This is a genomic window from Methyloceanibacter superfactus, assembly GCF_001723305.1.
Classification (GTDB): Bacteria; Pseudomonadota; Alphaproteobacteria; order Rhizobiales; family Methyloligellaceae; genus Methyloceanibacter; species Methyloceanibacter superfactus.
This window is the reverse complement of sequence record NZ_LPWF01000005.1, coordinates 1-54,522: the sequence shown is the minus strand read 5'-3', so window position 1 is coordinate 54,522 and position 54,522 is coordinate 1. Positions and strand designations below refer to the sequence as shown.

42 protein-coding genes, 2 tRNA genes and 2 pseudogenes are annotated in these 54,522 nt (G+C 62.8%); 25 read left to right on the top strand and 21 right to left on the bottom strand.

Translation table 11 applies throughout. The features are described from left to right. Positions 1-211: 211 nt before the first annotated feature. Entirely contained in the window at positions 212-1,519 is a 1,308-nt protein-coding gene (gene gltA, locus AUC69_RS02470; RefSeq protein WP_069440749.1) for a citrate synthase, read from the bottom strand. 803 nt (positions 1,520-2,322) lie between these two features. Between gltA and infA the strand changes: the two genes are divergently transcribed. The 4 genes from infA (at position 2,323) to AUC69_RS02450 (ending at position 3,711) form a co-directional block, all read left to right on the top strand. After that, complete coding sequence (gene infA, locus AUC69_RS02465; RefSeq protein ID WP_069440748.1) at positions 2,323-2,541, top strand: translation initiation factor IF-1; 219 nt, start codon at positions 2,323-2,325, stop codon at positions 2,539-2,541. Positions 2,542-2,671: 130 nt separating this feature from the next. After that, positions 2,672-3,292 (top strand): Maf family nucleotide pyrophosphatase, encoded by a 621-nt coding sequence (locus tag AUC69_RS02460; RefSeq protein ID WP_069440759.1) that lies wholly within the window; start codon positions 2,672-2,674, stop codon positions 3,290-3,292. Next, positions 3,289-3,495, top strand: coding sequence for a DNA gyrase inhibitor YacG (locus AUC69_RS02455; protein ID WP_069440747.1), 207 nt, complete (start codon positions 3,289-3,291; stop codon positions 3,493-3,495). Before AUC69_RS02460 ends, AUC69_RS02455 begins: the two co-directional genes overlap by 4 nt. 146 nt (positions 3,496-3,641) lie before the next feature. Beyond that, positions 3,642-3,711: transfer RNA gene (locus AUC69_RS02450), tRNA-Phe, on the top strand. A gap of 27 nt (positions 3,712-3,738) precedes the next feature. On the opposite strand, the gene AUC69_RS02445 is transcribed toward AUC69_RS02450, so the two are convergent. After that, entirely contained in the window at positions 3,739-4,833 is a 1,095-nt protein-coding gene (locus AUC69_RS02445; protein ID WP_069440746.1) for a site-specific integrase, read from the bottom strand. Between the two features lie 1,141 nt (positions 4,834-5,974). Here AUC69_RS02445 and AUC69_RS02440 point away from each other — a divergent pair. Both AUC69_RS02440 and AUC69_RS02435 read left to right on the top strand, forming a co-directional pair. Further along, positions 5,975-7,546, top strand: a complete 1,572-nt coding sequence (locus AUC69_RS02440) for a GNAT family N-acetyltransferase (RefSeq protein ID WP_141700541.1) — start codon at positions 5,975-5,977, stop codon at positions 7,544-7,546. 20 nt (positions 7,547-7,566) lie between these two features. Further along, positions 7,567-8,097 (top strand): AAA family ATPase, encoded by a 531-nt coding sequence (locus AUC69_RS02435; RefSeq protein ID WP_244500050.1) that lies wholly within the window; start codon positions 7,567-7,569, stop codon positions 8,095-8,097. Between the two features lie 57 nt (positions 8,098-8,154). Here the strand turns inward: AUC69_RS02435 and AUC69_RS02430 are convergent, their stop codons facing one another. The 4 genes from AUC69_RS02430 to AUC69_RS02415 form a co-directional block, all read right to left on the bottom strand. After that, complete coding sequence (locus tag AUC69_RS02430) at positions 8,155-8,706, bottom strand: recombinase family protein (protein WP_069440744.1); 552 nt, start codon at positions 8,704-8,706, stop codon at positions 8,155-8,157. Between the two features lie 311 nt (positions 8,707-9,017). Next, the gene (locus AUC69_RS02425; RefSeq protein WP_141700540.1) at positions 9,018-10,268 is read right to left on the bottom strand and encodes a hypothetical protein; all 1,251 of its coding nucleotides are present in this window, start codon (positions 10,266-10,268) and stop codon (positions 9,018-9,020) included. A gap of 431 nt (positions 10,269-10,699) precedes the next feature. Further along, positions 10,700-11,044, bottom strand: coding sequence for a Cache 3/Cache 2 fusion domain-containing protein (locus AUC69_RS02420; RefSeq protein ID WP_158007984.1), 345 nt, complete (start codon positions 11,042-11,044; stop codon positions 10,700-10,702). Between the two features lie 346 nt (positions 11,045-11,390). Beyond that, the gene (locus tag AUC69_RS02415; RefSeq protein WP_141700539.1) at positions 11,391-12,209 is read right to left on the bottom strand and encodes a hypothetical protein; all 819 of its coding nucleotides are present in this window, start codon (positions 12,207-12,209) and stop codon (positions 11,391-11,393) included. 949 nt (positions 12,210-13,158) lie between these two features. Between AUC69_RS02415 and AUC69_RS02405 the strand changes: the two are divergent. The 4 genes and pseudogenes from AUC69_RS02405 (at position 13,159) to AUC69_RS02390 (ending at position 18,659) form a co-directional block, all read left to right on the top strand. Next, positions 13,159-14,231: pseudogene (locus tag AUC69_RS02405) on the top strand (HlyD family secretion protein). Next, the gene (rbbA, locus tag AUC69_RS02400; RefSeq protein WP_069440739.1) at positions 14,228-17,020 is read left to right on the top strand and encodes a ribosome-associated ATPase/putative transporter RbbA; all 2,793 of its coding nucleotides are present in this window, start codon (positions 14,228-14,230) and stop codon (positions 17,018-17,020) included. Before AUC69_RS02405 ends, rbbA begins: the two are co-directional and overlap by 4 nt. Positions 17,021-17,023: 3 nt before the next feature. Then, on the top strand, positions 17,024-18,145 hold the full coding sequence (locus AUC69_RS02395; protein WP_069440738.1) for an ABC transporter permease: 1,122 nt from the start codon (positions 17,024-17,026) through the stop codon (positions 18,143-18,145). A gap of 55 nt (positions 18,146-18,200) precedes the next feature. Further along, positions 18,201-18,659 (top strand): hypothetical protein, encoded by a 459-nt coding sequence (locus AUC69_RS02390; protein ID WP_141700538.1) that lies wholly within the window; start codon positions 18,201-18,203, stop codon positions 18,657-18,659. A 24-nt stretch (positions 18,660-18,683) separates the two neighbouring features. Here the strand turns inward: AUC69_RS02390 and AUC69_RS02385 are convergent, their stop codons facing one another. From AUC69_RS02385 to AUC69_RS02365, 6 genes are all read right to left on the bottom strand, one after another. Beyond that, positions 18,684-19,640, bottom strand: a complete 957-nt coding sequence (locus tag AUC69_RS02385; RefSeq protein WP_069440736.1) for an SMP-30/gluconolactonase/LRE family protein — start codon at positions 19,638-19,640, stop codon at positions 18,684-18,686. Between the two features lie 10 nt (positions 19,641-19,650). After that, positions 19,651-20,280, bottom strand: a complete 630-nt coding sequence (locus tag AUC69_RS02380; protein WP_069440757.1) for an SGNH/GDSL hydrolase family protein — start codon at positions 20,278-20,280, stop codon at positions 19,651-19,653. Positions 20,281-20,293: 13 nt separating this feature from the next. Further along, positions 20,294-21,814 carry a BCCT family transporter gene (locus AUC69_RS02375; protein ID WP_083239016.1) on the bottom strand — a complete coding sequence of 507 codons (1,521 nt, stop codon included), beginning with the start codon at positions 21,812-21,814 and terminating at the stop codon, positions 20,294-20,296. Between the two features lie 56 nt (positions 21,815-21,870). After that, a complete protein-coding gene (locus AUC69_RS17715; protein ID WP_193427392.1) occupies positions 21,871-22,698 on the bottom strand; it encodes a methyltransferase domain-containing protein in 828 nt (275 codons plus the stop codon). Further along, positions 22,685-23,491 (bottom strand): glycine/sarcosine N-methyltransferase, encoded by an 807-nt coding sequence (locus AUC69_RS17710; RefSeq protein WP_204377242.1) that lies wholly within the window; start codon positions 23,489-23,491, stop codon positions 22,685-22,687. Before AUC69_RS17710 ends, AUC69_RS17715 begins: the two co-directional genes overlap by 14 nt. A gap of 146 nt (positions 23,492-23,637) precedes the next feature. Beyond that, positions 23,638-24,960, bottom strand: a complete 1,323-nt coding sequence (locus tag AUC69_RS02365; protein WP_069440735.1) for a PQQ-dependent sugar dehydrogenase — start codon at positions 24,958-24,960, stop codon at positions 23,638-23,640. Positions 24,961-25,272: 312 nt separating this feature from the next. Between AUC69_RS02365 and AUC69_RS02360 the strand changes: the two genes are divergently transcribed. The 10 genes from AUC69_RS02360 to AUC69_RS02310 all read left to right on the top strand — a co-directional run bounded on the left by AUC69_RS02360 (position 25,273) and on the right by AUC69_RS02310 (position 37,834). Beyond that, positions 25,273-26,637: an efflux RND transporter periplasmic adaptor subunit gene (locus AUC69_RS02360; protein WP_204377241.1), complete on the top strand. Its 1,365-nt coding sequence runs from the start codon at positions 25,273-25,275 to the stop codon at positions 26,635-26,637. 22 nt (positions 26,638-26,659) lie between these two features. Beyond that, the gene (locus AUC69_RS02355; protein WP_069440734.1) at positions 26,660-29,824 is read left to right on the top strand and encodes an efflux RND transporter permease subunit; all 3,165 of its coding nucleotides are present in this window, start codon (positions 26,660-26,662) and stop codon (positions 29,822-29,824) included. A 229-nt stretch (positions 29,825-30,053) separates the two neighbouring features. After that, complete coding sequence (locus AUC69_RS02350) at positions 30,054-31,445, top strand: circularly permuted type 2 ATP-grasp protein (RefSeq protein ID WP_069440753.1); 1,392 nt, start codon at positions 30,054-30,056, stop codon at positions 31,443-31,445. A gap of 2 nt (positions 31,446-31,447) precedes the next feature. Next, the gene (locus AUC69_RS02345) at positions 31,448-32,407 is read left to right on the top strand and encodes an alpha-E domain-containing protein (protein WP_069440754.1); all 960 of its coding nucleotides are present in this window, start codon (positions 31,448-31,450) and stop codon (positions 32,405-32,407) included. Positions 32,408-32,414: 7 nt separating this feature from the next. After that, positions 32,415-33,233 carry a transglutaminase family protein gene (locus tag AUC69_RS02340; protein WP_069440733.1) on the top strand — a complete coding sequence of 273 codons (819 nt, stop codon included), beginning with the start codon at positions 32,415-32,417 and terminating at the stop codon, positions 33,231-33,233. Positions 33,234-33,245: 12 nt separating this feature from the next. Further along, complete coding sequence (locus AUC69_RS02335; RefSeq protein ID WP_069440732.1) at positions 33,246-33,983, top strand: proteasome-type protease; 738 nt, start codon at positions 33,246-33,248, stop codon at positions 33,981-33,983. A gap of 97 nt (positions 33,984-34,080) precedes the next feature. Beyond that, entirely contained in the window at positions 34,081-34,437 is a 357-nt protein-coding gene (locus AUC69_RS02330; RefSeq protein ID WP_069440731.1) for a class I SAM-dependent methyltransferase, read from the top strand. Positions 34,438-34,553: 116 nt separating this feature from the next. After that, positions 34,554-34,832, top strand: coding sequence for a hypothetical protein (locus AUC69_RS02325; protein ID WP_069440730.1), 279 nt, complete (start codon positions 34,554-34,556; stop codon positions 34,830-34,832). Positions 34,833-34,852: 20 nt separating this feature from the next. Continuing rightward, on the top strand, positions 34,853-36,406 hold the full coding sequence (locus AUC69_RS02320) for a class I adenylate-forming enzyme family protein (protein ID WP_069440729.1): 1,554 nt from the start codon (positions 34,853-34,855) through the stop codon (positions 36,404-36,406). 306 nt (positions 36,407-36,712) lie between these two features. Then, entirely contained in the window at positions 36,713-37,834 is a 1,122-nt protein-coding gene (locus AUC69_RS02310) for a calcium:cation antiporter (protein ID WP_069440727.1), read from the top strand. A 19-nt stretch (positions 37,835-37,853) separates the two neighbouring features. Here the strand turns inward: AUC69_RS02310 and AUC69_RS02305 are convergent, their stop codons facing one another. Further along, positions 37,854-39,437 (bottom strand): cisplatin damage response ATP-dependent DNA ligase, encoded by a 1,584-nt coding sequence (locus AUC69_RS02305; protein WP_069440726.1) that lies wholly within the window; start codon positions 39,435-39,437, stop codon positions 37,854-37,856. After that, a complete protein-coding gene (locus AUC69_RS02300) occupies positions 39,434-40,447 on the bottom strand; it encodes a ligase-associated DNA damage response exonuclease (protein ID WP_069440725.1) in 1,014 nt (337 codons plus the stop codon). The genes AUC69_RS02305 and AUC69_RS02300 overlap by 4 nt, the downstream gene beginning before the upstream one ends. Positions 40,448-40,817: 370 nt before the next feature. On the opposite strand from AUC69_RS02300, the gene bcsS reads away from it, so the two are divergent. Continuing rightward, positions 40,818-41,360, top strand: coding sequence for a cellulose biosynthesis protein BcsS (gene bcsS / locus AUC69_RS17245; protein WP_069440724.1), 543 nt, complete (start codon positions 40,818-40,820; stop codon positions 41,358-41,360). A 278-nt stretch (positions 41,361-41,638) separates the two neighbouring features. Here bcsS and AUC69_RS02290 read toward each other — a convergent pair whose 3' ends face one another. The 7 genes from AUC69_RS02290 to AUC69_RS17825 form a co-directional block, all read right to left on the bottom strand. Beyond that, positions 41,639-42,415, bottom strand: coding sequence for an extracellular solute-binding protein (locus AUC69_RS02290; RefSeq protein ID WP_069440723.1), 777 nt, complete (start codon positions 42,413-42,415; stop codon positions 41,639-41,641). Positions 42,416-42,892: 477 nt separating this feature from the next. Further along, the gene (locus AUC69_RS02285) at positions 42,893-44,689 is read right to left on the bottom strand and encodes an AsmA family protein (protein ID WP_069440722.1); all 1,797 of its coding nucleotides are present in this window, start codon (positions 44,687-44,689) and stop codon (positions 42,893-42,895) included. A 148-nt stretch (positions 44,690-44,837) separates the two neighbouring features. Further along, the gene (locus AUC69_RS02280) at positions 44,838-46,505 is read right to left on the bottom strand and encodes an ABC transporter permease (RefSeq protein ID WP_204377240.1); all 1,668 of its coding nucleotides are present in this window, start codon (positions 46,503-46,505) and stop codon (positions 44,838-44,840) included. A 91-nt stretch (positions 46,506-46,596) separates the two neighbouring features. Beyond that, a complete protein-coding gene (locus AUC69_RS02275) occupies positions 46,597-47,124 on the bottom strand; it encodes a hypothetical protein (protein WP_069440751.1) in 528 nt (175 codons plus the stop codon). 10 nt (positions 47,125-47,134) lie between these two features. Next, positions 47,135-48,181, bottom strand: coding sequence for a Fe(3+) ABC transporter substrate-binding protein (locus AUC69_RS02270; protein WP_069440721.1), 1,047 nt, complete (start codon positions 48,179-48,181; stop codon positions 47,135-47,137). Between the two features lie 316 nt (positions 48,182-48,497). Continuing rightward, positions 48,498-49,430, bottom strand: a complete 933-nt coding sequence (locus AUC69_RS02265) for a sensor histidine kinase (protein ID WP_069440720.1) — start codon at positions 49,428-49,430, stop codon at positions 48,498-48,500. Positions 49,431-49,452: 22 nt separating this feature from the next. After that, positions 49,453-49,899 carry a hypothetical protein gene (locus AUC69_RS17825; RefSeq protein ID WP_069440719.1) on the bottom strand — a complete coding sequence of 149 codons (447 nt, stop codon included), beginning with the start codon at positions 49,897-49,899 and terminating at the stop codon, positions 49,453-49,455. Between the two features lie 313 nt (positions 49,900-50,212). Here AUC69_RS17825 and AUC69_RS02255 point away from each other — a divergent pair, with 313 nt between their 5' ends. From AUC69_RS02255 to AUC69_RS02240, 4 genes and pseudogenes are all read left to right on the top strand, one after another. Further along, positions 50,213-50,716 carry a phasin gene (locus AUC69_RS02255; RefSeq protein WP_158007982.1) on the top strand — a complete coding sequence of 168 codons (504 nt, stop codon included), beginning with the start codon at positions 50,213-50,215 and terminating at the stop codon, positions 50,714-50,716. A 177-nt stretch (positions 50,717-50,893) separates the two neighbouring features. Beyond that, positions 50,894-50,970: transfer RNA gene (locus AUC69_RS02250), tRNA-His, on the top strand. Positions 50,971-51,641: 671 nt separating this feature from the next. Beyond that, a pseudogene (locus AUC69_RS02245) lies at positions 51,642-52,997 on the top strand (sulfatase-like hydrolase/transferase); the annotation flags it as partial. Positions 52,998-53,191: 194 nt separating this feature from the next. Further along, positions 53,192-54,274 (top strand): hypothetical protein, encoded by a 1,083-nt coding sequence (locus AUC69_RS02240; RefSeq protein WP_141700534.1) that lies wholly within the window; start codon positions 53,192-53,194, stop codon positions 54,272-54,274. Positions 54,275-54,522 lie beyond the last annotated feature (248 nt).

The window sequence follows — 54,522 nt, the reverse complement described above, 5'->3', positions numbered from 1 at the left end:
CGCGGCCGCCCCCGCCGCGAGCACGGCGCAACAAGAGCCAGCCCCTGAAGCCGCGCCCCCGGCCAAGAAAAAGGGTCCGGCCGGCCAGCTCATGGACGGCCTCTTCGGGAATTAGCGCTCGAACTTCAGCTCCCCGAAGGCTTCAAATCCTTGACGACAGGCGCGGGCACCGAACCCCAGCCATCTCGTGAGGTGCCGAACGCCGCTCGTTCTACGATCGAGCCTCCATCGGCACATAAGCGCGCTCGGTGACGCCGGTATAGAGCTGGCGGGGCCTGCCGATGCGTTGCGAGGGTTCGTCGATCATCTCCTTCCACTGCGCCAGCCAGCCTGCGGCGCGTGCGATGGCATACACCACGGTGAACATGTCCATTGGAAAGCCGAGCGCCTTCAGCGTGATTGCCGAATAGAAGTCGATGTTGGGACGCAGATTATTCTCGATGAAGTAGTCATCGGAAAGCGCAATACGTTCGAGCTCGAGCGCGACCTTGAGGATGGGATCCTCGCGGTGGTGACGGCCGACGCTATCAAGCACCTCGTTACAGGCCTTCTCCATGATCTTGGCTCTTGGGTCGATATTCTCATAGACGCGATAGCCGAAACCCACCAATTGAAACGGATCGTTCTCGTCCTTGGCCCGTTTGATGTATTCAGGGACGTGCTCGACCGAGCCGATCTCCTGCAACATGATGAGCACCGCCTCATTGGCGCCGCCATGCACCGGACCCCATAGAGAGGCAAGCCCGGCTGAAATACAGGCATAAGGGTTTGGCCCCCGAGACCCGGCAAGGCGTACGGTAGCGGTGGACGCGCTCTGCTCGTGGTCGGCATGAATGATAAAGATCCGCCGCATAGCACTGGCAAGAGCGGGGTCGACATCGTAGCTCTGGTCCGGCCTTGCAAAAAAACACATATGCAGGAAATTCGCCGAGTAGTTCAGGTCGTTCCGTGGATAGACGAACGGCTGACCGAGAGAATATTTGTAAGCCATCGCGGCAATAGTCGGCATTTTTGCGATCAGGCGGATGCTCGCGATCTCTCGCTGTGCCGGATCCTTGATGTCGACGCTGTCGTGATAGAAGGCGGAGAGCGCCCCAACCACGCCGACCATGATTGCCATAGGATGCGCGTCGCGGCGGAAGCCGGAATAGAATCGGCTCATCTGCTCATGCACCATCGTGCTTTTGGTAATGCGGTTCTCGAATGCTTCGTATTGCTGGGCCGTAGGGAGTTCGCCGTAGAGCAAGAGGAAACATGTTTCGAGGAAGGTGCTGTGTTCGGCAAGCTGTTCGATCGGATATCCCCGATAGAGGACCAACCCCTTTTCAAAGTCGATGAACGTAATCTTGGACTCGCAGCTTGCCGTGGATGTGAAGCCCGGATCATAGGTGAAGCGACCTGTCTCCTGATAAAGGGTGGTGATATCGACCACGTCTGGGCCTAGCGTGCCCTTGCGCACCGGCAGGTTGTAGCTCTTGCCACCGATCAGGAGGGATGCCTCCGCCGAGTCCTTTTCCATTGCGCGCTCCTACAGTCCTCTTCCCCGGTCATTTATGCGACCCTCTATCTGTCGCCTGGTCGCTGGACAAGGCCAGTATAACGGGATTTCGGCGGACATTGAGGAACTGGGCAAGACAGGCGCATGGTTGACAACCGTCGCCCAATTGCCCGCGTGAGCTCTTCGAAAATTGCGCCCGCTTACGGTGGTTAGCGGACAAACCCTATCCCCACTTTACCCCCGCCCCTGAATCCGCGCGTACACTGCTCCCGTCCCTGCCCCAATGAGGGATGCGGTGCCTAGGACCGTCCTGACATCGTGGGGCTTGGATGCGGCGCCCGAGGACGGCGCGGTAAAGATGGGCCGATCTCGGATGCGAAATTCCCGATAGGCCCTGACCCCGCGCCACGGATAACGGACCAGCCTCGGGGGTCCCCGCTCCGCCCACCTGCGCTGTAACACGTGGGTCGTCGGGTGAGGTGCGCGCGACGTTACGCGCTACGCCTGTGCCACTGGTGAGAAGCCGTGCGGAAGGGGGCTGTAAAATCATCGCCGCATAGCGCGGGGCGCCGAAGGGCCGCCCTTGAGCTCGAGCAGGACGCGGACCTTGTCGCCCCGCGCTCAATCCCTCGGGGCTTAGCCCCTCATGCCTCGTGGTCCTCGGGCCGCGAGACGCCTTCGGCTGCCCGTGCTCAAGGTGCCCGGAGGGCGGTATCACCCAAGGAGCGCCCCCGGAAAGCATGGGCTTTCAGGGGAATGGTCCTTGATTTTACCGGGCGGGGCGACCATTCTCCGCCGCAATCGGCGGATGCGGAAGGAGCCTTATGACGAAGGAAGAAATGCTCGAATTTCCGGGAGTGGTCACAGAACTGCTCCCGAACGCCACCTTTAGGGTGAAGCTCGAGAACGAACACGAGATCATCGCCCATACGGCGGGACGGATGCGCAAGAACCGGATCAGGGTGCTTGCTGGCGACAAGGTTCTAGTCGAGATGACACCCTATGATCTCACTAAAGGTCGGATCACTTACCGGTTTAAGTAGCAAGCTCGGGCTGAAGCGGAGCGATCCTGCTGGGCCTGAGGCTGCGATTCAGGGACCGAAGAAGGCGAAAAGCCCGACTCGGCCGCCGCGCCGCCGCGCGCCGACGCCAGGCTCGAGCTTCCGGCCGAAGCTGGTGCTCGCTTCGGCCTCGCCGCGCCGGCTTCAGCTCCTCGAGCAGGCCGGCATCGCGCCCGACGCGTTGCGGCCCGCTTCGGTTGACGAGAGCGTGGCCAAGGGCGAGGTGCCGCGCCACATCGTGCGCCGGCTCGCCCGCGCCAAGGCGGAGGCCGCGCTCAAGATCATCAAATCGGAGCCCGAACTCGCCAAGTCCTTCCTCATCGCCGCCGATACGGTGGTGGCGGTGGGACGCCGGGTGCTCGGCAAGGCCGAGCTGGAGCATGAGGCCGCCGATGCCTTGCGCATGTTGCGCGGCCGCGCCCACCGGGTGCATACGGCCATTTGCATCGTGACGCCCGAGGGGCGCTGGCGCGAGCGGGTGGTGGAGACGCGGGTCCGCTTCCGCAACATCTCCGACCAGGAGATCGGCGCCTATCTCGCCAGCGGCGAGTGGAAGGGCAAGGCCGGCGGCTATGCCATTCAGGGCATCGCCGGCGCTTTCGTGGTCAAGCTGGTCGGCTCCTACACCAATGTCGTCGGCCTGCCGCTCACCGAGGTGGTGAGCCTGCTGGCGGGCGAGGGCTATCCGGTGAGCCTGCTGTGGCTCTCCAAGGCGGAGGTCGAGACCGAGTGAATGCGCCTTCGCGCAAACCCCCGGAGCCAAAGACGACCGGCCGCTGCCCGATCTGCGGCAAGCCATCCGCGCCCGACCGCCGCCCGTTTTGCTCGAAGCGTTGCGCCGAGATCGACCTCGGCCGCTGGCTCAAGGGCGCTTATACGGTTCCCGGTGAGCCGGTCGGCAATATCGACGATGGGACCCTCGACGAGTTCGAGTGAGAGGAGCCGGCATGGCCGTGCCCGTGTTCAGGGCCCATCGACAGGGGGCGGCGCGGGGGACGCATCCGGTCTCGACAGGGGCGGGGCGATTTCCTATAAGCCAGGGCCTTGCGTGGCGCGCCCCGGCGGCGGCCTGACAAGCATCGGTAGCTCAGTTGGTAGAGCAGCGGATTGAAAATCCGCGTGTCGGTGGTTCGAATCCGCCCCTGGGCACCACTCCATTTCTTGCTCGTTGATTTGCCACTACTTTTTGCTCCCTTTTGTCCCACCGACCGCAACCTCCGCGTCGGGTGGGGCAATTTCGTTCTCGATCTGGCCCAGCGAAATGAAATGCATGCCGGTATTGGCGAGCCTCTTTCGATCCGCCCGTCGGGTGTAACGCTCGGCTTCCTTGAGGGTGGTCCAGCCAAAGATAGCCATGAGCTGGTGTGCGGTGGCACCGTTGTTGGCGGCGAGGGTGGCTCCTGCCTTTCGTAATCCATGCGCGCTGCAATGCGGCAGTTCCGCCTGGTCGCACCAATACCGCATCTTGTTTCCAAACCCCGCCGGCGTAAAAGGCTTGCCGAACTCAGTTACAATGAACGTGAGCTGATCGGGAGGAGTTGCCTCGATAGCGGCCCTCAGCTCCCGCATGATGGGGATTTCTACCTCGACCCTGGTCTTCTTTCGCTTGAACACCAGGCGATCATTCCGGCGGTGCTGGCGGCCAAGGTCCACGAGGTCGCCACGGGCGGCTCCGGTATAAAGCAAGAACGTAAGTGCTCGGGCCGCCTTTGAGGTTGTGCCGTGATGATTGAGGTACTGGTAGACCTCGTCGATGGTCCATGTGTGGAAACCCTCGGAACTCGTCTTGATGTAGGGCACATCGGTCGCGGGATTGCGTTCAGCATGGCCAGCCTCGACTGCCCACTTGAACACTTGTCGAAGAGCCTTCAGACGCCCGTTGGCTGCCTCGGGTAGCTCAGCCTTCTCGTCCCTGAACTGGCGAACGTGGCGCGGCTCCATGCGCGCAAAGGGCTTCGTACCATGAGTGACAGAGAGATTGTCTAGAATGCCCCGTCTTACGCGCTGGGTCGATCCGCGAAGCTGCTTGAACTCAGCCGAGACGAAGTAGCGCTCAAGGAGCCAGCGGAGCGATCCCCTTAGGGCTGCGCCTCCGACCGTCGGGTTGAATTTCGGTCGCTCGGTCTCGGCAAGGGCGTTGTTGTATGCGGCTACGAAGCCCTCGGTGCCCCACCGCTCCCTAATCCTGATCTTGCGACCGTTGCGTCGCACGTAGAGGCGCATGTTGCCATGGCGGTCCATATCCTCGGAGATGTAGCGAAGATTGATCTTCATGCCGCCTCTCGGTCCCAAGGGTTCTCGGCGTCGCCGTCGGAAAGCGCATCGAACGCGGCATCAAGCTGTCTACGGTCCCAAATGACACGGCTGTTAATTCTCTTTGGCGGGGGCATTCTTCCGTCACGCACCATGTTATCGAAGAGAGATGAAGAGACGCCGATGTAGGCTGCCGACCTCACGCGACCAAGACCACGTGTTCAATCGAGAGAACGTCCGCCCGTGTCATTTCGTATCCCCTGCCAGTTCAACTCGGCCCCAAGCTACGAATAAGCGGACCACTGCCCACAGCGTTGACAAGTTATCTAATGCTTTTTTTACGTCGCACTTCAACAACGGGGGGAACTGTCACGCGGGGGTCGATGACTCCATTTGCGGCGCGTTCGACTTCTGTCTGGAACCAAATAGTGAAGTGATTTGATCGATTCTGGATAAAATTCGGGCTCTGTTGATCAGTTTATTGTCCACCGGACACCCGAGAGTTTAGAGCGGCCATGCCGATTTGGCGGTTGGCACCAGCTACCGTGCCGATCAACCGGAGGCCCTTACGAACTCATCTGCTTCCTCAAACCATGTCTGCTCCGCCCGCAGCATCCGCTCCCTGTGCAGCAGCGGGCCGGTCCAGACTTAAACCTTTGGGAGTCTTCCTGCGTTAGTACGGGATGAGGCAGCCAGGTGGCCGTCGATTCGCGACCCGTGTAACGTCGAGGACAGGGTGATTCCTTTTTGGAGGACTGAGAGATGCCAGGCACGGGCGACATTATCATCAGCGTAAAGCCCGAGCACGCCCACAACATAATTGTGGGTCGCAAGACGGTGGAGTTGCGCCGTCGCTTTGCCGACGATTCGGCAATCGGAAAGTGGATGTTGATCTACTCATCCAGTCCCGAAAGGGCCCTCATCGGCGCCGTCAGGATCGCAAACGTTCGACGCATGGCGGTGGGGCCACTGTGGAAGGCTTTCAAAAAACAGGCCTGCGTACCCCGATCGCTGTTTCTTGAGTACTTCAGCGGCGCAACCGAGGGCGTTGGCGTAATCTTGGGGCCGGTGGTAACATTCGATCCTGCCATTTCTGCGCGTGAACTGCGAGAGCGCTTCAGTTTCTCGCCGCCCCAGTCATACCGCTATGTCCGCGGTGCCCTTGCTGACCTCCTCGATGACGAACGCATTCAAATTCCTGATCGACACCAATGTAGTGATCGGCCTCGAGGACAACTCCCCAGCCGATGCGAGGCTTACTGATCTCGCGCGAAAGTGCAGCACACACGGGGTCCGACTCTTCGTCGACTCAGCTGTAGACGACGACATCCAGCGAGATCGTGACGCAGAAAGACGCAGCATCACGCTCAGCAAGCTAGAGCGCTTTGAGCGGTTGGCTGGTGTTCCCTATCCCGACGACGCGGAGCTTGCGCGCAGATATGGCGCCATAAGTTCCGACAACGACCTGAGCGATGTTCGGCTGCTTTTCTGTCTGGAGCAAGGAGCTGCCGACTTTCTGATCACTCAGGATGTGAAGCTGATCAAGAGGGCAAGCCGTTGCCTCTTGTCCGGTCGTGTGATGTCCGTCGAGGATGCGCTGGTCTGGCTGAGGCAGACCTTCGAGCCGACCTCAGTTGAGCTGCCGCACGTGACGGAGCAGGAGGCATACGCGCTCGATCGAAGCCACCCTATCTTTGACGGTCTCAGGGACGACTACACGGGTTTCGATCAGTGGTTAGAAAAGTGCGCTCGGAAACATCGCAAGTGCTGGACCGTGATGGTCGGTGGAGAGCTGGCTGGAGTCGTCATCCGCAAAGATGAAGCTCGCCGCGACGCGTGCATCCAGTCGTCAGGCGAGAAAATCCTGAAGCTCTGCACTTTCAAGATGGCCCCGGAGTTTCGCGGCGAGAAGTTTGGTGAGCACCTGCTGAAGCAGAGCCTCTGGTTTGCGCAAGCGAACTGCTACGACGTCGTCTATCTTACCGCCTTTGCCGACAAGGAGGAGCTTATCAGCCTGCTCCAGTCCTATGGGTTCTCGCAAACGTCCCGACTGCAAAACGGCGAACTAGTATTTGAGAAGGTGCTGCTCCATGGGGACCTAAACCCCAGTAGCCAGGAAGACGTGCTCGATTTCGACCGTAAGTGCTACCCTCGCTTCTATGACGGTCAGAGGGCTGCCAAGTACTGTGTCCCGATAAAGGGCGAGTACCACAAGAAGCTGTTCCCCGAGATCAGCTTTCGCAAAGTGCTCCCCCTTTTTGAGGGGACAGACCTGACCAACGAACTCGCAGCAACTCCCGACCAGGCGCGCGTTCCCGGCAACTGCATCCGCAAGGTCTATCTTTGTCGAGCGAAGGCCAGCTCTCTCAGACCGGGTGACCTGCTATTCTTCTACCTGTCCAAGGACGATGAGTTGGAGGCCTCACAGAGCATCACGACCGTCGGCATCGTCGAGAGTGTGAGCGAGTGCGATGACGCGAGCGATCTCATCCGAATGACGGCGAAGAGGTCGGTCTTCTCAAGAGATGAGCTTGTCGAGCTGGCGGGCGATTCTGGGAGTCCAGTAAAGGTGATCGACTTCTTGCTCGTGGGTCATTCGAGGCCCACGGCGAAGTTGGCCGATTTAGTCGCTGGAGGTGTATTCAACGGACGACCACCGCAATCCATAGCTAAGTTAAGCGAGGATCGATTCTTAGTGCTGAAGGGGATGCTGGACTTGGGGTTTGACGCTTGAGAGGTCAGCGCATCATTGGTGTGTTCGGTCTATCTGGCGTTGGCAAGAGCACCCTGATCTCCCAAGCGCGGAGGGCTGTTACAAGCAGCCTTCACCTGCAAGCGAGCGCCTTGATCAAGGACGGCCTCCGACACCCAGAGGCTACTTCTGAATCCCTCCGGCAGCGCCCCCGAGAGCAGGTAAGATCGAATCAAGACGTCCTGGTGGACACGTTCTGGCGCGCTGTCCGGTCTCAGCCAGAACCTCTAGTCATCTTCGACGGGCATCTCGTTATCGACACGGACAACGGGCTGGTCGAGATACCTCAGGAGGTGATCGAAGAACTCCGGCTGCTCGTCATGGTCCACGTTGAAGACGATGCCGCAAAAATTGCTGAGCGGCGTGCGCGGGACCGACGGCGGACTCGTCCTGTGCGGTCGGAGGAAGCTCTGGATGAGCACCAGCAGTTGTCCCGCAGGTTATGCGAATCCTATGCGTCCGCGCTGGGGGCCACGATGGCCGTTTGTCGGCCCGAAGAGCTGGACCGCTTCAAGAGCTTTCTTACTCGCTGAGGATGGGCTTGCAGCCAAAACGCAGCTCAAAGCGCAAGCCCGACTGGGTCGCTGGCTTCAGGTTGCCAGGGCGCGATAGACGGATGCCTTCGAGAGGGAGGTCTGCCGCATAATCTCCGGCACAGTTGTCCCCGCCTCCCGTAACTTTCTCACTTTCTGGATCGTCTCTGAGACTAGAAGAGGCTTGCGCCCGAACCGAGTTCCACGCTCGCGCGCCTTGTTGATCCCGTCCATCTGCCGCTCTCGGCGGATGTCGTTCTCGAACTCGGCGATCAGAGAAAGGATGCCCATTATCAGCTTCCCTGTTCGGGAGGTCGTGTCGATGGTCGGGTCATCCACCACCTTGAAGGCCACACCCTTGTCGGCAAGCGTGGACACGATGCGGTAGAGGTCTGAGGTCGAGCGGGCCAAGCGGTCAATCTTCGTTACGAGAAGCGTGTCGCCCTCGCGCAAGTAATCGAGACAGCGCTTTAGCTCTGGACGCCCCGCATCGACGCCCGAGCGCTTCTCCTGAAAGACCTTGTCGCAGCGTGCGGCCTCCAGCTTTCCAAGCTGGACACCAAGGTCTTGCCCGGAGGTCGATACCCGAGCGTAGCCAACCGTCGTCATGGAGGTTCTGATCCCCTTAGAGTTATTGAGAAAACCATTAAGAGACACATTTTGAGACCCGTCAAGCGGCGGCCTCAGAATGTGTACAATTTGAGCCGACCTTGAAGCCCGTCAAAGATGAGCGACGGTGTTGGCAGCCAGCTCGTGGTGTCTGCTTCACTCTCCACAAGCAGACATGCTCAGAGCCGACATGGATGTCCGCTTCGTGCCAATAGCCGACAAAAAGCCCCCGGCGCAGGGAGAAGAGAAGAGCGCCGGGGTTAGTGTTGGCAGAGCCGCCTATTTCGGTACACCCACAGCAGGGCGGCCGGTCAATTCAAGCCCGCTATATCGCGAGCACACGCCGCATCGAAACCGACTGGTAGCGCGAGCACGGTAACCTCGTCGTCGCCCGCGGTAGCGTCGCGGGCGTAAAGCTCGGGGATCACCACCAACTGCGCGCCGTTGGCGCTGCGCCGGACCGCAAGGTCGGCGGGGCCATTCAGGTCGGACATGGTGCCGCCAGGCTGGAGCGCGAGGGTGGTGGTAACTTTGCTTTTGCAGGTGACCGTAAGCTTGCCAGGAATGTCTCCACGGATCTGGGCGTTTAACATCACGCCACCAGCGGTGAAGTCGAGGCCATCGAGTGCCCCCAGGTCGCTGTCAACCGGTGGCGGTAGCTTGTTGTTGAAGATGTCCTCTTTGGTCAGCGCGTAGATGCCGCCATTTGCCGGGTCGGCCAAGTTGGCGAATGCCCCGACAGTGTTCACATAGACCTTACCGTTGGTTGGTGAGACCTCGACCCCGTCAGGGTTGCCGGGGATATCCAGGAACGTAGGCGGATTGGCGGGCACCCGTCCGTCCGCGAGGGCGTCCAGCGCGCTGTGTGGGATCATCCAAAGGCCACTCCTACTTTCGAACGGCGGGTCAAACTGATCGCCCCCGATGGCGCTGTCGGTGACGTAGACATTGCCATCGGCGTCGAAACCCAGCGCGTTGATCAGGATGATTGGGCTGCCGTTGATCTGCTCGAACACTGACCCCTGGCCGGTATCGATCTCGCCGAGCACTTCGCCGGCATCATTGAACGCCAGAAGCTTACTGCGCATGCGTGTCGGGTCCTTGACCACCTGACCATTGTTATCGACGAGCGGCGCCGATCCCGTGCAAAGAAAGATCGTCCCGGCCGGGAACTTCTCTGTTGCAACTGGCAGCACGCCCATGCCGAGCGGCCCGGTCAAGCCGGTGATCAGCTTCTTCTCGACTATCGCCAACTCACCGTTGGCTTTGACGTCCAGCTTGCTGATGTATCCCGCGCCCTCAACCCAACCAAATTTTTCGGAAAGATTGCCGGCCTCGGCAGCATTGGAGATGTACACATGGCTACCGTCCGCGCTGAAAATCGCGCCTTCCGGATTGTCGAATTCCTTGAGCACCTGAAGGATCACCGCGGGCGATGGGTGGACCCCGCCGTGTATCTCAGCCGCGACGCTGCGATTGTCGGCCACGGCGCATGCGACCAACGCCGCGAGGGTGACCGTAACTCCAAAGCGCGGCTTCATCATTTGTTCCATCTTATACATTGGATCACACCTTTGTTGTGCCTCTGCGCGGACTGGCCCTTTAAAGAAACCGAAGTCCGCTGCGGGCTCGCTCTTCGCCGATCTTGATCCGCGACCTAATCGAGTTAGATCGCAGACGGTTCTCCCGCAGGCTTAGAAGCCGCGGGTCTGGACCGTGGGGGATGCTCTGGTGTGCTGTATTCGGGAAAGGGGGCGTGCACGTAATCGGCACGGTAGTCTCAACCGCCAGCGCCTAGGTTCCGGCGTGCCAGTAAAAAAACTGTCTGCTCCATATTGGGCTAATGCAAGTTATTTGTGCAAAGGAGCCTGACCAAAATCATCGGGACAAAAAAGCCCCGGCGCAGGAGAGAAGTGACGAGCGCCAGGGCTTAGAATTATCTGACCGCCGCGAAACCTCAAGACTGATATGCATCCGCGACTGTCAGTGTCTACTACTTGGGTACACCCACAAATAGGGCCCCGGTCAAGTCGCCGTTCTCACCGGTGAGTGGTGCATAGTCGGCTTGATAGTCGTGACCAAAAAGGGTCGTTGGCCCGCTGTAGGAGCGTTTTCCGACCAAGGCTTTGTAGGCGGCGCTATCACGGTCAAGTTTTGTATCGGTGGCCGATTGCCCTTCGGCGCTCAAGGTGGTTTGGGTCCGGACAAAGTCTTTACCGTCATAAGAAAAGATAGTCGCTTCGACCTTGGTGGCCGCCAATGAAGCGCTGCTCACAAGCGCCATGGCGGGCAACAACAATGTCAGGATGAGTAAGAGCTTTTGACTTAGGTTTCTCATTTCACACTCCATTGGCGAACTTGACCGCTAGGTCGAGTTCTGTAGGGGACGACGTCCCCGCAGCCGAGAGACCGCAGGGGGCCTGGACCGTGGGGGATTGTCTGGTGTGCTGAGATTTGGAAAGAGGGCCGCACTTAATCGGCAGTCTTTACCGCCAGCGCCTAGGTTCCGGCGTGCCAGTGGGCAAACTGTCTGCTCAATACATGTCCGTTGCAAGCGCCATGTGCTGATCTGACCGACATCAGCGGGATGTCCGCTTTGGGTCACTAGCGGACGTCTGCGAGTGCAGGGGGGAGATGTCCGCATTGCGTCCAAGAGCGGCCACGCGCGAGAGGGGGGCGTCTGCTCATTCGCGCGCGTGAAGGGATGAAGCAAACTTAACCCCTCGAAGCTCCCCATCGCTGATTTCATTGGTTCTTCTGTTTCTGCTCAGCGATTTTATTGCAGTCTCGGCCCCGGGCGGAGACCTGCTTGACCTACAAGGGGCATTGGCCCCTCGGACCGGAGCCCCTCCTGTGCGTGTCCACCGGGCTGTCGGACCAATGTTCTCCGTCGTGCCGCAGCGCTTGCCATGAATGATGCCCTGCAGGCGGCGATGCTCCCTCCTGACATGGAAGTGGTTCCAGACCGTGGGCCCACCCCCTTTGATGAGGTACTTGCCGTCAGGGTTGTCGTGGAGCACGAGCTTGATGACATCATCTGCCCAATAGCCGTAGCCAGCTTTGTCGCCGTCGCGCCTACCGTGCTTGTTGATGAGGCGGTAGATCGCCGCCTCGACCTGAAGCAGCCCCTTGCCCGTGCGGTACTCGACCGGCAGGTGGAACAGCAGATGGCAATGCACCACCTCGGCCTGTCCACCTGACATTCGCTCACGCGCCCAGATGCAGGCGAGGGGGAAGCCGTGCCGACGCGCCCACTTGTCGAGTCCCTCGCGCACCTTGGCGAAGAGCTTGCCATCGGGATCATCACCAACACCCGTGAACGCCCAATGGATCGTGAGGTGAGCCACCAACGGCAGCCCAGCAGATCTCGCAAAGGACACGGCGTCCATCATGTTGACGGCCTGACGCATGGTGATGCGCGTGTTACCGCGCGCGAGCTTGTTGGGCTTCGCCGTGAACAACTGTTCTCGCGCTGTAGAAACAGCGAGCAGTGCTGCGTGCATTGGGGCCCCTATGGACTGAAGTGAACTCAACTAGCGTGGTCGTGAGAGGACGACTCGTCGCTCACCGAACCACTGACCGAACAGACCCTTCGCTTCGTCGCGGAGGTTGAACGGGATGCGCTGGTGGTCGGTGGTGTCCCCCTATGCTCCCCTGAGGTACTAACTAATAGAGAGCGTGCGACAGCCGACCGGCGGTGATGTTCGTCCTCGCAAGCGCCCAATCCCTCGCGAACCAACGGGTCCGAGTGACTGACGACATGGACTTGATACGTTCCAGGAACGTCCAAGTTCTGCACCGCGTGGTGTTCGGGCAATCCATGGAGCGTGGCGAGCCCTTCGGGCGCGACGTCGCCACAGTATTCTCGGACGCGGCACAGCAGTCCATCCCGCGCGGTGCAGTAGGAGCGATTTCGCCAGCCGGAGTTCTTTGAGCGGGGATTGCCTTTCTTCCGCTGCAGGACCCACTGAAGCGGGTCATCTACGACCCTCCATACTGCGTTGAGCTGCGCTACGAGCCCGTTTGAGGGGTGCGCTAGGCCGTTGGGTCCATCATGGCAGTCCCAGTGGCCCAACGAAGCGTTCGACTGCTCGCGCACCCCATTCTTGGGCTTAACTTCGAGCGCTCGGCGGCCAGTGGTCACCGAGGCGTCTGAGCGCGGCATAGGAGCCATCGAGCAGGCGTCAGTTGAGCTTGAGCCTGTCGTTCGGTGGGGCAGTCGCGTCGGAAAGCATAATGATTGTGCGGGAAGGTTGCTTGTCCCACCCTCCGCTAAGTCATTGTGCCTGTTGAAGTGAGGCGCCCCGCCCCTGGGCACCATTTTCCCCGTCTCTGCCAAGATAAATTGTCACGGGCCCGCTACCGGGCCGGTGTAGGGGTGCTAGCGTTCCGGCAGTGCCGCCGCCGGCGGGCGCCGCGCGAAATCCAAATGTGACTCAAACGGGCGGACTCATGACCCAAACGACCCAGACCTGGCTCATCCGGATCGTCATCATGGGGGTGATCGCCGGCGCCGCCTATCTCGCTTGGCAGGCGCTGAAGCCGAACGGTCCGCCGGAGGCTTCGCCAGCGGCAATGGCCGCATCGAGGCGACGGAGATCGACATCGCCACCAAGATCGCGGGGCGGGTCGAGACCATCGAGGTCGGTGAAGGCGATTTCGTTCAGCCGGGCCAAGTCTTGGCTGCGATGGATACGGATGTGCTCCAGGCGCAACTCCGCGAGGCGGAAGCCGAACTGCAGCGCGCGGTGATCGGCGTCGAGACGGCGCAGAGTCAGGTCTCCCAACGCGAAGCCGAGAAGACGGCGGCTGAAGCTTCGGTGGCGCAGCGCGAAGCCGAGCTCGATGCCGCCCAGAAGCGCTTGGCGCGGTCGGAAGAACTCGTGCCGAAGGGCGCCACCTCGGTCCAGGTTCTCGACGATCGCCGCGCGGCGTTCGAAGGCGCGAAGGCGGCCGTCGCCGCGGCCAAGGCGCAAGTCGCCGCGGCGGAAGCCGCCATCGGCCTTGCCAAGTCGCAGATCATCAGCGCCCGCGCGGCCGTCGATGCGACCCGCGCCACCATCGAGCGCATCAAGGCGGATATCGACGACAGCACGCTGCGCGCCCCCCGCGAGGCCCGGGTGCAATATCGCGTTGCCGAGCCTGGCGAAGTCTTGGCGGCGGGCGGCGCGGTGCTCAACCTCGTCGTGCTCACCGATGTCTACATGACCATCTTCCTGCCGACCATCGACGCGGGCCGCGTCCAGCTCGGCGCCGAAGCCCGCATCGTGCTCGATGCCGCCCCGCAATATGTCATCCCGGCGAAGGTCTCCTTCGTCGCCGATGTGGCGCAGTTCACGCCCAAGACGGTGGAAACGGCGGAGGAGCGGCTGAAGCTGATGTTCCGCGTCAAGGCCCGCATCGATCCCACGCTTCTCAAGAAGCATATCCGCGACGTGAAGACGGGCTTGCCCGGCGTGGCCTATATCCGGCTCGATCCGGAGATCCCGTGGCCGGACGACTTGCAGATACGCTTGCCGGAATGAGCGGAGCCTCTCCTCATGCCGTGCCGGGAGAGGAGGGCGCTGCGCCCGTCGCGCGCCTACGGGGCGTGAGCCTCCGCTACGGCAAGGTGCAGGCGCTTGCCGGCATCAATCTCGACCTTCCCGCCGGCCGCATGGTCGGGCTGATGGGGCCGGACGGCATCGGCAAATCAAGCCTGCTGTCGTTGGTCGCCGGCTCGCGCGCCATCCAGAAAGGAGAGGTCGAGGTTCTCGGCGGCAGCATGGCCAAGGCGCGGCATCGTCAACGGGTTTGTCCGCGCATTGCCTACATGCCGCAAGGCCTCGGCAAGAACCTTTATCCTACGCTGTCGGTCTACGAGAATATCGACTTCTTCGGCGCGCTGTTCGGGCACGACCACGCGGAGCGCAAGCGTCGCATCGTGCTTCTGACCCAGAGCACCGGGCTTGCGCCCTTCGTCGACCGGCCGGCCGGCAAGCTCTCAGGCGGCATGAAGCAGAAGCTTGGCCTATGTTGCGCGCTGGTGCACGACCCGGATCTTCTCATCCTCGATGAGCCGACCACCGGCGTCGACCCGCTGTCCCGCCAGCAGTTCTGGCGCATGATCGACGACATCCGCCGCGACCGGCCCGGCATGAGCGTCGTCGTCGCCACCGCTTACATGGAGGAAGCGGCGCGGTTCGATTGGCTGGTGGCCATGGATGCCGGCGCCGTGCTCGCCACGGGAACGCCCGCCGAATTGATCGCGCGCACCGGCACCGCGTCGCTGGAAGCGGCCTTTATCGCGCTCCTCCCCGAAGAGAAGCGCCGCGACCATCGGGCTGTGACGATTCCACCCCGTTCGCCCGGCTCCGACCACGAGACGGCGATCGAAGCGCGGGGGCTCACCAAGCGCTTCGGCGACTTCACCGCCGTCGACCACGTGAGCTTCAAGATAAAGCGTAGCGAAATCTTCGGCTTCCTGGGCTCGAACGGTTGCGGCAAGACCACGACCATGAAGATGCTGACCGGGCTGCTCGAGCCGAGCGAAGGCAAGGCTTGGCTCTTCGGCCAGGAGGTGGACCCGCGCGATCTCGCCACCCGCCGCCGTGTCGGCTACATGTCGCAATCCTTCTCGCTCTATACCGAGCTGACCGTCCGCCAGAATCTGGAGCTGCATGCGCGGCTGTTCGAGGTGCCGGAGACGGAGATTCCGGCCCGCGTCGAGGAGATGGTCGAACGCTTTCAGCTGGCCGGAGTGATCGATGCCTACCCAGGCGGGCTGCCGCTGGCCCTCCGGCAGCGCCTGTCTCTCGCCGTGGCCATGATCCACAAGCCCGAGATGCTGATCCTGGACGAGCCGACATCCGGTGTCGACCCGATCGCCCGCGACCGGTTCTGGCAGATGTTGGTCGATCTCTCTCGAAGCGACGGCGTGACGATTTTCATCTCGACGCATTTCATGAATGAGGCGGAGCGCTGCGACCGCATTTCGCTGATGCATGCCGGCAAGGTGCTGGTCACCGATCCGCCCGAGACGCTGGTAAGGCAAAGCGGCGCCAAGACGCTCGAGGACGCCTTCATCAGCTATCTGGAGCAGGCGGTGGCCGAGGACGACGGTGATCAGACGAGCGAGGCCGAGACCGCTTTGGCGGACTCCATGCGCGGGCCTGAGCCCGAGGAGCCCGTGCGCGGCGGGCAGCGCCATTTCAACCTCCGCCGCGCCATGAGCTACGCGCGGCTCGAGGGGCTGGAGTTGCTGCGCGATCCCATCCGGCTCACGCTGGCCGTGGTCGGCAGCGGCATTCTGATGCTGGTCATGGGCTACGGCATCAGTCTCGACGTGGAGGATTTGAGCTTCGCCGTGCTTGATCGCGACCAGACCACGACCAGCCGCGACTACACGCTGAACCTGTCCGGCTCGCGCTACTTCGTCGAGAAGGAGCCGCTCGCCAGCCATCAAGAGCTCGACAAGCGCATGCGCTCGGGTGAGCTCAGCCTCGCCCTGGAGATTCCGCCCAACTTCGCGCGCGACATCGCCCGTGGGCGGGATGTTTCCGTGGCGGCCTGGATCGACGGCGCCATGCCGACGCGGGCGGATACCGCGCGCGGTTATGTCGAGGCCATGCATTCCCTCTGGCTCGCCGAGAAGGCGCGCCAGTCAGGGCAAGAATCCGCGCTCGCCGGATTGGCCAATGTCGAGATCCGCTACCGTTATAATCCCGACGTCAGGAGCGTGGTGGCCATGGTGCCGGCCATCATTCCACTTCTGTTGATGATGATCCCGGCGATGCTCACCGCGCTCAGCGTCGTGCGCGAGAAGGAGCTCGGCTCCATCGTCAACTTCTATGTCACGCCGACGACGCGGCTCGAATTCCTCATCGGCAAGCAGTTCCCCAACATCGTCCTGGCCATGCTGAGCTTTGTGATGCTCGCGATTCTTGCCGTGGTCGTGTTCGATGTTCCCCTCAAGGGCAGTGTTCCGACGCTGATGGTGGCGGGTTTGCTCTATGCCGTCGCCGCCACGGCCCTGGGCCTGCTCATCTCGACGTTCATGCGTAGCCAGATCGCCGCGATCTTCGGCACCGCCGTATTGACAATTCTGCCCGCGGTGAGCTTCTCCGGCATGATTGACCCGGTCTCGTCGCTCGAAGGCTTCGGCCGGGTGATCGGCGAGATCTATCCGACCGCGCACTTTCTCACCATTACGCGTGGCGTATTCTCCAAGTCCTTGAGCTTCTCGGATCTGCACGCATCCTTTCTACCATTGGCGCTCGCAGGTCCCGCGGCGCTTATTCTGGCGGCCGTCTTGCTCAGAAAGCAGGAGCGCTGATCGATGCGTCTCGGTCACATCTGGTATCTCGGCATCAAGGAGCTGCGCAGCTTGGCGCGCGACCGGGGCATGCTGGTCCTGATCGTGTATGCCTTCACCCTGGCCATCTACGCTTCGGCGACGGCGATTCCCGAGACGTTGAACAGGGCACAGATCGCCATCGTGGACGAGGACCGCTCGCCGCTGTCGATGCGCATCGCCAGTGCCTTCTATCCGCCCTACTTCGCGACGCCCAAGATGATCGATCACGCGGAGATGGACAATCGCCTCGACGCCGGCCTCGATACCTTCGCTCTCGATATCCCGCCGGACTTTCAGCGCGATCTTTTGGACGGGCGGCAGCCGACGATCCAGTTGAATGTCGACGCCACCCGCATGAGCCAGGCTTTCACCGGCTCCGGCCACATCAACACGATTCTGAACGACGAGGTGCGTGCCTTCGCCCAGCGCTACCGTGATGTCTATGAGCCGCCGGTGGGGCTGACACTGCGCGCCCGCTTCAACCCCGAGCTGAAGGAGGCGTGGTTCGGCGCCATCATGGAGGTCATCAATAACGTGACCCTGCTCGCCATCGTGTTGACCGGCGCCGCGCTGATCCGCGAACGCGAGCACGGCACGGTGGAGCATCTGCTCGTCATGCCGGTCACGCCTTTCGAGATCATGACGAGCAAGGTCTGGGCCATGGGCGTCGTAGTACTCGTGGCCTGTGCCGTGGCGCTAACCTTCGTGGTGCAGGGGCTTCTGGAGGTGCCGATCCAAGGGTCGATTGCGCTGTTCCTGGTCGCCGCGGCGCTGCAGCTCTTCGCCACTACGTCGATGGGGATCTTCCTGGCCACCGTCGCCCGCTCCATGCCGCAATTCGGCCTGCTGCTGATCTTGGTGCTCCTGCCCTTGGAAATGCTGTCGGGCGGGACGACGCCGCGTGAAAGCATGCCGGAGGCGGTCCAGAACCTCATGTTGGCCGCCCCGAACACGCATTTCGTGATCGCCGCCAAGGCGATCCTCTTTCGCGGCGCCGGCCTCGACGTGGTCTGGCCGCAGTTTCTCGCGCTCGCGATTATCGGCGCCATCCTGTTCGGGATTGCCCTGATGAGGTTCCGCAGCACCATCGGCACCATGGCCTGACAAGGGTTTCCTTAACATCGTCGCGCAACACTCCGGGCGAGGCAGAGGCGCTCCGGTGCGCGTAGAGGTATCGGCGATGAAGGAAGTGAAGAAAGAAAGTCTCGTTTCGAGGATCAACAGCGTCCTGGCGACCCGCATCACCATGCTGGTCGGCTCGATCTGGGCGTTCTATGCCTTCGTGATCTTCGGTCTCACCCCGATCCTCTGGCCGAACTATGAAACCCAGATCCTCTACTGGTCGAATTTTCTCCAGCTCGTCTTTCTGCCGGCCATCACCGTTGGCACGGCGATCATGAACCGCGATTCCGAGGCGCGCGCGGCGGAGGACCACGACACCATCCGGCGCGAGTTCGATCTGCTGCAAGAGGCGCACGGCATGTTGGACAAGTCGCTCCAGGAGATTGCCGTCGGTGTGCGGGAGCTCTTGGTGGCGAGCAGGCATGAGAGAAACGCGGTCAGGCCGGCCGTGACGGCTGGAGCGAGCCGGCCGGGGAGAAAGACGTCTGAAGGCTGATTGCCGGTTCCGGACGATTTTCGCTCACGAGGTGAGCACGCCGGTCACCTGAAGCTTGGCCTGCCAAATTCGCGTATCGCCGAGGATGAACAGCACGTCGTTATGGGGACCGCCGAAGGTGAAATTGGCCACGCCCGGCGCGGTGATTTCACCCAGCAGGTCGCCATCTGGGGTGAACACCTGCACGCCGGTTCCGGATGACGTGTAGACGTGGCCGTGGCCATCCAGCTTGATGCCGTCGGGCACGCCGGGGCTGACCACGGCAAACAACCGGTCGTTCCTGAGATGCCGGCCGTCGGCTATGTCGAAAGCACGCACATGATGCGGCAGGCCGACGAAATACGTTCCGGGCGCTTGATTGGCGCCGGTGTCGGTGATGTACAGCACGCTCTCGTCCGGTGAGAAGGCAAGGCCGTTCGGCTTGTTGAAGCTGTCGGCGACCACCGATGTCTCGCCCTTGACCGGGTCGTGGCGGTAGACGAAAGCGCCGACCTCCGGCGCGGGCTTGAAGCCCTGGATCTCGCCATAGTTCGGATCGGTGAACCACACGGTCCGGTCACTCTTCACCACCACGTCGTTGGGCGAGTTGAAGCGAAGCCCCCGCCATTGATCGACCACGGTCTCGATCTCGCCCGTCTTGAGGTCCATGCGGCTGATCTGCGCGCATGTCGCCATGGTGCCTTGCTCGCAGATCACGAGCCTTCCGTCCCGGTCGAGCACCATGCCGTTCGCCATGTTGGATGGCTGGCGCACCGTTTCGAGTTTTTCTGCCGTGAAGGGGAACGTATCGCCCGCCAATTGCAGGCGCATGATGGCGATGTTCTTCGGTCCCGGCTCCGGCACCGTGGTGAAATAGAGCGCATGCTCCGACGCTACATAGACCGGCCCTTCATGGGCATTGGTCTCGATCAGCTCCGGCCGTTCGAAATTCATCCCGAGGATCGTGCGAAAGTCGTCACGAAAGACGGTGAAGGTTGCCATGGTCGATCTCCTAGAGCAGGGGCTCCGCCACGTCCTTCAACGCCAAGCCCAGTTGCCGCTGACCTTGCGGATCAAGATGGACGCCATCGACCGCGCTCACCTGGCAAACCTGCCCCGCCTCGAAAAATGCCACGCCGAAAGCCTGCGCGATGGTGCGATAGGCATCGGCAAGCCCGCGCGACGTCGCCTCGCCGCCGGCATAGAACAACGTCATCTCCGCGCTCAGCGCGCCGAGGGGAGGGGGCGCGACGAGAATTATCCGTGACGCCCCGGCACCGGGGCCCGCCAGGCTCCCGTTGACCGTGCGGATCAATGCGGCGCAATCCATGGCAATCTTGCCCGCAGTGAGGCGATAGCACGGTGCGCTGTCATTGGTGCCGAGCATGATGATGACCAGGTCGAGCGGCGCGTGCGCCTCGAGCAAGGGCGGCAGCATGGCGAGCCCGTTGCGATTGGGGCGGGACGGCTCGTCGGTCGCCACGGTGCGCGCATTCAGCCCTTCCTCGACCACCCGCGCCTGGCCCTCCAGCGCATCCTCGAGCACGCGCGGCCAACGGTCCTCGGGCGGTAGACGCGAACCGTCTTTCGGATTGTAGCCCCAGGTGATGGAGTCGCCGTAGCACAGGATGGACTTGGCCACTTCGAGGATCTCCTCAGGTGGCGCGCCGGGACTTTCGCGCGCGCCGCGCCTTCCACTGCTGGGTTGCATCTTCATGGAGCGCGGCCGTGAAGCCAACCCCCAATGCGACCAGCACCACGGCAAAGGGCAGAGCGGCCGCCACGGCCATGGCTTGTAGCGCCCCCAATCCGCCGGCCACCAGCAGCGCTCCCGCCACGGCGCCCATGCCGACGCCCCATTGCACGCGCTCCAGTACCGGCGGCTCAGCGTGCCCGCCGCATTGCATGGTCGTCACCACCAGCGTGCCGCTGTCGGCGCTGGTGACAAAGAAGATCGCGACCAGGAGCGTTGCGGCGAAGGCGATGAGCGTGGCGAACGGGCCGGACTGGAGAAAGTCGATCATCGCGTAGAGAGACAGAGCCGGCTCGTTGCGGGCGACGTCGATGATGGCGGGACCGGCCCGCGCGGCCGAGATCGCCGCGCCGCCCATGATAGAAAGCCATACGAAGGTGATGGCGGTCGGCACCAGAAGCACGCCGAGGATGAACTCCCGGACGGTGCGTCCGCGCGAGATTCTGGCAATGAACAGGCCAACGAAGGGCGTCCAGCTGATCCACCATCCCCAGTAGAAAGTGGTCCACGACGCGGCCCAGCCCGTATCGTCGCGCGCCGTCTCGTAAGTCAGCCAGGGAAGGTTGGCGAGGTAGTCGCCGAGGCGCAAGGAGACGTTGCGTAAGATCGGCTCCAGCGGCGCCGACATCAGCACGACAAGGAGGATGAGCGCCGCAAGCCAGACATTGGCGAGCGACAGGAGGCGGATCCCCCGCTTCAGGCCCGTGCTCACCGACAACACGGCCACGCCTGCGATCACCGCCACGATCAGCAGCTTATGCTCTGTCGAAACGTGCCAGCCAAACAGGCGGTTGAGACCGGAATTGATCTGCGCGGCGCCGAAACCGAGCGACGTGGCGAGCCCGAACACCGTGGCGACGATGGCGACGACGTCGGCGAGCTTGCCCGGCCAGCGCCCGACCGCGTCGCCGATCAGTGGGCGCATGGCCGAGCGGACGGTGAGCGGCTCGGACTTGCGATAGGTGAAATAGGCGAAGATGAGTCCGGCGACGGCATAGAGCGCCCACGGCATCAATCCCCAATGAAAGAACGTGATCTCCATGGCCACCCGGGCCCGCACGGTGGTCGACGGATCGGCACCCCAACTGGCGATGAGCGGATTTCCCGCGTAATGAGTGAGAGGCTCGGCGATCGACCAGAACACGAGGCCGATCCCCATGCCCGCCGCAAACAGCATGGCGGTCCAGGAAAGCCAGCCGAATTCCGGCTTTTCGTCGTCCGCGCCGAGCCGCACCGAACCCCAATGCCCTAGGGCCAGGACGATGCACATGATCAACGCCGCCGACACCACGGCGCTGTAGAACCAGCCGGCGGACTCTGAGATGACGTCCCTGACGGCGCCGAAGCTCTCATTGGCTAGCGCCGGCCAGCCGACGGTCAGGACCACGAAGGCCGCCACCATCAGCTTGGCGCTCGTGGGCACCCCAATCGTGCAATGAGGGTCTGGGGGGCATGAGCCGCTGTCGCGGCCCGCCTCCACTATGGCGCCTTCCGGAAATGCATGATGCCCCAGGCGAGCAGCCCATTCTCGGCCCCCGACACCCAATGGCGCAGGCCTTTGAGCATGCGGTCGACGAAGGCATCGCTGGCGTCGAGCTCTTCGCGCCGTGCGTCCAGCTCTTCGCCGATGCGGGCGTAATGCGTGCGCATTTGGCCTGTCAGCTCCTCGACCTCGATCTCATCGAAACCCCGCTCCGAAAGTTCGGTGCGATAGAAGCCGAACGAAGCCAGGTCGGGCAGGTGGATGCGGTCGTAGATCGGCTGGAGCGCATCCTTGTCTTGCAGCGCATCGGCTTGCATCGGATCGGTGAAGATGAAGTCGCCACCGGGCTTCAGCACGCGGGCGACTTCGTCCAGGACCGCGCGTCGGTCCGGTGCATGCAGGATCGCGTCTTGGCTCCACGCCAAGTCGAACTGCGGGCGCTCGAACGGCAGGGAGTCGAATGAGCCGTCCACGACCGTGATATGGTCTTCAAGCCCAGCCTCGCGCGTCAACGCCCGATTGCGCTCATTTTCAACCGCCGAGAGATTGAGGCAGGTGACAAGCGCGCCATACTCGCCTGCGAGCACGCGGGCGGCGCCGCCATAGCCCGAGCCGAGATCGAGGACGTGCTTGCCTTTGAGCGTGCCGGCCTTGCCGGCCATGCGTTCGACCGTACGGCGGCTGGCGGCGGTGATGTCGGGGCCGGTGTCGTAGAGCCCTACATGGATGTCCTCGCCGCCCCAGATCGTGCGGTAGAAGTCGTCCGCCTCGTCACTGTCGTAGTAGTCACGGGCAAGGGCGATGCTCTGATCAGTTTGTGCCATAGCTCTTCTCCGCGACATGAATGAAGAAGTCGGGATCCGTTTCCTCGCCCTCTTCCTGAAAGTCGCCGTAGCTATGGAGCTTCTGAAACCCCGCCTCGCGTAGGAGACGGCGCGTATAGTCCTTGCGCAGCGGGAACATGTTGAGATTGTGCCGCGACCCGTCTGGGAAGGAATACTCGAAGCGGGCGAGGCCTTCGTCGATATGCACCGGCTCGGCCACGACCTTGTCGCCGCAATAATAGTATTTGTGCTTGCTGGCGAAGCCTTCGTCGAGGATCCGATCGTAATTGCGCTGATCGAGAATCAGTATGCCATCATGCTTCAGCGCCGCGTAGAACTCGGCCAGCGCGCGCCGGCGGTCGTTCTCGTCGAACAAATGCGTGAAGCTGTTGCCGAGACAGATGATGGCGTCGAACTTGCCGCGCACGCCACGATTGAGTTGCCGCCAGTCGGCATGAATGGTCTTGAGAACCACACCCTGGTTGCAGCCGTTCTCGAAGGCCTTGGCCAGCATCTCCGCCGATCCGTCGACGGATGTGACATCGAATCCAGCTTTGAGCAGTTGAACCGAATGAAACCCGGTTCCGGTGGCGACATCGAGCACGCTCTTCTTGCCGCGTGCCTTCAGAACATCGATGAAAAAGCGGCCTTCACTCTTCGCGCGCTGATTCCAATCGATGAGTTCATCCCACTTTTCGACAAAACCACGTACATATTCAGAGACATAAGTATCGGTTTCCCGAACGGCGATTGGATTGTCGCCATAGTCCTGCGTGGTATTGGGAACGAACAAAGTTCTCGTTGCGTCCGAGATGGGAACCTCCCTTTCTCTAGGATGGGCGAGCGCGCTGGGATTTTGTGAACGGGTGAGCCTATAGCATTGTGGAGGCCGCTTGGCCACCCGGTCGGGCTATTGATGTGTATTGCGACTTTTGCGCGCTACTCTGACACCGGCGTGACGCGCCAGACCGTGTTGCCGACGTCATCGGCGACCAGCAGCGCGCCGGCCTTGTCGATCGCCACGCCGACGGGGCGTCCATAGGCGTTGCCGTCTTTGCTCAAGAAACCAGTCAGAATGTCCTCCGGCGCGCCCGAGGGTTTGCCGTTCGAGAACGGCACGAAGATCACCTTGTAGCCGCTTGCCGGCTTGCGGTTCCACGAGCCGTGCTGGCCGATGAAGGCGCCGCTGCGATAGGCCGCGGAAAACAGCGTGCCGTCATAGAAGGCGAGGCCGAGGGAGGCGGTATGCGGCCCGAGGGCATAGTCCGGCACAATCGCTTTTGCCACAAGGTCCGGCCGTTGCGGCTGCACCCGCGGGTCGAGATGGTCGCCGTAATAGCTGTAAGGCCAGCCGTAGAAGCCGCCGTTTTGCACTGTCGTCATGTAGTCGGGAACGAGATCGCTCCCCAGTTCGTCGCGCTCATTGACCGTGGTCCACAGCTCGCCGCTGTCCGGATGGAAGGCGAGACCGACGGGATTGCGCAAGCCTGAGGCGAAGATCCGGGATTTGCCCGTCGCCAAATCGATCTCGTGGATGGCGGCACGGCCGTCCTCGTTCGCCATGCCGTTCTCGCCCAGATTGCTGTTGGAGCCCACACCCGCGTAGAGGCGCCTGCCATCGCGGCTGGCGAGGATGTTCTTGACCCAATGGAGATTGAAGGGGCCGGCCGGCAGGTCGGCAATCTTTTCGCCCGGGGCCGTGATTTGGGTTGCGCCGGCTTCATAAGGAAAGCGCACCACGGAATCCGTGTTGGCGGCATAGAAGTCGCCCCCGATCAGCGCCATGCCGATCGGCGAATTGAGGCCCGTGAGAAACACCGAGCGGGTCTCGGCCACGCCGTTCCCGTCGGCATCGCGCAGCAAGGTGATGCGGTTGGCGCTCGGCACGGCGGCGCCGGCATATCTCATGCCCATCTTCATCAACCAGCCCATGATGCCGCGCTCGATCTCGGGCTGTGGCGGGGCATCGGACTCGGCCACCAGCACGTCGCCGTTCGGCAGCACGTAGAGCCAGCGGGGGTGATCGAGGCCGGTGGCGAAAGCCTCGACCGCGAAACCCTCGGCCGGCTTGGGCCTGGTGCCCTCGGGCCAGCCCTCGGCGCGAGCGAGCAGGACGGTGGGCAGAAACGTCTGGACCGGTGCCGGCAATGCAGGGCTCGGCCCAGTCCCGGCCTCCACCGGCAGGGTCGCTTCGTCCCCGCATCCAGACAAGCACAGGACCGCCAGGGCGGCCGGGAGAAGACGCGAACATCTGGCGAACATAGGGGATTCCTGTATTGCCCGGCGCCCCGGGGCGAAAACGACGGCATCGAGCATAATGCCTTCGTTAGGTTCGGGCATGTAAGACCAGTCCGAATGGCTCATATCGAGTTGGGCCAGAAGGACAAATTGACGTGAGCATTGGCAAAACGCCGTGGCAATGGCCGTGTTCGAGCCTTAACTGGTGCGGCATGCGGTCGTTGCCCCTGTGTTCGCCGATCCGAATAGGGTAGCGTTCCTTACAGAATGCGCAGTGGCGGGCCGCGGGGCGGCCGAATCAAGAGGGCCGCTCGCGCGAAGCTTGAGATGCCCGACATGATGCAGCAGAGAAATCGTACCGCTAAGCGCGCGCCGGCCGACGAGGACATCGAGCCCGAAACCTCGTCTGAAGAGCCGAAGGCGCGTGAAACGAAGGCGCCTGCTTCCAAACCGTCGCCGGCCCCTGCGTCCGAGCCTGCGAGCAAGGCAGCGCCTCCGCCCGCCCAGCGCAGCGGCCGGATTCTGCTGATCACGCTCGCCGTCATTGCCGTCGCGGCGATTGCCTACCGCTACATGATCGCCCCGCAAGGCACCGAGCAGGCCGCAGCCCCCGCCGCTCCGCCGGCGCCCACGGTCACCGTGGCCAAGCCCTTGGTCGAGGAGCTCAAGGAATGGAGCGACTTCACCGGTCAGTTCGAGGCCCGGGAGTCCGTCGAGATCCGGGCCCGCGTCAGCGGTTATCTCGAATCCGTCAATTTCACCGATGGCCAGATCGTGAAGAAAGGGGACCTCCTTTTCGTGATCGAGCCGCGCCCCTACGAGATCGCCCTCGAGTCCGCCAAGGCCCAACTCACCCAGGCCGAGGCCCAGCTTCAGCTCGCCCAGGTCCAGCTTGATCGCACCTCCAAGCTGCTGAAGAACGATTTTGCCTCCAAGGAGACGTTCGACGAGCGCACGGCTGAGGTGCAAAGCGCCACCGCGTCGCGGGACAACGCCATCGCCGCCGTCAACCAGGCGCAGCTCAATCTCGACTATACGCGTGTCACCGCGCCCGTCTCGGGGCGGCTCGGCCGTCACGAGGTGAGCGTCGGCAACCTGGTCATGGGCGGCACCGGAGAAACCACCCTCCTGACCACCATCGTCTCGCTCGATCCGATCTGGCTCATGTTCAACGTGAGCGAAGGCGACGGCATGACCTACAAGCGTCTGGTGCAGAAAGGCGAGATTGCTTCCGCGCGCGAGAATGGCGTTCAGGTCGAGGGTCAGCTGATGGACGAGAAGGAATGGGACCTCAAGGGCGCTATCGACTTCGTCGACAATCAGTATGACCGCTCGTCGGGCACGATTCGCGTACGCGCGTCCTTCCCAAATCCCAATCTGTTCATCACCCCCGGTCAGTTCGGCCGCGTGCGCGTGCCCATGTCTCAGTTGAAGCCGACGATTCTCGTGCCTGATGCGGCCGTGGTCACCGATCAATCGACCAAGATGCTGTTTACCGTGTCACCCGACGGCACGGTCGTGCCGAAGCCGGTCGAGCTCGGCTCCGTCACGGATGACGGCTTGCGCATCATTCGGAGCGGTATCACGCCCGATGACGATGTCATCATCAACGGGCTCCTGCGCGCGCGGCCCGGTCAGAAAGTCACGCCCGAGAAGGGCACGGTGAAGGCGCCCGACGCCGCGCCAGCCAGCCAGCAGTAAGCGGTCGGGACCCGACGCGGTAATGAACCTCTCTCATTTCTTCATCGACCGGCCCATTTTCGCGGCCGTCATCTCCATCCTCATCACCTTGATTGGCGGCGTGGCTTATTTCAGCCTGCCTATCGCTCAATATCCCGACATCGCCCCGCCATCGATTCAGGTGACGGCAAGCTATCCGGGCGCATCAGCCGAGATCGTCGCCAACACCGTCGCCACGCCGATCGAGCAAGAGGTCAACGGCGTGGACGACATGATCTACATGACGTCGCAATCGACCAGCGACGGGTCCATGGCGCTGACCGTGACCTTCAAGCTCGGCACGGATCTCGATACGGCGCAGGTGCTGGTGCAGAACCGCGTGGCCATCGCCACGCCGCGGCTGCCGGAGGAGGTGCGGGCACTGGGCGTCCAAGTGGTCAAGCAGTCGCCCGACCTGATGATGGTCATCCATCTGAGCTCGCCGGACGACACGCGCGATCTGCTCTATATTTCCAACTACGCCACCTTGCATGTGAAGGACGTGCTCGCCCGCATCGACGGTGTGGGCAATGTCACCATCTTCGGCGCGCGCGACTACTCCATGCGCGTGTGGCTCGACCCCGACAAACTCGCGGTGCGCGACTTGACGGCCGGCGACGTGATCGCCGCCATGCGCGGCCAGAACGTGCAGGTAGCGGCCGGCGTCATCAACCAGCCGCCCGTGCCGCAACCGGGCGCCTTCCAGCTAAACGTCGAGACGCAAGGCCGCCTATCCACGCCGGAAGCCTTCGGCAACATCATCGTCAAATCGGAAAGCGATGGACGTGTGGTTCGCGTGCGTGACGTGGCCCGGGTCGAGCTCGGCGCCGCCGACTACAATCGCAACGGTTATCTCGACGAGCGCGTGGCGATTCCCATGGGCATCTTCCAGCGCCCGGGGTCCAACGCGCTCGAGACCGCGGCCCAGGTCGAGGCGACGATGGAAGAGCTGTCCAAGTCCTTCCCCAGCGGTTTGCGCTACGACATTGTCTACAACCCGACTGTCTTCATTTCCGACTCCGTGGAGGCGGTGATCCACACCATGCTCGAGGCGGTGATCCTCGTGGTTTTGGTCATCGTCATCTTCCTACAGACATGGCGGGCCTCGCTCGTCCCGATCGTCGCGATCCCGGTTTCGCTGATCGGCACATTTACCATGCTGGCGGCGCTGGGTTATTCGCTGAACAATCTGTCCCTGTTCGGTCTCGTGCTTGCCATCGGCATCGTCGTCGACGACGCCATCGTCGTGGTGGAGAATGTCGAACGCAATATTCGCGAGGGGCTCGCGCCGCGCGAGGCGGCCTACCGCACCATGGACGAGGTCGGCACCGCGCTGATCGCCATGACGCTCGTGGTCTGCGCCGTGTTCATTCCGACACTATTCCTGAGCGGCATTCTCGGTCAGTTCTTCCGCCAGTTCGCCGTGACCATCGCCACCTCGACGCTGATCTCGCTTGTCGTGTCGCTCACCTTGAGTCCTGCGCTTTGCGCCCTTCTGTTCAAGCCGCACGAGCCGCTCCACGAGCGGAAGTCGCTATTCTCGCGGACGATCGGCCGCTTCTTCCACGGTTTCAACGTCGGCTTCGAGTGGGTGTCGTTCAAATACGGTGCGCTGACCGCCAAGCTGATCCGCATTCCTGCCGTTATGCTTGCGGTCTATGCGGGGTTGATCGGTTTGACGGCGGTACAATTCAGCTCCGCTCCGACCGGCTTCATTCCGAACCAAGACCTCGGCTATCTCATCAACATCATCCAGCTACCGCCCGGTGCCTCGCTTGCGCGCACCGATGAGGTCGCGCGTAGAGTGACGCAGATCACGCTCGACACGCCGGGTATTGCTCATGCCGTCCCGATCGTCGGTCTCGACGGCGCGACCTTCACCACCGCGCCCAATGCGGCCGTCGTGTTTACGCCGCTCGACCCGTTCAAGGAGCGCGCCGAGAAGGGGCAAAGCGCGCAAATGATCTCCGGCGCTCTCAACAAGGCGTTCGGCAGTATCCAAGATGCCTTCATCATCAGCGTGTCGCCGCCACCGGTCCGCGGCATCGGCACCACGGGCGGCTTCAAGATGGAGGTGCAGGACACCACCGGCGGCAACCTGTCCCAGCTTGAGGCGGTTGCCCAATCGATCGCCGGCGCGGCCAATCAGACGCCGGGCCTAGCAGGCGTGTTCACGACCTTCAACACGCGCACGCCCAAGGTCTACGCCGATATCGACCGGGTTCGCGCCGAGATGCTGGGCGTCAACACGGACGACATCTTCCAGACGCTCGAGGTCTATCTCGGCTCGCAATACGTGAACGACTTCAACTTCCTGGGCCGTACCTACCGAGTCACCGCCCAGGCCGACGGCCAGTTCCGGCAAGACCTTCACGCCATCTCGCAGCTGAAGGCAAGGAACGCTGCCGGTGAGATGGTGCCGCTGGGGTCGGTTGCCTCGTTCCGCGACATCACCGGGCCTTACCGCGTGGAGCACTTCAATCTCTACTCCGCCGCGGCGGTGCAAGGCAGCACCAAGCCGGGCTTCTCCACGGGCTACGGGCTCGAGGCCATGCAGAAGATCGCCGCGGAAAATCTGCCCGAGGGTTACTCCTATCAGTGGACCGAGCTCGCTTATCAGGAGAAGCAAGCCGGCAACACCGCGATCTTCGTGTTCGGCGCGGCGGTGGTCTTCGTGTTCTTGTTGCTCGCCGCGCAATATGAAAGCTGGGGCCTGCCGCTCGCCGTCGTCCTCATCGTGCCCATGTGCCTGCTCGCCGCCGTGAGCGGCCTCATGCTGCGGGGCATGGATGTGAATATCCTCGGTCAGATCGGCTTCGTGGTTCTGATCGCCTTGGCGGCGAAGAACGCCATCCTCATCGTGGAGTTTGCGCGGCAGAACGAGGAGGCCGGCGAAGATCGTTTCCAGGCGGCGACCGAGGCTGCGCGCGTCCGCCTGCGCCCCATTCTCATGACGGCACTGGCCTTCATCCTCGGCGTGGTGCCGCTGGTGATCGCCACCGGGGCCGGCTCGGAGATGCGCCAGTCGCTCGGCACGGCCGTGTTCTTTGGCATGATCGGCGTCACGCTGTTCGGCCTGATCTTCACGCCCATCTTCTACGTGGTGGTGCGCAAGTTCGCGGGCGCGGCCAAAGAGCAACCGCAACCTCGGCCCACACCAGCCGAGTAGGGGCGTGCGCTGTCAAAAAGCGGCCTTGGCGAGCCGGGGAGTTGCCCAAGTCGGGGGCATCGGACTATGATGCCTGAAAATAAGACACTGGGACGGAAAACGCAGGAAGAAGAGGGCGTTCAGGAGCGCTTAACCAGGACGGGCGTGCTTGCCGCAAACAGATGAGACCCTAACGGCCGAGGCGGGCGCAGGCGACTCCGCCGACCTTTACCGCCATTTTTTCAATGAGATGCGTGAGCCGGACGGCACGGTGCGACCGGCCTATGCGGCGCTTGCCGACCTTCTCGAAAACGTTTCCATCGAATCCTTGGTCACCAAGCAACAAGCGGCGGACGAGCTGTTCCGGCGCTTGGGCATTACCTTCGCCGTTTACACGGAAGGCGGCTCCACCGAGCGGCTGATCCCTTTCGACCTTATCCCGCGCATTCTCGACCGCTCTGAGTGGGACCTCGTTGAGCGCGGTTGCCTTCAGCGGGTGAAGGCCCTGAATGTCTTCCTTCACGACATCTACCACGACCAGGAGATCTTGAAGGCTGGCCTCATTCCCCCGGAGCTTGTGCTGCTCAATCCGGCCTACCGACCGGAGATGCACGGCGTCGATCTGCCCAAGGACGTCTACGCCCATATCGCGGGCATCGATCTGATCCGCACCGGCGAGCGCGATTTCTTCGTGCTTGAGGACAATGTTCGCACGCCATCCGGCGTCTCGTACCTGCTCGAGAATCGCGAAATCATGATGCGGCTGTTTCCCGATGCCTTCGACGGGCAAAGCATTTCGCCGGTCGGCAATTACCCTGAACGCCTGCTGGAGAACCTGCGCGCGGTGGCGCCAAGCGGGTCCGACGACCCCGAAGTCGTGCTGCTGACCCCCGGCCGCTTCAACAGCGCCTATTTCGAGCATGTCTTTCTCGCCGAGCAGATGGGCATCGAGCTCGTCGAGGGCGGTGATTTGTTCGTGCGCGACGGCGACGTGTGGATGCGGACCACCGAGGGACCGGTCAAGGTTGACGTAATCTATCGCCGTGTCGACGACGAGTTCATGGACCCGCTGGCGTTCCAGCCTGACTCCATGCTCGCGGTGCCCGGCCTCTTGTCGGCGATCCGCTCAGGTCGCGTGGCCCTGGCCAACGCGCTCGGCACCGGCGTCGCCGATGACAAAGCCATGTACACCTATGTGCCGCGCATGATCGAGTTCTATCTCGGTGAGCACGCCATCCTCAATAATGTGCAGACCTTTATGCTACGCGATCCAAGGCAGCGTCAGCACGTGCTCAACAATCTCGAGAATTTGGTAGTTAAGGAGGTGCAGGGCTCCGGCGGCTACGGCATGTTGATCGGCCCGGCCTCGACCGCCGAGGAGCGCGAGGCGTACAAGGCGCGGGTCCTGCAGAACCCCAGCAACTACATCGCCCAACCCACGCTATCGTTGTCCACGGCGCCGACACTCTGCAACGGCCAAATCGTGCCGCGGCACGTCGATTTGCGGCCCTTCGTTCTGTCCGGCAAGGAGACAAGCGTGATTCCTGGCGGGCTAACACGTGTGGCTCTGCGAGAAGGGTCGCTCGTTGTCAACTCCAGCCAGGGAGGCGGCACCAAGGACACGTGGGTGCTGGAGCGCTGACCATGTTGAGCCGCACCGCCGATAATTTGTTCTGGATGGCCCGCAATATGGAGCGCGCCGAGAACACCGCGCGCATGCTGGATGTCAGCTTCCGCATGTCGCTGCTGCCGTCGTCGCTCGATAGACGGACGCAGTTCGAGCCGATCCTGTCCATTGCGCCCGGTGACGGCCGCTTCGGCGAGCTTTACGACAGCCTCAGCCACGAAAACATCATCCGCTATGTAGCGCTCGATCAAGAGAACGCCGGATCGATCTGCTCGCTTATTAGATTGGCGCGCGAGAACGCCCGGGCCCAGCGTTCGGCTATCTCCAGCGAAGCGTGGGAGAGCCTCAACAGTACCTGGCTGCAAGTGCAAAATCTCGATTACGACGGGCTGATGCGCTGGGGCTACCGCGACTTCTTCGACTGGGTGAAGGAACGGTCGCATCTTTTTCGCGGCGTGGTGTTCGGCACCATGCTTCACGACGACGGCTTCCGCTTCATCCGGCTCGGGACGTTCATCGAGCGCGCCGACAACACCGCGCGCATTCTCGATGTGAAGTACCACGTGCTGCTGCCGGACTCCGAGCAGGTCGGCGGCTATGTCGACTATTATCAATGGGGCGCGCTGCTGCGCTCCGTTGGTGCGTTCCGGGCGTATCGGCGCGTCTACCATGACATGGTCTATCCGTGGCGTATCGCCGAGTTGCTCATCCTGCGCGAGGACATGCCCCGCTCGTTGCATCACTGCTACGAGGTCGTGGTGTCGACGCTGGAGGACCTCGTCGGCAAGAAGCCGCTCGAGTGCAGGCGTATCGCCGGCCAGACATATGCGCTCCTCCGTTACGGCCGGATCGACCGGGTCTTTCGGGATGGACTGCACGAGTTCCTGACCGAGTTTATCGAGCGCAACAACGCTCTCGGTCTTCAGCTTCAGGAGGACTTCCTGATGGTGCCCATGGTCATGGCGGAGGCGGTGTAGGCTAAAGATGTTGATCCGGGTCGAGCATGGAACGTCCTACGAGTACTCTGAGCCGCTGCTGGCTACGACGCAGTATCTGCGGATGACGCCGCTCTCGGGTGGCACGCAAGCGGTCGAGAGCTGGGTGCTCACCTGTCCGGGCGCCTCCATGACTCAGTGGCAGGATCAGTACGGCAATGTCTGTCACACACTGACCCTGCCGAAACCGGTCGATAATCTCGACATCAAGGTCTGCGGACTTGTGCGGACCCGCGACACGAACGGCGTGGTCGGCACGGCATCGTCGGAACTGCCCTCCATGCTGTATCTTCGCGAAACGCCCTACACGGTTGTCACGGGCCCCATCCGCGACTTTGCCCGGCGCTTCTCGGTCGAGCCCAAAGAGGACCTCATCAAGACGTTGCACGAGATCATGCTCGCCGTCGCCGACAAGGTGAGCTACAGCCCAGGGGAGACTCATGTGCACACCACGGGAACCGAGGCGCTGGAGCAGGGAAGGGGCGTTTGCCAGGATCAGGCCCATGTCTTTTGCGCGGTATGCCGGGTCCTAGGCGTGCCGGCCCGCTATGTCAGCGGATATTTGAGCCACGGGTTCGGCAACGAGGCCCATGCCGCCAGCCATGCGTGGGCGGAGGCCTTCGTTGACTCTTTGGGTTGGGTCGGTTTCGATCCAACCAATCGCGCGTGCCCGAACGAATCGTATATTCGTACTGCCGTCGGCCTCGATTATGCTGAGGCCAGCCCGGTCCGAGGGGTTCGCGCCGGGGGTGGTCTTGAGACGATGACTGTCAAAGTGAGTTTCCCAAGCCAGCAACAGACCCAGTGAGGGGTTGAAAAGGTGACGTACTGCATCGGCGTTCTGCTCGATGAGGGTGTGGTGCTTGCGTCGGATTCGCGCACCAATGCCGGCATTGATCGAGTGTCTACCTTCCGCAAGATGTTTTCGTTCGACAAGCCGGGCGAGCGCTTCTTCACGCTCGTGACCGCCGGCAACCTGTCGCTGACCCAAGGGGTTGTGAGCCTGATGACCGAGTGGCTCAACAATGAGAACCCCGATCAGGACTTGTATGCGGTTACCTCGATGTTCGGGGCCGCCCGCGTCGTCGGCAATGCCTTGCGCGAGATCCACAAGGTCGACGCGGGCTATTTGCAGCAGCAGGAGGTGGACTTCACCGCCTCCTTCATCCTCGCGGGCCAGCTCAAGGGCGGGCAGCTCCGGCTGTTCATGATCTACGACGCGGGCAACTTCATCGAGGCCATGGGCGATACGATCTATTTTCAGATCGGCGAGGTGAAGTACGGCAAGCCGATACTCGACCGCATCATTCATCACGACACGAGCCTCAACGACGCGGCCAAATGCGCTCTGATCTCGTTTGACTCGACCATGCGTTCCAATGTTTCGGTGGGGCCTCCCCTCGACCTCATGATCTACCGGCGTGACTCGTTGAAGCCCGGCTTCACAGTAAGGCTCGAGGACGACGATCCGTATCTGCAAGCCGTCCGCGAGGGCTGGGGCGGGGCGATCCACAAGGCGTTCCACGATATTGTTCACGATCCAGGCTGGGACATCTAAGCCAGCCGTTAATGCGCCGGCGAACGCGCTAACCTTTGGCAAACCTGCCTTGCGGTAAAACTCTCCTGGACATGAACCGGAGAGTCACGGCGCGCGCATGAGCATTCACATCCAATATCTCGAGCCGGGCGGTACGGTTGAAGACGCCGCGGCGCTCGAACAATTTCAGAAGCAATGGGCGACCTACCAGAAGATGGTGGATCACGACTCGCTGTCCCATAAGAAGGTGGGCGCCATCCTCCACGAAGCGTTGGCTGCGAAGGCAAGGCCTTTCGACTTCTTGGACATTGCTTGCGGCGACGCCGGCCAGATGAAGCGCGCCCTCGAAGGCACCAGGGCACGCCAGTATCGCGGCATCGATCTGTCGGAGCCCGCCCTTGAGCTCGCAGCAAAGAACCTTGCGGGCGCGCCTTTCTCGGTCGAGCTCGAGACGGCGACTTCGTTAAAACACTGACCGAGCAACCGAAGCCCACCGACATCGCGTGGTGCGGCCTTTCGATTCACCATCTGACGACCGATGGGAAGCGCAAGCTGCTCGAAGCGATTTGCGGCGCCACGCGCGACGCCTTGATGATCTATGAGCCGACCTTGGCCGAGGGCGAGGACCGGGCGGGCTATCTGGAGCGTTTCCGGCGCGTCAACCGGCCTGCTTGGAACTTCCTCTCGGATGACGAGTGGCACCAGATGGACCGTCACGTCAGTACGTGCGATCTGCCCGAAAGTGCCGCCACATGGCTCGCGCTCGGCCGCGAGGCCGGCTTCGCCGAGGCGACGCAAGTTTTTCTCGATCCAACCGGCTTTTACGGCCTCTACCGCTTCGACCGCGAGCGGCCGGCGGCTGCCGCCTAGAAACGAAAAGAGACACATCCATGTTGCATGCAGGTCCCTTGCTGGAAGCGCCGCTTCATCTGGAGGATCTCTTGAAGGTTGGGCTGAGCAATCGCCCGAACGATCCGGCCGTGACCTCCATGGAGTCGGTGGTGTCCTGGACCCAACTTGACGACGCTTCCAGCCGGCTCGCCGCCAATTATCTTGCGCTCGGCTTGAAGCCCGGTGACCGCGTGGCCTCGCTGATGCCGAACCGCACGGCGCTTATTGTCCACTATATCGCCTGCTTCAAGGCGGGGCTCGTGCTGACGCCGCTGAACTATCGCTATATGCCGCCCGAGATCAATCACGCCCTAGCCGTGAGCGATGCCCAGATCATCCTCGCTCATGCGGAACGCGCCGATGACATTGCCGCGAGCGAGGCGTCGAATCTGCCGCTGGGTGTCGTGTGGTATGGGGCCGACGAGGCCAAGCAGCCGAGTATCGAGGAGCTGAGTAGGGTCGAGCCGCAACGCCTCGACCTGCCGACCCCCGATCACAAAACGCCGGCGGCCATCTTCTTCACCTCCGGGTCCACCGGTCCCGCCAAAGGCGTGACCCATACCCGGGAATCTCTGGGCTGGATGTTCGCCAGCGCCGCTCAGGCCTTCGAGGTTACGCCCAACGACGTGGTCCTGCCGGGTTCGTCTTGCACCCATATCGGCGGTTTCACCTTCTCCATGGCGGCTCTCTCGGCCGGCGCACGGCTCATCATCGCGCGGGCCTTCGACCATGACGAGATGGGGCCGCTGCTCCGCACCACGCGGCCGACTCTGCTGTCGATGCTGCCCACCGCGCTTCTTCACCTCATCCGTGAGCACGGCATGACGACGGAAGACTTCAGCTCCTTGAGACTTTGCCGCTCGGGCGGCGATAAGGTCTCCGCCGAGCTGGAGAAAGAATTCATGGCGCTGACCGGAAGGACCGTGAGCGAAGGATACGGCATGACGGAATTCGGCCTGGCCGCGCTCAATCCGCCCATGGGTGTCGACAAGCTCGGCTCGATCGGGCTTCCCGGTCCCGGCTTCGTGTTCACCATTCGCAGCGACGATTGGCACGAATTGCCAAAGGAGCAGGAGGGTCGTCTCTGGGTCAAGACCCCGACCCAATGTGCCGGCTATTGGAACGATGAGACGGCGACCGCCGAGGTCCTTCGTGACGGCTGGTTCGATACCGGCGACGAGATGAAAGTCGACAAGGACGGCTATAATTGGTTCTGCGGCCGCCAAAAACAGATCATCGTGCATGACGGCTCGAATATTTCTCCTCAGGAGGTCGAGGATGCGCTCCTGGAGCATCCAGCGGTCGAACTCGCCGGGGTCGTCGGCGTGATTGACGAAGCGCATGGCGAGAGCGTGCGCGCCTATGTCGAGGTCAAGCCGGGTGTGGCGCCGCCCAAGGCGGGCGAGCTGATCCAATTCGCCAAGGCGCGGGTGGGCTACAAGGCGCCGGAGGAAATCGTCATCATCGAAAAGATGCCGCTGAACCCGACCGGCAAGGTCGATCGTGTCGCCCTGAAGAAATTGGCCGCCGGCGATCACGGTCATCACGTCTAGGGCACGACGGCGCCTTTCGACGCTGCAGGGAAGTGTCAGGTGACTGCCCTGATTCTGGAGGACCTTGCCACCTTTCGTCTTGCGGCGCGATTGGATAGAAGACGCGCGTCGTTGGCCAGTGCGCCGCAGGATAAGGGCTGGATCATGCAAGCAGGGCGCAAGGCCCCGGGCCGACCGTCATCGGCCAAGGCCTCCACGAGCAAAGCCTCCACGAAGAAGGCCCCGTCTCCCAAGGCCAGCCCCGGGAAGGCAACGTCGAAAGCCGTCTCAAAGACCGGGCCAGACACAGGAACTCTCTTTGAGCGCTTGCGCCCGGAATTGGGGCTGATTGCCGGCATCGCCACGACGGTGATCTTCTTCACCGTCGGCAAGGAGTGGCTTGCCGATCTTGAGAGCGCGCCCCGCGTCGCCCTGCTGTTCGCCTGGCTCTTCGGCGTGATGATCTGGTGTGCCTTCGGTGTCGTCCGTCATGCCGACGCCTTGGCCGAGCTGCTGGGCGAACCCTACGGCACGCTGATCCTGACGCTTGCCGTCATCAGCATGGAGGTGGCGATCCTCGCCACGGTCATGCTCGGCGGCGATCCGAATCCGACACTGCCGCGCGAGACGATGTTCGCCATCCTGATGATCGTGCTGAACGGCATGGTGGGCACGGTGCTGGCCATCGGCGGTCTCCGCCATGTCGAGCAGGAATATAATCTGCAAGGCGCCATGGCCTATCTTGCGGTGATCACCCCGCTCGCCATCATCGCGCTGGTAATCCCGACTTTCACCCAAGCGACCACGGGTCCGACCTTCACTACCCGGCAGGCCGTGATCTTTGGGGTCCTGACGGCGTTGCTCTACGCCGCCTTTCTTACGATCCAAACCACACGCCATCGCAGCTTCTTCGTTCAACCGAAGAAGAACGCGAAAAACATCGACATAGAGCTTGCCCAGCCGGCAAGCGCCGAGCCCCATGGGCATGGCAAGGTCTACTCCGCGCCGTATCACGCCGTTCTCTTGCTTGCGACGCTGCTGCCGGTGGTGCTGCTGTCAAAGCCTCTGGCCAAGCTGATCGACTTCGGCACCGAGCAAATGGGCCTACCGATCGCTCTGGGCGGCGTCCTAATCGCGATGCTCATCCTCTCGCCGGAATGGACCTCCGCCTGCCAGGCGGCCGCCCGCAATCAGCTTCAGCGCGCCGTCAATCTCAGCCTCGGCTCGGCGCTCTCGACCATCGGCCTGACCGTGCCGGTGGTGCTCGCCATCGGCGTCTTCACCGGCACGCCGCTCGAGCTCGGTCTCAACAATGTCGAGATCGCGCTTTTGGCGGTGACCTTGTTCGTTTGCCAGATGACGTTCTCGGGGGCGCCGACCAATATCTTGCTCGGCTTCGTCCATCTGGTGCTGTTCTTCGCCTATCTCGTGCTGGTATTCACCCAGTAGCCCGACGCTCCGACGGCGGCTAGTCCACGATCAGCCCCGTGAGCGTCTCCAGCCTGTCCGCTTCCTCCGCAGGCTTGTCCCAGCGGATGCGGTGGATGCGGGGAAAGCGCATGGCCACGCCGGACTTGTGACGCGCGGAGCGGTGCACCGAGTCGAACGCCACCTCGAAGACGAGCTTCGGCTCCACCTGGCGCACCGGCCCGAAGCTATCGACCGTGTGGCTGCGCACGAATGAGTCGAGTTGCTTCAGTTCCTCGTCGGTGAAACCGAAATAGGACTTGCCCACGGGCACGAGCTCTGGCTCGCCGGTCTTTGTCGCCCGCCAGGCGCCGAACGTATAGTCCGAGTAGTAAGACGACCGCTTGCCGCTACCGCGCTGGGCATACATGAGCACGGCGTCGATCATCTGGGGCGCCCGCTTCCACTTGTACCAATGGCCCTTGGGGCGGCCGGCGATATAGGGGCTATCGCGCCGCTTCAGCATGAGGCCTTCGATCCCGGTCTCCCGCGCGCCTGCCCACAGCGATTCCAGCTCGGAGATCGAGGTGAAGTCGATGATGTCCGAGACATCGGTGTGCTGGGGGATATGCTCCGCGTGCCAGGCCTCCAGGCGCGCGCGCCGGTCCTCGAAGGGCAGGCCACGCAAATCCTCGTCGCCTTCGAACAGGAGGTCGTAGAGCCGGATATGGCCCGGGTGCGATTTCAGCATGGAGGCGGAAACCGTCTTACGGTTCAGCCGCTGCTGAAGATCGTTGAATGGCGCGACCTCGCCGCCGCGCATCACCAGGAGCTCGCCGTCGAGCACGACGCCTTCGGGCAGGGCCTCCACGACATCGGGAAAGGCGCCGGAGATGTCGTCACCGGTGCGCGAGAACAGGCGCTTCTCGCCGCCATGATGGCTGGCCTGCACGCGGATGCCGTCCCACTTCCATTCGGCCACGAAGTCGGCGGGTGTGATGCCGGTAAGCTCCCGGTCCTCGATGGCGTGCGACAGCATGAGCGGCCGGAAAACGGCCTTGCCCGCCGTATCGGGAGGCGGCGCATCGCCGGCGAGCCATGCGAACAGCGCGGCGTAAGGCGGCGCGAGCCCATGCCACACCTCCTCGATCTCGGCGAGGGGCTTGCCCGACCATTGAGCCAGCGCCGTCTTGGCGAGCCGGGCCGAAACCCCGACCCGCAGCGCGCCGGTGAGGAGCTTGAGCAGCGCCCAGCGCCCGGTGGCGTCGAGGCGGTCGAGCCAGCCGGCGAGGAGCACTGGAATTTCAGATTTGTCGGCGGCCTGAACCGCCTCAACCACATCGGCCAGCCTCGGCGGCGGCGCGTCGTCCTTCCGTGCCGGCCACAGCAGCGAAATGGTCTCGGCCGTGTCGCCCACATAGTCGCGGGACAGCCTGAACAACACCGGATCGACCCGCGTCTCCAGCATCTCAGCGAAGATGCGCCGGAACGGCACCCGAAAGAACAACCCGTCGGTCAGAGCCGCGAGCGCATAGCCCCGGTCCGGATCCGGCGCGCTCGCGAAATAGTCTGCCATGAGCTTGAGCTTGTCGTTGCGCGATGGCGTATAGGCGAGCCGGTCCAGCAGTGCGGCAAAGGCCTTCACTGGTCCTCGTCCTCGCGGCCTATCAGGGCGAGCGCGCGGCCACGCCGTCCCGTCGACCGGATATGGTGGAGCAGCGCATCCTCGCGGCCATGGGTCACCCAGACTTCGCGCGCCCCGGTCTCGGCGATGGTGTCGGTCAGTTCGCGCCAATCGGCGTGATCGGAGATCACGAGCGGCAGTTCGATGCCCTGCTGCCGGGCGCGGGCACGAACGCGCATCCAGCCCGAGGCGAACGAGGTCAGCGGGTCGGGCAGGCGGCGGGACCAACGGTCGGCGATGGCGCTCGGCGGCGCTAGCACGATCTGGCCCTTGAGCATCTCGCGTTTGGCGCCGGTTGCCGGCTCGAGCGCGCCGAGCGCGACACCGAAGGACTCATAGAGGTCGCAGCAGGCTTGCAGCGCCCCATGCAGATAGATCGGCCGGTCGTAGCCCTCGGCGCGCAACAGCGCGATCAGGCGCTGGCTCTTGCCGAGTCCATAGGCGCCGACCACATGCGTGCGTTCGGGAAATTGCGCGACCGACCTGAGCAGCTTCGCCGCTTCACCGCGCGCATCGCCATGCTGGAACACGGGCAGCGCGAAGGTCGCCTCGGTCACGAAGAGATCGCACGGGATGAGCTCGAAAGGGGCGCACGTGGGATCGGCGCTGCGCTTGTAGTCTCCCGACACCACCGCGCGGACGCCCTCATACTCAATCAGGACCTGGGCGCTACCGAGCACATGACCGGCCGGAAACAGCGTGACCGTGACGTCGCCGATGCTGACGGGCTCGCCATATGCCGCTTCTTGCGGAAGACGCGGGGCCAGTTCGCCGAGCCGCGCGCGCATGATGGCGAGCGTCTCCTTGGTCGCGAGCACGGCGCCGTGACCCGGGCGCGCATGGTCGGAATGCCCATGGGTGACGACCGCGTTCCGTACCGCGCTATGCGGGTCGATATAGAAGCCGCCCGGACGGCAATAGAGGCCCTTGGCGTCGATCTTGAGCCAGCTGTCGAAGCGATCGGGGTTCATTTTACCGCGCCTGTGGGGAACAAAACACGCATATACCAACCTGAGATTGAAGTGTGACGGGTTGCGCGCAACCTGGTTGCCGGGCGTGAGCGGTCTCGCGCGTAAGATGCATCATAGTCGATGCAACAAGCACGCGAGTGGTCGCCGTGCAGGGGGGCAAGTCTTCAGGCGTCCAATCCAGGCTCCGCGCCGGTGGGGTCCTGGGCGCGGCTGTCCTTGTCTTCGGCCTCTCGGTCCAGACGGCATCCGGCGAGCCCAACGCGCCGCACACCGAAATGTTCACCGGCGTCGAGGCCAGCGACAATTACACAAGTGCCTATGTGGGCGGCGGCTATGCCTTCGGCAAGGGTCTCTATGCGCCGGGCCTAGGTTGCGCGCCGTCGGCGCCTATGGCCGCTACGACTATGACGGTGCCCTGTTCGACGGCAGCGACTATATCGCCACCACGTTCGACGGGCAGGTCGGATTTGCCGCGGCGTTGGTCGGCTATCAGTTTTGTCCCGGCGCCGTCACCGTCAAGCTGTTCGCCGGCATCGAGGCGGAAGATCAGCACATCACCCCGCGCGATCCGAACAACAGCGTGCAAGGCACGGAGATCGGCCTCAGGCTTCTCGCCGAGACTTGGTACGACATCGCGCCGCGGTGGTATGTCTCCGCCGACGCAGCCTATGGCACCGCGTTCCAGGAATATTTTAGCCTGGCGCGAATAGGCTTCCGTGTGCGTCCCAAACTCTCGCTGGGGTTGGAAGGCGGCGCTCTCGGCAATGAAGAATATGATGCGGGCCGGGGTGGCGGCTTCCTGCGCGTCAATCTGCGCCAACTCGAAGTGACGCTATCCGGCGGATTTACCGGCAACTATCTCGAGGACGATCCCAGCGGTTACGTCTCGCTGGGGCTCTATCGCACATTCTAGAGAAGACTGGCGGGACCAGAGTGGCACCGAAACCAGAGTGCACTGCCGGCCCCGCTCCGGCAGTGCTTAGCATCGTCAGTATGACCTCGAAGAGTTAGGGCCATACTGCACTCTGGTCGTGCATTCTGTGTTAGGGCGACGTCTTCGCGGCTTCATCGAAAAGACTCGCTCTAGCGATCAGCATGACATGAAGGCGACAAGCAAGGCAAACACGAGTTGCCGCTTGCCCGCAATTTATTCCAACTGTCATTGCCGGGATGCGAGCGCGCGCGGAACGGCTAAGGTGTCGCCCTGGTGACCGGCGCTTTGGACTTAGCCTCTTTCGCCTTACGCTCGGCCTCCTTGGCCGCCGCGGCGGCCTCGATCGGCGCCAGCCAAGCGGTAAATCGCTGGCTGAGCGCGGCGTCGTGCTCGTTCCACCACGCCTCGTCGAATTTGAGCGCCGTCTTGAAGTTGTCTGGCGCCGTCGGCAGGAACTCCTGCATCTCCACGCCGATGATCGGATGCTTGCCAACCAATTGCACCGCCGACTTCCGCATCGGCCCATAGGCGATCAGCCGCGCTTGTGCCGCCAGCCGCTCCGGCGACGTGGCGAAGCTGATGAAGCGCATGGCCTCGTCTTTGTTCCGCGCCGCTTTGGGAATCGCCCAGGCGTCGACGTCGTAGATCTGCCCGTCCCAGAGAACGCCGATGCGCCGTTGATCGCCGACAGCGGCGCGGAAGATCCGGCCGCTATAGCCGGCCGCCATCGTGACCTTCTTCTCCAGCAACCAGGTGATCGGCTGATCGGCCTTGTCCCAGAACAGAATGTTGTCCTTGATCTTGTCGAGAGCGGCGAACGCCCGATCGACCCCGGCCTCGGTGGCGAGCTCCGCATAAACGCTCTCAGGCGGAACGCCGTCCGCAAGCAGTGCCAGCTCGAGCGTGTAGCGTGGATTTTTCGGCAGCGCGCGCTTGCCTGGGAAGCGCGCGGTATCCAGCAGGGCCGTGACCGCTGTCGGCTCGCCCTTCCGGAAAGCTTGCCGGTCGAAGGCGATAGCCGTCGACCAAGCCACCGAGCCACGCCGCAGGACGACAAGCCGCCGTCCAGAAAATCCGCCTCGATGCTTTGGCCATCCGGACCCAAGTCCGTCACCTCGATCGACTCCAGCACACCGTCACGGCACAGCGCATCAAGCGTGCCCGCCGACACGTCGATCACGTCGACCGGTGGGTTGCCGGCGTCGATCAGGCCTTTCAGCTTCGCGAGGCTGCCGTCATAGATTTCCGTGGCGATCGCGGTGCCGGTCTCCTTGGCGAACGGCTCGAAGAAGGCGATCTCCTGCGACTGGCCGTAGGCGCCCCCCCATGTGGCGACGCTAAGCGTGCCGTCCGCGGCGCCGGCGCCGCTTCCTGTCAGGCAAAATCCAGTGCAAAGCGTCGCAGCGAGCAAGGCGGCCTTGCCGGCGTGCACGGCGCGGGTTGCGAAGGATCGATCAGGGCGTAGCCAAAACACGGCGGTTTATCTCGGTCGATTGTCGTTCCAAAGGAGCCTAGTGCGGCGAGACCGGGACAGTTCCCGGCCTTGACTGCGTTGAACCGTCTCCAAGTGCGGGGCGATTGGCTCTCTGGATTAAGGGTTGCGTTAGCGGTCCGCGAATGGTGACCCGCGGCGGGGTCTCCATGACGAGCTGCGAGGCGTTTAACGGTGCCACAGGATTGGCGATCAGGAAGTCCCAATCAAGCGTTTGCTTTCCCACGTCCACCCCTCCGGACCCCGAAACCACGCCACGGGGGGTCTGCATCGTGAAGACCTGGCACCAAATATGGCCCGCAGAGAGGCGGCAGTCGGCATTGAGCGAGTCGAACGGCGTGACCGTCTCTCGGCTCCAGCCCGGTCCGTCCACGGCGGACCCTGCAATGAGCTGGGGAAAATCGATGGGCACGGCACCATCCTGGGCGGTCATCTTGAGATCGCCGGCAAGCCCGCGAATGAGCTCGTCCACCGTGCGCCCGCCGGTCGAGACATCGGCCTTCATCCCGCCGGTGCCTTTGACCGGAATGTCCAGGGCAAAGGGCTTGAGGCAGGTCTCGATAGCCACGTCGGAGAGATTGCCGGCGAACGAAGCCTTGATCCGCGGCCCGGAGAGGTCGAGCCCCACCCGGCCGGCCATCTGACCGCCGCACAAATCCAGCTCGCCCACTTCACTCGATATCGCCCCGTTCTTGGCGGTAATCGTGAGCCCGCCACTTCCGAGCTCCAGGCTCGAGGCTTCGATGTCGGCCGCCGAGAGCCGCAAGTCTGCGTCGAAATGTTTGAGCAGGGCCCAGTCGAAGAGCGGTTCGCCGATGGCGGCGGTGTCGCCTGTGCCGAGATAAGGATCGAGCACCAGCCGTTCGAATGCGAGCGTCCCTTCCACCCTCGGCCGCATCCCCGTGGTGATGGCCAGCAGCCCCACGGCCGCGTTGCCGTCCAGCGAGAAGGCTCCGTCGTCGAAGATGAGCGTGGTCCCCGCCCAATGAACAGGTCCCTCCGCCGTCAGATTTTTGAGACTCTCGCCTTCCGGCAGGTCCATGCCCACCCAGTTCAGGAAATGGCGGGCGTCACCCATCTCGGCCCGCATATCGCCGTCGAGGCCGAAACCGTCGGCGAAGCGCGCGGTGCCGGAGAATTTGGCGGTGACGGGAGCGGAGGTGAGTGTCAGCGTAACGGGTGCACTCTGGCCTTCCTCGCTTTCCGAGATCTTGCCGCTGTTGATGGCAAATCGCACGGTCTCGCCGCGGAACGTCACCGAGCCGAGCGCCGTCAGCGACCCGGTACCGTCGCTCGCATCGAACCGCGCATCAAGATCGCGCGCCACGCGTTCGCCCGAAGCCGTCCTGACCGTGCCGTGCCGAATACGCACGACGCCGATCGGCGCAGCCGTCAGCCCGTTGGTGACGAGAGCCTCCGCCGTCTGATCCACCGGTGCGGTCGGTGGGGCATCGGCCTTCAGCGTGATCGTCGGCCGGCCGAGCCTCAGCGCCTCGATCTTGACGCGTCCCATCAGAAGATCGGACAAGTTCAAGGACATCTTCACGTCCCTCGCCGCGATGGAACTGACCCAAGGCAACTTGGTGGCGTTGGTGAGCACGAAGCCGCCGCGCAAGGACAGTGGCGGGAAATACCTCACGGTCAAAGGCTCCGTGAGCGTGACCGTGGCGCCGGTCCACGCCGACAGCGCGGCGGCGACCCGGTCGCGCAAATCGGAGGAAGTCCCGATCAGGCGCGGAACCACCACGAAGCCGACAAGAAGAAAGACAGCAAGGCCAAGGAGAAGCCATTTCCAAGGACGTTGGCGAGGCTTCATACCGACCTTTCCACCCGTTGTGGGCGCGGGGCTCTAGGATCGAGCCCGAACGTCCCATGTGACCGTTGCAAGAGTGGCTCCTTGTAGCCCGAATTGTTTGGTGAGCCCAAGTCCCGCATTGACCCAAGCCCCATATTTTCTTGGGTTATCAAGAGATCCGCAACGCCCATTCAGGCCTTGATCGAGCCCCGGAGGGCCGGCTCGCGGAGGCGCCCGGGCGGCTTCGGGCAATGATCCCGTGCAACAGCAGCACCGGGGCCAGGCTCACCAAAACGATGGTCAGCGCCGAAAGTCCGGCCTCCTCGTAGCGATAGAGCGAGGCCAGCGTGAAGACCTGGGTCGACAGCGTATCGAAGTTGAAGGGGCGCAAGAGCAGCGTCGCCGGCAGCTCTTTCATGGAATCCACGAAGACCAGCATGGCGGCGGCGCCCAGCGCGGGGCGCAGCAAGGGCAGGTGCACCGTCCACAGCATGTCCGAAACCGTGGCACCCAGCGTGCGTCCGGCCGCGTCGATATTCTTCGAGATCTTGCTCAGGCCTGCTTCCACCGCGCCGAGCGAGGCGGCGAGGAAGCGGATCGTGTAGGCGAGCACGATGGCGAAGGCGGTGCCTGAGAACAGGAGCCCGGTGGAGACGCCGAACAGCGAGCGCATCACCCCGTCGATACTGTTGTCGAGACCGGCGAGCGGGATCAGCAGGCCGATGGCAAGCACCGTCCCCGGTATGGCATAGCTGATGGCCGGAACCAGGCTTGCTCCGCGGACCAGCTTCGAGCGCGTTTGCCGCCGCCCATAAGCGAGGACCACGGCGAAGGCCACGGCAAGCACCGCCGCCGCGAATGCCAAGAGCAGGCTGTGCAAGGCAGCCTGCCAAAAGGCCGGTGACAAACCCGCCGAGACATGCGCGATGGCGTCGTCCACCAGCACGCCAGCCGGCAACACGAACCCCACGATCAGCGGCAGCACGCAGGCGAGCACGGCAAGGATTCCCCGCATGCCCGTGAGCTTGTCCTCTGGCAGGTCGCGATACTTGCCGGTCGTGTGATGAAAACGACGTCCGGCCCGCAGCGCCCGCTCGATGAGCAGAAGCGCGAACACGAAGGCCAGCATGACGCAAGCGATCTGGCTCGCGCCGGCAAGGCTGCCGCGGTCGAGCCAGGTGTCATAGACGGCGACGGTCAGCGTCCGCACGCCGAAGAACTCCACCGCGCCGATGTCATTCAATGTTTCCATCAGGGCCAGCGCCACGCCGGCGGCCAGCGCCGGGCGGGCGAGCGGCAGCGCGATTTGCCAGAAGGTCTCCGACGCGCTGCGCCCGAGCGTTCGGCTCGCCTCGATCACGCATACCGATTGCGCGATGAAGCTCGCCCGCGCGGTGATGTAGACATAAGGATAGAGCACCGCGCTCATGACGAAGATCGCTCCGCTCAGGCTCCTGATGTCGGGGAACCAATAGTCTTGCGCGTTCCGCCAGCCGAACAGGCCGCGCATGCCGGTCTGCACCATGCCCGAGTAGTCGAACAGCTCGAGGTAGCAGTAGGCGATGATGTAGGTCGGCATCGCCATCGGCAGCAGCAGCAGCCACTGAAAATAGCGGCGCCCCGGAAACCGGTACATGGTCACGAGCCAAGCGGTGCCGGTGCCGATAATAAGGGTAAGGAGGCCGACGCCGAGCATGAGGCCGACCGTGCGGCGCACCGCACCGGGGAGCACATTGTCGATGAGGTGAGGCCAGGCATCGCCGCTCGATTGGAACGCGATGACCGCGATGGCGATCAGCGGCGCCAAGGCGATGAGCGACAGGAGAAGTGCCGCCACCGACCATCCGAGATTGCCACTCTCGGACAGGCGGGCAAGCCTCCGGCGGAAGGTGGGAGTCTCTCCGGCTCGGGCGCAGGCGGTGTCTTGCTTAGCGCCGGTCAGCGAAAACGTCCCCGCCGGCCTTGCGCTGGGGCGCCATGAGGGCGGCAACCGCCTCCTGCGACAAGCGCTGATCGGCTTCCTGGAGCGCGTCGGCGAAGGCATTGGCCGCGTCGATCACCGGCTCCACGAGCTCCGAGCCCGTCAGCGCCAGCGCGCAAGCTTGCATGGCCGGACAGCGATGATGCTGGGATGCGGCGATCAGCGAGATGGCCATGCACTCGTCAGGGCAGAAGCCGGAGCAGCCGAACGGGTAATACTCGATCTTGCGAGAGGCCGTGGACCGCAACGTCCTGACCCAGCAGGCGAGCTCGGTCACGGCACGTTTCGCCCGCGACGGTCCAAGCAAGCGGTTATATTCGTTCCAGCCGTTTTCCCAGCAGGCGATGTCGCCCGTGTCGTATCCTGCAAGCCAGCAGCGGAAGCCGACGCCGACCAGCCACTCCGCCCCGCTGCGCACAGGAACGGCCGCGCGCCGGGCGCCGACCTGCTTGTCGATGCTCTTATGAAAGCTCATTTCTGTCCCCTCATGAGCTTGGCCCTTCGTCAAAGCCGACCTTGTCGACCAGTTCGCTTGCCGCTTTCCGCAAAGCCGCGATCTCGTTGAGTGAGATCGGGTCCGGCTTGAATTCGCCCCAGGACTGAACCAACGCCGACCACGGGACGCCTGCCTTCACCGGATACTCGTTGTTCACTTCGGCATACATTTCCTGGCCCTTGTCCGAAGCCAGAAATTCGAGAAGCTTGATCGCGTTGTCCTTATGGGGCGCGTTCTTTGCCAGCACCGCACCCGACACGTTCACATGGGTGCCGCGGTCGCCCGTGTTGGGAAACAGGATGCTGACCGAGTTCGCCCACGCCTTCTGATCGGGGTTCTTCTCGTCCGTGAGCATCGCGCCCATGTAATAAGTGTTGCCGATGGCGATGTCGCATTCGCCGGCATAGACGCCCTTGACCTGCAGCCGGTCGTTGCCGGCGGGCTTGCGGGCGAGATTGGCTTTCACGCCACGCAGCCACTGCTCCGTCCATTCCTCGCCGTGATGGGCGATCATGGAGGCGATCAGCGCGACGTTATAGACGTGCTGGCCCGAGCGGATGCAAATCTTGCCGCGCCATTTCGGGTCGGCGAGGTCCTCATACGTGATTGAGTCCTGCTTGACCCGTTCCTTGGAGGCGTACACTACGCGGGCCCTGCGGGTGAGGCCGATCCATTCATTGTTCTCGCCGCGATAGGTGGCCGGGATCGAGGCCTCGATCGTCTCGGAGACCACGGGCTGGGCGATGCCGGCGGCGGTGGCCTGGCTCAGATTGCCGATATCGACCGTCAGCAGGAGGTCCGCAGGGCTATTGCGGCCTTCGGCCTGCATCCGCTCGATCAGTCCCTTCTCGGCGAAGATAACATTGGCCTTGATGCCGGTCTCCGCGGTGAATTCCTGGAGCAGGGGATCGATGAGATAGGGCTGACGGTAGGAATAGATGTTCACCTCGCCCGGCGTCTCGGCGCGGGCGAAGGGCAAGGCGGAAGCGGAGATGAGGATCGCGAGCGCCGCGGCGCGCGCCAGTGTCGAGCGCATCAATGACCTCCAATGGCCGGGGTTCAAGGCCCCGGTATCGGACTGAAAGACTTTGCTCCCCTTGGACTAGAGCCGGAGAGCCTCTATTCCGCTTAAGGCTTGCGCTTGCCTACTGTCAACAAGATTATCGTAACTGAAGTAAACTTAGAAGCCTTCTAATCAATGAAGATACATTAGAAGGCTTCGAGAAACTGAGTATTTATCCGACAATGCCTAGTATAATAGTGTAATTGCACTACAATAAGTCTGACAAATGACAGGATTTCGCAGTCGCGAAGAACACTTGGCGCGAAATCGGCCAGGGGGCGCGAGGCGCCTATGAGGCGAAGAGCCGCTCTGCCGGGAAAATGATGTCGGCCGACGTGCCCACACCGGGCTCGCTGGTCAACTCGAGCCTGGCGCGATTGGCGTCGGCCAGTGCCTTGGTGAGCGGCAGTCCCAGCCCGGTCCCGGACTGCCGGCGCGGCGCCGTGTCGAGCTGATGGAAGGGCTGCATCGCGTAGGCGATCTCATTCTTGCTCATGCCCACGCCGTTGTCCCGCACCCGCACCCGCAGCTCGCCATCGACCAGCGTGCCGGACACGATGACCTGACCGCCTTCGGTAGTGAACTTGATGGCATTGGTGAGGAGGTTGAGAAGCGTCTGCTTGAGCCGCCGCGGATCGGCGACCACGAGCGGCAAGTCCTGTGCGAGCGACGTCCGCAACACGATGCGCGTGCGCTTGGCAAGCGGCTGGAGGCTGGCGACGCAACTCTCGACCACCTCGGCCACGTCCACCGCGGTGAAATCGAGCTCGAACTTGCCCGCCTCGATCTTCGAGATGTCGAGCAGGTCGTTGAGCAGGCTCAACGCATAGAGGCCGCTCTGATGGATGTCCTCCGTGTAACCGCGATAGCGCGGATTGCCGATGGGGCCGAATCGCTCCTGCAGCATCAACTCGGTGAAGCCGATGATCGAGTTGAGTGGCGTCCGCACCTCATGGCTGACCTTGGCCAAGAAATCGAGACGGCGGCTCGCCGCCTCGGGGTCGATCGCCCGGCGCGGTGCGGGCGCAATTGCCGGTTCGGACGGTGGCGTGGTTTCGGCCTTGGGCGCGGGCATCTCCGTCACGGGCGTCGGCGTCTCAGGCTCTTGCGCTGCCGCCACCGTCTCCGGTGCAGGGAGTTCGGCATCGAGATCCGCCTGGTCGATGAGACGAAGCACCTGCGTGTCTTGATCGGTATCGAGCGGGCTCAGCGCGAAGACCACTTTGAGGCGCGGCGTGAGCGGGTCAGCGCATCGATTTCACCGGTGCGCCCGCTGTCTTCGTCGCAACCGAGGAGCGCCGCACCGCCGGGAAGAATGGCGTCGAGCCACCCGCCTCGCTCAGTTCGGACGGTGAGTGGTAGCCGAAGGCGTAAGCGAAGGCGCTGTTGACATAGATAAGGGCATTGTCCCGCAAGAGCCCGATCGCCGCCGGCATGGCTTCGAGCAGAAGTCTCAAGGACTCCGGCGGCAGCATGAGCGGGCTGCCCATGGGTTTCGCCTCCGCCCGGCCATTCGTCGGGGCGTGGTTCGCGTGTTCGTCAGCGGCTAGGTCCGGAGCAGGGGATTTGTCGGAGCCAGGGGAGATAGCCCCCGGACCGAGCAGAACCCGGCCCTCGAGCGCGCGCGCAATATGCTCAAGCGCCTCGCGGTCCCCATCTTCGATGCGCCGTCGCGGTCTGAGGTCGGCCATGGTCGGCCCCAATATGAACAAATGAGCTCGCTCTGGCGTTTGACACAAAGCCCAGCTCAGCCACTAGGGACGCCCCCTCTTGGGGCGCTTATGCGACTCCACCACTAAATTTAGGCGAATCCAGTCCATTGCATAGCGCGAAAGGCAGAATTTCGTCCACAGGGCAAAAAAGACGCGTGTTTGGGCATGCTGCCTCTTGCAGTGTCGCACTGCACCATTTATATTGCAGTGCAACAAAAAGAAGCGGCCAGATGAGCAAGACCGCGCCATTCCCCGAGAGGCGAATCGAGGAGATCAACAAAGAGGTGCCATGATGAGTGAGACATCTATTCCCCAGACCCCCCAGGAAGCCGCCGAGAAGATCACCGAGACCTTCAATACGGCCGCCAAGGAATTCGAATCCCTCAAGCTCGATACCACCGTGCCGGAGAGCGTTCGCATGCTCGCCGAGAAAACGGTCAACCAGACCCGTGAAGCGTATGAGCGCGGCAAGGAATCGCTGGAGGAGTCGATCGACGCGCTGGAGCGCTCCTTCGATGCGGCCGGCCAAGGCGCTACCGCCTTCAACCGCAAGCTGATCGACATTGCTCAGCGCAATTTGAACTCGGGATTCGACCTCGCCAAGAACCTAGCCGCTGCCAAGAACCTTGCCGAGATCGTCGAACTTCAGTCGGCCTTCATCCGCAGTCAGTTCGATGTGTTCGCCAGCCAAGCCGGCGAGATCCGCGCGCTGACGACCAAGATCGCCGCCGACACCGCCGAGCCGATCAAGGACCAGGTCTCCCGCACGATGGATACCGTGCGCAAGGCGTCCTAAAGTTTCAGTGCCGTTGTGTAGTTGCGTAGGCCCGGGCCCAGCCCGGGCCTTTTCTATGGCGCCGCCTCGTTCTAGAGGTGCCCGGCCGGTTGCCGCGCTCTTTGCGCGCGAGGTGCGCCATCCGCTTGCAACGGCTCTTGCCTCCGCTTAGGTTCCCGGCCTAGGCATTGCCCATGTGCCGCTGTAGCTCAGTTGGTTAGAGCGCTTGACTGTGGATCAAGAGGTCGGTGGTTCGAATCCCCCCAGCGGTACCATTTAGTGCCCGAGCTCGGAAGCGCCGGCCTACGCACATCCGGAATTGATGCGCTTAGCGCAGGGACGCCGCGGCTTCCCCTGGACATTCCGACAGCCTCGTCCGCTCGTGACTTGATATCAGGCTAATCCCAGCGATAATCGCGGCGAGTGGCGCCCCTATCCACAGTCACTGAACCTTGTCTTGCCTTTGACCGAACGGTGGTCCTCCCTTTGCGATGGTCCATCCGACGATTCATTCCCATAGCGACGCGAAGGAACCCCCAACGATGAGGCCATCCCTAGCCAAATCCTGTGCCCTTGCCGTCTTGAGCCTGGCATTGGCCGTGCCGGCCATGGCGCAATCCAATATCCGCGGCGATGCCACCGGCCCGACCACCGCGAAGGGTTACAGCCATCCCGAGCAATACATGCATCTCAAGGCCGTCAAGCCGGCGCCCAACATGTATCCGGTGATCCATCACCCCGAGCAGGAGCAGAACGCCGCCGACAAGCTCGCGGCGCTGGCCGAGAAGACCGGCAAGAAACCCAATATCCTCATCTTCCTGCTCGACGACGTGGGCTGGATGGATACGGGCTTCAACGGCGGCGGTGTCGCGGTCGGCAATGCCACGCCTGAGATGGACAAGCTCGCAGGCGAGGGCCTGACGCTCACCTCGCTTATTCCACGCCGTCCTGCTCGCCGACCCGCGCCACCATCCACACGGGGCAGAACCCGCTGCATCACGGCATCCTGCGTCCGCCGATGTACGGCGAGCCCGGCGGTCTCGACGGCGCCATCACCATGCCGACGCTCCTCAAGAAAGAGGGCTACATCACCCAAGGCGTCGGCAAATGGCATATGGGCGAGAACCAAGGCTCGCTGCCGCAGAATGTCGGCTATGACGACTATGTCGGCTTTCTCGGCGTCTCCGACATGTACACCGAGTGGCGCGACATCTACTTCAATCCCGAGGTCGCGCTGTCGCCCGAGCGCTTCAAGATGATGGAGGAGGACAACTTCGATCATTACGAGGTGCATTGCACCCCGGCCGACACGACCAAATGCGAGAACGGCAAGCTCATCGATCTCGACTACATCAAGGATCTCGACAAGCACTGGATGGAGACGAGCCTCGCTTTCCTCGACAAAATGAAGGGGAGCGCGCAGCCCTTCTACCTCTACCACGCCACGCGTGGCTGCCATTTCGACAACTATCCGTCGGATGAGTGGGCCGGCAAGTCCATGGCCCGCACCTCGTTCAGCGACTGCATGGTCCACATGGACTACGTCCTCGGCAAGCTGATGGAGAAGCTCGAGGCGATCGGCGAGGCGGAGAACACCATCGTCATCTTCACCTCCGACAACGGCCCCGAATGCGAGATCCCGCCCCACGGACGCACGCCGTTCCGCGGTTGCAAGGGCTCGGCCTGGGAAGGCGGCGTGCGCGTGCCGACCTTCGTCTACTGGAAGGGCATGATCGCGCCGCGCAAGTCCGACCAACTGTTCGACCTCGCCGACATCCTGCCGACCACGTTGGCGCTGGCCGGCTATCCCGGCGCCAAGCTGGCCGGGCTGTTCCCCGAGAAGACCTATATCGACGGCGTCGACCAGTCGTCCTTCCTCGTCGCCGACAATGGACTGTCGGCGCGGCGCAGCCGCATCTACACCTTGAACCAATATTACGCGGCGGTTCGCATCGACGAGTTCAAGGGCGTCGTCACCGGCGAGATCGAGAACGGCGTCGTGCAGAAGGGCGATATCGGCGGCTTCTCGGGCTCGATCTTCACCGACACAGGCGGTGGCATCGTTTTCAACCTCTACACCAACCCGCAAGAGGACGCGTCGATCGGCATCCGGCACATCCCGATGGCGGTGCCGCTGGGGTCGACCGCCGGCTGGTACATGAAGGAACTGTTCGAATATCCGCCGCAGTTCAAGATCGGCTTCCTGTCCAACAATCCGCCGCTTTACGACCTCGTCCCCGAGGGCGAGATGGCGGCCAAGGCTTGGATCAGGAAGCACGGCTTCGGCCGCGTCCAGCCGTAGAACCGGCCGGGTCCGCAAAGCTTGAAAGGGGCGCCTTCCGGGGCGCCCCTTTTTTTTGCCGCCGCCGCCGAGTCTGTGGCCTTCACGCAACAGGACTTCGAAATGTCCCGCGGCGCGGCGTGAAATGGCAAGCGTCCCCGTTCGGCCCGCACTATCTTCTGCGGTCAACCGGGCTTGGGGGGAGTATAGGTCGCGTGACGTGGTTGAAAGCAGTCGGCGTCTGCGCGCTTGTCGGCGCGTTTCCGCTCGCGGCGTATGCCAGGGGCGACACCGCATTGGACCCAGGCTATTCGGCCCCGCAGTCAAACCAGTGGCAGTTCAGCTTCACGCCCTACGCCTGGGTGACAGGCGTTAACGGCGACGTTACAGCTCGGGGACACACCGTCGACATCGATGCGAGCTTCATCGATATCGTCGAGAAGAGCGACTCGCTCCTCGCTTTGATGGGCTACGTCGAGGCGCGTAAGGGTGCGTTTTCGTTCTTCACCGATGTCGTGTGGATGGACCTCGGCTTTCCCGGTCACGCAAAAAACGACTTCAATCGACAGGGCGCCGGACGTCCCTCGAAGTTTCCCAATGTCGACGTCACTGTCGACGCGAATCTGAGCATCAAGTCCAACGCACAGCTCGACTACGAGTCGACCATCATCCAATCAGGCGCCGGGTTCGAAGTCGCCAATTGGTCGAACGCGTCCTCTCACACGGCGTTCGATATGCTGGGCGGTGTGCGCTATTGGAACCAGTCCGTGGACAGCACGGTCAATTTAACTGGCGACCTCACTGTCGACGTTACCGCGACAGCGACTTTCGATCCTCGCGATGTCGTTAAGCGCGTTCTTCGCCAGCGCGGCTTCAAGCTCAATCGCCGAGGTGCAAATCTCATAAAGCGTGCGATCGATAAGCGGTTCGGACCAGGCAAAAACATTACCGTGGATCGAAGCGTAAAGATAGAGCTCGATCGGGCGGTGGCGGTTGCCAGCACCGGCGACCTCGAATGGGTCGACCCCTTTATCGGGGGGCGTCTCCGGCACGGCTTTGGTGACAACAAGGAATTGACCCTCGAAGGAGATGTCGGAGGGTTCGGCGTCGGCAGCGATTTCTCGTGGCAGGTCGTCGCCACCTACGGCTTCGACGTCAATTGCTTCGGAACGCCGCTCCACACGGTGATCGGCTATCGTGCGCTCGCCGTCGATTACAGCGAGGAAAGTGCCTACGGAGAAAACGTTCTCGACGTCGTGATGCACGGACCGCTCTTGGGCGTCAATCTTCGGTGGTAGAGGGCGAGACTTGGAAAGGAACCTTCCTCGGTCACGACACCGGCATCGACGCGGTTCTGCACGGACCCGTCGCCGAGCTCTCCTTCCGCTGGTAGGCGTGCTTCATCGTCTCGCCGCGTGACCGCGCGAGTCCTGTCAAAGAGCCATCCCTCCCAAAGAACTTGAGGACTGCGGGGCGCCGGAGAGCCTGCGATCCTACTGCAGTGATAGGGCAGCCTCTCGGCGCCCCGCATCCGGCGATTGTTTTA

Coding starts and splice junctions, on each gene's coding strand:
- gltA (WP_069440749.1), bottom strand. CDS start 1,519: ATGGAAAAGGACTCGGCGGAGGCATCCCTCCTGATCGGTGGCAAGAGC.
- infA (WP_069440748.1), top strand. CDS start 2,323: ATGACGAAGGAAGAAATGCTCGAATTTCCGGGAGTGGTCACAGAACTG.
- AUC69_RS02445 (WP_069440746.1), bottom strand. CDS start 4,833: ATGAAGATCAATCTTCGCTACATCTCCGAGGATATGGACCGCCATGGC.
- AUC69_RS02430 (WP_069440744.1), bottom strand. CDS start 8,706: ATGACGACGGTTGGCTACGCTCGGGTATCGACCTCCGGGCAAGACCTT.
- AUC69_RS02425 (WP_141700540.1), bottom strand. CDS start 10,268: ATGTATAAGATGGAACAAATGATGAAGCCGCGCTTTGGAGTTACGGTC.
- AUC69_RS02420 (WP_158007984.1), bottom strand. CDS start 11,044: ATGAGAAACCTAAGTCAAAAGCTCTTACTCATCCTGACATTGTTGTTG.
- AUC69_RS02415 (WP_141700539.1), bottom strand. CDS start 12,209: ATGCACGCAGCACTGCTCGCTGTTTCTACAGCGCGAGAACAGTTGTTC.
- rbbA (WP_069440739.1), top strand. CDS start 14,228: ATGAGCGGAGCCTCTCCTCATGCCGTGCCGGGAGAGGAGGGCGCTGCG.
- AUC69_RS02395 (WP_069440738.1), top strand. CDS start 17,024: ATGCGTCTCGGTCACATCTGGTATCTCGGCATCAAGGAGCTGCGCAGC.
- AUC69_RS02385 (WP_069440736.1), bottom strand. CDS start 19,640: ATGGCAACCTTCACCGTCTTTCGTGACGACTTTCGCACGATCCTCGGG.
- AUC69_RS17715 (WP_193427392.1), bottom strand. CDS start 22,698: ATGGCACAAACTGATCAGAGCATCGCCCTTGCCCGTGACTACTACGAC.
- AUC69_RS02365 (WP_069440735.1), bottom strand. CDS start 24,960: ATGTTCGCCAGATGTTCGCGTCTTCTCCCGGCCGCCCTGGCGGTCCTG.
- AUC69_RS02360 (WP_204377241.1), top strand. CDS start 25,273: ATGATGCAGCAGAGAAATCGTACCGCTAAGCGCGCGCCGGCCGACGAG.
- AUC69_RS02355 (WP_069440734.1), top strand. CDS start 26,660: ATGAACCTCTCTCATTTCTTCATCGACCGGCCCATTTTCGCGGCCGTC.
- AUC69_RS02350 (WP_069440753.1), top strand. CDS start 30,054: ATGCGTGAGCCGGACGGCACGGTGCGACCGGCCTATGCGGCGCTTGCC.
- AUC69_RS02345 (WP_069440754.1), top strand. CDS start 31,448: ATGTTGAGCCGCACCGCCGATAATTTGTTCTGGATGGCCCGCAATATG.
- AUC69_RS02340 (WP_069440733.1), top strand. CDS start 32,415: ATGTTGATCCGGGTCGAGCATGGAACGTCCTACGAGTACTCTGAGCCG.
- AUC69_RS02330 (WP_069440731.1), top strand. CDS start 34,081: ATGAGCATTCACATCCAATATCTCGAGCCGGGCGGTACGGTTGAAGAC.
- AUC69_RS02325 (WP_069440730.1), top strand. CDS start 34,554: ATGATCTATGAGCCGACCTTGGCCGAGGGCGAGGACCGGGCGGGCTAT.
- AUC69_RS02320 (WP_069440729.1), top strand. CDS start 34,853: ATGTTGCATGCAGGTCCCTTGCTGGAAGCGCCGCTTCATCTGGAGGAT.
- AUC69_RS02300 (WP_069440725.1), bottom strand. CDS start 40,447: ATGAACCCCGATCGCTTCGACAGCTGGCTCAAGATCGACGCCAAGGGC.
- AUC69_RS02285 (WP_069440722.1), bottom strand. CDS start 44,689: ATGAAGCCTCGCCAACGTCCTTGGAAATGGCTTCTCCTTGGCCTTGCT.
- AUC69_RS02275 (WP_069440751.1), bottom strand. CDS start 47,124: ATGAGCTTTCATAAGAGCATCGACAAGCAGGTCGGCGCCCGGCGCGCG.
- AUC69_RS02270 (WP_069440721.1), bottom strand. CDS start 48,181: ATGCGCTCGACACTGGCGCGCGCCGCGGCGCTCGCGATCCTCATCTCC.
- AUC69_RS17825 (WP_069440719.1), bottom strand. CDS start 49,899: ATGGCCGACCTCAGACCGCGACGGCGCATCGAAGATGGGGACCGCGAG.
- AUC69_RS02255 (WP_158007982.1), top strand. CDS start 50,213: ATGAGTGAGACATCTATTCCCCAGACCCCCCAGGAAGCCGCCGAGAAG.